Here is a 57,671-nt window from a genome sequence, read left to right on the forward strand (position 1 = left end):
GCGTCCTTGTTCGCGATGACGACGTGCACGTCGAAGGGCGAGACCGCAGCCGGCCAGCGCAGACCGACGTCGTCGTGACTCTGCTCGGCGATCACGGCGACCATCCGCGACACCCCGATGCCGTAGGACCCCATGGTCAGTCGCAACGGCTTGCCGTCCTCGCCGAGGACGTCGACGGTGAACGCGTCGGCGTACTTGCGGCCGAGTTGGAAGATGTGACCGATCTCGATGCCGCGCGCCGACACCAACGGCCCCGCGCCGTCCGGTGACGGGTCTCCGTCACGCACCTCGGCCGCCTCGATGGTGCCGTCGGGGACGAAGTCGCGTCCGGCCACCAGACCCACGACGTGTTTGCCGTCCTCGTCGGCACCGGTGATCCAGCTGGTGCCGTCGACCACCCTGGGATCCACCAGGAAGCGAACTCCGTTGTCCAGCAACGCCCGTGGACCGATGTACCCCTTGACCAAGAACGGGTACTTGGGGAAGTCCTCCGCGGGCAGCATCACGTACTCGGCCGGGTCGAGCGCTGCCCCGAGACGCTTGTCGTCGACCTCGCGATCACCGGGCACGCCGATGGCCAGCAACTCCCACTCGCCGCCCGGTTCGCGGACCTTGAGCAGGACGTTCTTGAGGGTGTCGGCAGCCACCACCGTGCGCCCCTCGAACTGGGGCAGGTTGGCCCCGTTGGCCCAGTCGACGAGGGTTGCGATGGTCGGGGTGTTCTCCGTGTCGTGCACGACCGGTGCGGGCAGACCCGCCACGTCCTCTGGGGACAGCGCCTCGGGCCGCTGGGTGATCACGGCTTCGACGTTGGCGGCGTACCCGGATTCCAGGCAGCGCACGTAGGTGTCCTCGCCGACCTCGCTCTCGGCGAGGAATTCCTCCGACGCGCTGCCGCCCATGGCGCCCGACACCGCCGAGACGATGACGTACTCGACGCCGAGGCGGGCGAAGATGCGTTGGTAGGCCTCGCGATGGGCGTGGTAGGCCGCCTTGAGCCCGTCCTCGTCCACGTCGAAGGAGTACGAGTCCTTCATCACGAACTCGCGGCCCCGCAGGATGCCTGCGCGGGGGCGCGCTTCGTCGCGGTACTTGGTCTGGATTTGGTAGAGCCGCAGGGGGAAGTCCTTGTAGGAGGAGTACTCCCCCTTCACCGTCAGGGTGAAGATCTCCTCGTGGGTGGGTCCGAGCAGATAGTCGTTGCCGCGCCGGTCCTTGAGCCGAAAGAGGCCGCTGCCGTACTCGGTCCATCGACCGGTGGTCTCATACGGCGCACGTGGAAGCAAGGCGGGCAGCAGGATCTCTTGTCCGCCAATGGCGGCCATCTCCTCGCGGATGACCTGCTCGATCTTGCGGAACACGCGCAAACCCAGCGGCAGCCAGCTGTACAACCCCGGTCCGATGGGGCGGACGTAGCCCGCCCTGATGAGCAGCTTGTGGCTGGGTACCTCGGCGTCGGCGGGGTCGTCGCGCAAGGTGCGCAGGAACAGTTCGGACATGCGGGTGATCACAGGCGACAACCTTAGCCACCCGCGTGGACTAGTCCCTACCTTGCCAGGTGCAGATGCACACCTCGTTGCCCTCGGGGTCGGCCAGCACCCAGAAGGCCGGAGCCGCAGCGTCGGACACCAACGTGCCGCCTGCCGCCAGCGCGGCGTCGACGCGGGGTCCGGCCAGTTCCGGGGGCACGTCCACGTCGAGGTGGATGCGGTTGCGTTGTGTCCGGGGCTCGTCCATCTGTTGGAACCAGATCGCAGGGCCGCGACGCAGCGGGTCCAGCAGGTCGCCACCGGGAGTCTCACCGTCGGGTGCCGCGTCGTCGACGTAACCGGTGACCGCCCGCCAGAACGGTGTGATCAGCGCGATGTCGAGGGCGTCGATCGCGATCTCCAGCGTCTGCGGCGGCACGCCGCCGACCCCGGGTTGAGTGTCCAGACCGTGTCCGGCGAGCGCCTCGGTCACCTGGGCGGCCAGCTCGACGTCGCGGGGGGTGAGCCAGCCGGCGTCGGTGCGACGAAGGTGTAGCACGACGCGGTCGGGGTGCACGTCAGCCCTGAGGTGCTCGTCGACGCCGGTGCCGCCGGCGGCCACGGCCACCCCAAGCGCGTCGACCGCGGCGGCCAGCGTCGGCACCGGGACGTGGGTGACGAGGACTCCGAGGATCAGCCGCCAGCCCAGCGGGTCGACGGCGTCGGAGATCGCCTGGCGGGTCAGCGGCTTGGCCATGGCGTCACGCTAGCGCGGCCCGCCGACACCGGAGCTGCTACAGCTCGCCGGCCTCCACGGCCTCCTTGGTGTGCTGGGCGCGGGCGATGTCACGCGCGGAGAACCCGATCCAGAAGGCCGCGACGCCGACCAGGATCGAGATGCCGGCCACCCACAGCAGGGAGTAGGTGTAGCCGGCGCCGAGCGCGTCGAGCTGTGCGGGTGTCATGTTCTTGACCGGTCCGGTGGTGCCGCCCAGGTAGAGCGTGCGTGAGGTCTGCACCGCCATGATGGCGACCAGCACCAGCGGGCCGCCGAGGTTCTGCACCATCAGGGTGATCGCCGACACCGGCCCGATCTCCCGCGGGCCCACCCCTGCGACGGCGCACAGCGGCAAGACCACCGAGATGATGCCGATGCCGAAGCCGCCGAGCACGATTGGGATGAACAGGTTGGGGAAGTACGGAATGCTGCGGTCCAGGGTGGAGCCGTACAGCATGGCCGCGAGCACGTAGACGCCGCCGCCGATGATCAGCCACCGCGGGGCGATCAGGGGCGCCAGCTTGGTGGCCAGCACGTTGCCGACGCCCACCGCGACCGCGAACGGCAGGAAGCAGACGCCGGCCCTCAGCGCCGAGTACCCGAGCACGTCCTGGGCGAGCAGACCCACCATGACGGTCACGGTCAGCAGAACGCCGCCGCCGAGGAACCAGGCGGTCAGCGTCATCACCCGGTTGCGGTCGGAGAAGATCGTGAACGGCACCAGCGGGTTCTCCGCCGAGCGTTCGGCAAGCAGGAAGGACACGAAGAAGACCACCGCCGCGACCGCGGCGCCGACCACCCACGGGTCGAGCCAGCCCCGCGGCGGGCCCTGCGTGAACACCAGCACCGCCGACGTGCAGCCGAGCGTGGCGAACAGCGCTCCGGTGACGTCGAGCTTGAGCCGTTCGTGGTGCGTCTCACCGATCCGCAACCACGCGATGACGACGATGACGACGCCGATCGGCACGTTCATCAGGAAGGCGAGCCGCCACGAGATGACCGTGAGCAGCCCACCGAGCACCAGTCCCATCACCGACCCGATGGCTTGCATGCCCGCCGACACCGCCATCGCCTGGTTGCGGGCCTGCCCCACCGCATAGGTGGTGGCGATGAGCGCCAGACCGGTGGGCGCGGCCACGGCGGCGCCGATGCCCTGCAGCGCGCGCGCGGCGATGAGCGTGAATTCGTCGCCGGCCAGACCACACACCAGGGACGCGATGGTGAAGACCCCGACGCCGGACAGGAACGCGCGCTTCTGTCCGATCGCGTCGCCGACCCGGCCGCCGAGCAGCAGCAGCCCGCCGAAGGTCAGGACGTAGGCGGTGATCACCCAGCTCTTGCCGGCGTCGGACAGGTCGAGTTCGGCCTGCATGCGCGGCAGGGCCACGATGACGATCGTGCCGTCGAGCGTCGACATCAACTGCATGCCGGTGATGGCCACGATTGCGATGCCAAGGACCGACGACGCCAGGGGCGCGGTCGCGTTGTCCGTCGAACCTTCGGAACCACCCACGGCAGACATTGCCGACAACCTACCCAGCGGTGCCGATCATGAAACGAGATCGGCGGTCGCGGCGTTCGCGCGCTGCGCGATCACGTCGTCGAGGCGGGCGCGAAGGGTGTCGGTGATCGCTTGCCACGCGTCCGAGCCGAGCACCAACCGCCGCGGCGGATGTGGCGAGTCGGCGGCCCGGATCATCGCCGCCACCGTCTTCTCCTGGCTGTCGACCATGTCGGCGGTCGTCAGCGGTGGCCGGTCGGCGGGTCCGCCGCGATAGGGCTCACTGGGCGAAACCCGCTCGGAGGCGTCGAAGAATCCGGTGCGCACCACGCCCGGCTCGACCAGGATGGTCCGAATGCCGAACGGGGCGACCTCGTGGGCCAGCGACTCGTAGAACCCCTCGATGCCCCACTTGGTCACGTGATAGAGGGAGAAGGCAGGGAAGGCGATGTGCCCGCCCATGCTCGACATCTGCATCAGCACACCGCCACCCTGGGTACGTAGGTGTGGCACGGCCGCCCGAGCCAGTTGGATGGATCCGGTCAGGTTGGTCGCGATCATCGAGTCGATCTGCGCGTCGTCGAGGTCCTCGGCGGTACCGAAGACGCCGTACCCGGCGTTGGCGACCACGACGTCGACGCGGTCGTGGGCGGCGAACGCGTCGTCGGTGACGGCACGCACGGCGGCGGTGTCGGTGACGTCGAGGGCGCGAACCCAGAACGCGTCGCCGTAGCGGTCGGCGAGATCGGCGACGTGGCCGGTGTCGCGGACCGTTGCGGCGACGTGGTCACCGCGGGCGAGTAATTGTTCGGTCAGCTCGCGACCCATGCCGCGCGATGCTCCGACGATGAACCAGGTCTTGAGCATGTGTCCTCTTCTCCGTGGCTTCCTCGTGGTGAGGCGTTCCTGCCGAACAACCAGCGCCGACGGCTCCGCAATCCATGTTTGGAATGAGGGTGTCGGATGTCTGCCATACGTCTGACGCATGGCTAGGGTGAGGCGATGGACGAGGTCACCCTGCTGGGGCTGCGCGTGTGCCGCGAAGTGGCGGTGCTGGGGTCGTTCACCGCGGCGGCACGGTCGTTGGGCTACTCGCAACCCGCCGTCTCGAGGCAGGTCGCCGCAATGGAGGCCGCTGTCGGTGCGCCGCTGTTCGTGCGCAACGCGCGCGGGGTGAGCCCCAGTGCGGCCGGCGCGGCGGTGGTCGCGCGAGCCGGCCGCATCCTGGCCGACGTGGACTCGTTGCGGCGCGACCTCGACGGCCTTGGCGACCGACTGGCCGGCCGCGTCCGGCTGGGCGTGTTTCCCGCCGCCGCAGCGGTTCTCGCGCCGCGAGCCATCGCGCAGCTGGCCGGCGAGCACCCTGGCCTCGACGTGCGGCTGACCGAGGCGTCGACGCCGGCCTTGCTCCGCGACGTGCGCAACCGACGGGTGACGGTGGCCGTCATCGGCGCAGGCACGGGGTTGGATGACTACGACCTCGAGGGGTTGGCCGTGCGCCAGGTGTTCGCCGGCGACCTCTGCGTCGCCGTGCCCGTCGGCCACCGGCTCGCAGGAGCGCCGACCGTGCCGGTTCGAGCGCTGGAGGGGGAACCGTGGGTGGTGGGCGACGGACCAGCCGGGGATCCGCAGTTCGGGGCCTGGCCGACGATCGGCGACCCGGTCGTGGCCTTCCGCGCCAAGGGCTGGCCGGCCCGGCTGGGTCTGGTCGCCGCGGGCCTCGGCATCTGCTTGCTACCCGAACCGGTCGCGCCGTCGGTGCCCGTGGGTGTGACGGCCGTCCGCGTCGACGACCCGGGCTGGTTGGGCCGCGTCACCCTCGCGGTCACCGGGCCCGCCCCGGGTGACGTCGCGCTGGCCGCCGTCGACGCGCTGGTCGCCGCGGGGGACGGCATCCTCGCGGCCAGGCCGAACTAGATCTCGCCGGCGTCGATTGCTTCCTTGACTTCCTGAGCCTGGGCGACCTGCTGGGCGGTGTAACCGATGAAGAGGGCGACGACGCCGACGATGACCGCCACGGCCGCGACCCACAGAAGTCCGTAGGTGTAGCCCTGGTCGAGCGCGTGCATCTGCGCCTCGTTCATGTTCTTGACCGGGCCCGTGGTGCCGCCGAGGTACAGCGTCCGCGAGGTGATGACCGCCTGGATGACGGCCAGGACGACGGGTCCGCCGAGACTCTGCAGCATCAGCGCGATGGCGGAGACCGGTCCGATCTCGTCGAATGCGACGCCGGCGATGGCCGACACCGTCAATGGCACCACGATCATGCCGATGCCGAAGCCGCCGACCGTGATGGGCAGGACGAGGTTGGGGAAGTACGGGATGCCGCCGTTGAGCGTGGAACCGTAGATCATCGCGGCCAGGACGAACACCCCGCCGATGATCACGAGCAGTCGCGGCGGCAGGATCGAGACCAGGTAGGACGACAGGCCAAGGCCGATGCCGAGTGCGACCACGAACGGGATGAACCCGATGCCCGCACGAAGTGCGCTGTAGCCCATGATGTCCTGCACGTACAGCCCGATCAGCACGGTCAGCGTGAACATCACGCCGCCGGCGAGGAACACCGCGGCGAAGGTGGCCACCCGGTTGCGCTCGCGGAACAGGCTGAACGGGACCACGGGGTTGACCGCGGTGCGTTCGACGTAAAGGAAGGCACCGAAGAGGACGACGGCGGCGAAGCAGGAGCTGAGCGTGAGCGGCGAGAGCCAGCCCTTCTCGGGCCCCATCGAGAAACCGAACACGGCGGCCGTGCACGCCAGCGTGGCCAGGATTGCGCCGGTGGCGTCGAGCTTCATGCGCTCGCGGTGCGTTTCGCGCAGGGTTCGGCGGGCCAGGTAGATCATCAGAAGGCCGACCGGCACGTTCACCAGAAACGCCCAGCGCCAGGAGAATTCGGTGAGGAAACCGCCGACGACGAGCCCCATGACGGAGCCGACGCCGGTCATCGCGGCGAACACCGCCGTGGCGGTGTTTCGGGCCGGTCCCTTCGGGAACGTGGTGGCGATCAGAGCCAGACCGGTCGGTGAGGCGATCGCCGCGCCGACGCCCTGGGCCAACCGGGCGATGACGAGCGTGGTCTCGTCCCACGCCACGCCGCACAGGATGGAGGCGATGGTGAACAGCCCGACGCCGACGATGAACGTCCGCTTGCGGCCGATGGTGTCGCCGAGCCGGCCGCCCAGCAGCATCAGGCCGCCGAAGGTGAGGACGTAGGCGGTGATGACCCAGCTGCGCCCGGCGTCGGACAGATTCAGCTCATCCTGAATCTTGGGCAGGGCCACGATCGCGACGGTGCTGTCCATGGTGGCCAGCAACTGCATGCCGCCGATCGCGATGACCGCGGCGATGAAGCGACGCGACGGCAACCAGGATGGGTACCAGCTGCTCTGCACGATCTGGGTGGGCGTGATGGGCATCGGCATCGGAAGGTGCCCGGCACGCTCGCCGTCACGCTCGGTGGCGGCGCGCTCTGCATCGTGGGGAGCCGTCATGTCGGGTTACTCTACAGTAATATTAAGAGCCCTCTAAGTGCCGAAGGCCGCGACCGCCCCGATCACGATGATCGCGGGGGGTCGAATACCGTCCGATCGGATGTCTTCGGGCGCGTGCGCCAGCGTGGTGCGCAGGGTCCGCTGCGCGCTCGTGGTGCCGTGCTGCACCACCAGGACCGGCGTATCCGCTGGTCGGCCGCCTTCCAGGAGAACCTTGGCGAAGAGCTCGATGCGCTCGACGGCCATCAGCAGCACGATCGTGCCCGACAGCGCGGCCAGCGCATCCCAATTCACTAACGATTCGGGATGCCCCGGCGCAAGGTGCCCGCTGACCACCACGAACTCGTGGGTGACGCCCCGGTGGGTGACCGGAACGCCCGCAGCGGCCGGAACTGCTATGGCACTGGTCACACCGGGTACGACGGTGACCGGAATACCCGCTTCTGCGCATGCCAGCAGTTCCTCGTGGCCGCGCGCGAAGACGTAGGGATCACCGCCCTTGAGCCGCACCACGAACTTGCCCGCCTTGGCGCGGTCGACCAGAACGGCGTTGATGGCGTCCTGGGCCATGAACCGGCCGTAGGGGATCTTCGCGGCGTCGATCACCTCGACGTGCGGAGCGAGTTCGGCGATCAGCTCTTGCGGGGCGAGGCGGTCGGCCACCACGACGTCGGCCCGCGCGAGGAGCCTGCGACCGCGGACCGTGATCAGCTCGGGGTCTCCCGGACCGCCGCCGACCAGGGCGACGCCGGCGTGGAGCGTGCCGGGCGCCCGCACGTCCCCGGTTTCGCCGATGACACCGCGCTGCAGAGCGTCCTGGATGTCCGAGCGGATGGCGGCCGACCGTCGGTGCTCGCCCCCGGCGAGCACTCCCACGTTCAACCCGTCGTATTCGAACGAGGCGGGCGTCACCGCGGTGCCCTCGACCGCGACGTCGGCCCGCACGCAGAAGATCCTCGACTCCTCGGCCTCGGCGACGATCGCCGCGTTCACCGCGGGGTCGTCGGTCGCCGCGAGCGCGTACCAGGCGCCGTGGAGGTCACCGGGACGGAAGTCGCGCAGTTCGAGGGTGATGCCGTCGAACGCCTCCACCGCAGGGGTGGCCTCCCGGGCGATGACGTGAACGTCGGCGCCGTTGGCGAGCAGCAGCGGGATGCGTCGTTGCGCGACGCTGCCACCGCCGACGACCACCACTCGCCTGCCGTTCAGGCGCAGGCCGACGAGGTAGGCGTTCTCGGTCAACTAATCGCTCCTCGCGTGCGCACCACCCGGCGAGCTTAGAGGTAGGCGCCGCCGCGGCGCGTACGTGACTCGGCGGCCTCCGTCACAGCCGACCGGGCTGCCGAGGTGACGAACCGGGTCGCGGCCGCCGGATGGGCCGCGGCGTGGGCATGCAGATAGGCGGCGTGCACTCCCCCGGTGACCGCGCCGTCGGTGACCGGGGCCCCGGCGCCGTCGCGGAAGCCCCACGCGGGTGCGTACTCACCGGCGAACGTGACGGCGGTGCGGTGGAATTCGTGTCCGACCACCCGCGCGCCCGCAGGGTGCACGGACGAGTCGCCAAGCGCCACCGCGTCGCGGTAGCCCAGCGTCAGGCGCTCGGTGAAGCGGGCGCTGCCGGGCAGCACCCCGCACATCGGGTGCCCGTCGAGGTCGTCGACCAGGTAGGTCAGCCCCGCACACTCCGCGTGGATGGGCGCACCCCGGCGGGCGAGGTCTCTGATCTGACCGCGGACGGCGTCGTTGACGGACAGCTCGGCGGTGAACTGCTCGGGGAAGCCGCCGGGGATGACGAGCGCGTCGGTGTCGGTGGGCAGGCCGTCGGTCATGGGGTCGAAGGCGACGACGTCCGCGCCCGCGGCGGCCAGCAGCTCCGCATGCTCGGGGTAGCCGAAGGTGAACGCGCGCCCGGCTGCCAGCGCCACGGTGACGTGACCGGCGACCGGTTCGGCGATCGCCGGCGTCCACGGCTGCACGTCGACGTGGGACCGCGCCACGGCGGCCACGGCGTCGAGGTCGACGTGCCGGGCGATCAGGGTCGTCATCGCGTCGACGGCGGCCACGGCGTGCCTGCCGTGTTCGACCGCGGTCACCAGACCCAGATGCCGGGACGGCACCGTGAGCTCGTCGGCACGGGGAATGGCCCCGAGCACCGGCACGCCGGCCTGCTCGCAGCCCTGCCGCAGCACGGCCTCGTGTCGCGCCGAGCCGACCCTGTTGAGGATCACGCCGGCCAGGTGCACCGAGCTGTCGAACGTCGAGAATCCATGCACCACCGCACCGATGCTGTGGCTTTGGCCGCGTGCGTCGACCAGCAGGATCACCGGCGCGCCGAGCAGACCGGCGACGTGCGCCGTCGAGCCGCGGGCCGGGCCCGACGACAGCGGGTCGATGCGGCCGTCGAACAATCCCATGACGCCCTCGACCACCGCGAGGTCGGCGTCGTCGCTGCCGTGGCGGAAGAGCGGACCGATGAGGTTGTCGTCGACCAGGACGGGGTCCAGGTTGCGACCCGGGCGCCCGGAGGCCAGCGCGTGATAGCCCGGATCGATGAAGTCCGGCCCGACCTTGAACGGGGCGACGGTGCGGCCGGCGCGTCGGAAGGCGCCCATCAGCCCGGTCGCGACGGTGGTCTTGCCGCTGCCCGAGGACGGTGCCGCGACGACGACGGCGGGGGTGCTCACCACTCGATCCCGCGCTGGCCCTTGCGCCCGGCGTCCATGGGGTGCTTGACCTTGGTCATTTCGGTCACCAGGTCGGCGGCGTCCACCAGCCGCTGTGGGGCGTCGCGACCGGTGATCACGACGTGTTGCCTACCGGGCCGGTTGACGAGCACGTCGACTACCTCATCGGTGTCGACCCAGCCCCACTTCAGCGGGTAGGTGAACTCGTCGAGCACGTAGAAGTCGTGGCGCTCGTCGGCCAGCCGCCGCGCGATCTCGTCCCAGCCGTCCGCGGCGGCCGCGGCGTGGTCGACCTCGGATCCCGGCTTGCGCGACCACGACCACCCCGAGCCCATCTTGTGCCACTCGACGGGCCCGCCGACGCCGTGCTCGTCGTGCAATCGGCCGAGATCACGAAAGGCGGCTTCCTCGCCCACCTTCCACTTGGCGCTTTTGACGAACTGGAACACCCCGACGTCGAAGCCCTGGTTCCAGGCGCGCAGCGCCATCCCGAACGCGGCGGTGGACTTCCCCTTGCCGGGACCGGTGTGGACGGCCAGCACCGGAGCGTTGCGACGGGCTCGCGTCGTCAGACCGTCGGCCGGAACCGCGACTGGTTGACCCTGTGGCATGGCGCATCTCCTCCGTCGGGGTCAGGCCGCGCGGTCGCCGGCGTAGGAATGGACCAACCGCGTCAGACCGTCGGCACGCAACTGGGCCAACCGGACCGCGGGCGCGCCGAGCTGTTCGGCCAGCACCTCCGCCAAACCCAAACGGACATAAGAGGTCTCGCAGTCGACGACGACGGCGGCCGCACCCTCGGCCACGAGCATCGCCGCCGCGGTGCGCGCCCGCCCCAGGGGATCGGGCCCACCCGTCGCCCTTCCGTCGGTGAGCACCACCACCAGACTGCGACGCGCACGGTCGCGCGCCTTCTCCCGAATGACCACGTCCCGGGCCGCGAGCAGTCCCCGAGCCAGTGGTGTCCGGCCGCCGGTGTCGAAACGCGCCAGCCGTCTGCCGGCGATGTGCACGGACGTGGTCGGGGGCAGCAGCACCTGCGCCGCCTCGCCGCGAAAGGTGATCACGGCGACCTTGTCGCGCCGCTGATAGGCGTCGCGCAGCAGCGACATGGTCGCGCCGCCGACGGCCGCCAACCGGTCGCGGACGGCCATCGATCCCGACGCGTCGACGAGGAAGACGACCAGGTTTCCCTCCCGGCCCTCGCGAATCGCGCGCCGCAGATCCGCGGCGCCCACCCGTGGCCGGCCGGGCCCGCTCTGACGCTCGGCGGCGGCCAGCAACGTGCCGAACACGTGCAGTCCGTGGCCCTCCCGCGGGTCGTCGGTCGCGGCTATCGGGGTGCCGGTGCCGTTGCGGGCGCGCGACCGCCGTCCGGGCGTGCCCTCCCCCACCCCGGGCACCACGAGTGCCTTCGCCCGGAACGTGGCCGCCGGTGCGGCGTTCGGCCGTGGCCCCGACGGCGACGAACGTCGTTGCGGGACAGCGCCATCGGCCGCCTCGCCCGCCGAGTCCTCGGCTGACCCCCCACCGCCGCCGGGCGGGTCGGGGTCGGGCTCGGGCTCCGGGCCCGTGTCGCCGGCGGCCTCGCCGGCCTGGTTCATCGCCTCGTCGAGTTGGTCTTGGTCGAGACCGGGATCGTCGAACGGGTCACGACGGCGACGGTGCGGCAGCGCCAGTTCGGCGGCCACGCGCACGTCCTGCTCCTCGACCTGCGATGCGCCCCGCCACGCGGCATGCGCCACGGCCGTGCGCGCGACCACCAGATCGGCCCGCATCCCGTCCACGTCGAACGACGCGCACAGCGCCGCGATCCGCCGTAATTCGTTGTTCGACAACGTGATCGACGGCACCATCGCACGGGCGAGCGCGATGCGGCGGGCCAGGTCGGCGTCCTCGGCGGCGTATCGAGCGGCGAACCCGTCGGGATCGGCCTCGAAGTCCATCCGCCTGCGGATCACCGCCACCCTCACGTCGACCTCACGTGAGGCGTGGACGTCGACGGTCAGGCCGAACCGGTCCAACAGCTGGGGACGCAACTCGCCCTCTTCGGGGTTCATGGTGCCGACGAGCATGAACTTCGCCTCGTGGCTGTGGGATACGCCGTCGCGCTCGACGTGGACCCGGCCCATCGCCGCCGCGTCGAGCAGCACGTCCACCAGATGATCGTGCAGCAGGTTGACCTCGTCGACGTAGAGGACGCCCCCGTGGGCCCGCGCCAGCAGACCGGGCGAGAACGCATGCTCGCCGTCGCGCAGCACGCGTTGCAGGTCCAGCGATCCCACCACCCTGTCCTCGGTGGCGCCGATCGGCAGCTCGACGAGCCGGGCTCCCTCGTCGACCTCGGCGAGAACGGCGGCCAGAGCACGCACCGCGGTCGACTTGGCCGTGCCCTTCTCACCCCGGATCAGCACACCACCGATCTCGGGCCGCACCGCGCAGAGGATCAGCGCCAGCCTCAGCTGATCCTGGCCGACGAGCGCGGAGAAGGGGTAGGGCGTCGGGAGTGTGGAAGTCATCGCCTGTCAGCTTGCCCCATGCGGCCCGCCGCGCCGCACCATGGGGATGTGGGGCACCCCGTCGTCGAGGAACTCCTCGCCGTCGCGGACGAAGCCGTGCTTGGCGTACATCTCCTCCAGATAGGTCTGCGCGTCGATGCGGCAGGGGTCGTCACCCACCTCGGCCAGCGCGGCCTTCATCAGGCGACTGGTGTGGCCCTGGCCCCTGTCACTGCGCCGGGTGCACACCCGGCCGATGCGGAACACCTTCTCGCCGCCGGGATGTTCCTCCATCAGGCGCAGCGTGGAGATCACGCGCCCGTCGGAGTCCTCGAGCCAGAAGTGTCGCGTCTCGGCGAGCAGGTCTCGGCCGTCGAGTTCCGGATATGGCGTGGCCTGCTCGACGACGAACACCTCGACGCGAAGCTTCAGCAACTCATACAGCGTGGCGGCGTCCAGATCCTTGGCCCAGCTCCGGCGCGGCGTGATGGTCACGGCACCACCGTCACACGGTGACCGCGGGGACGTCGGTGGCCTTGTGGTCGAGCTTGAGAACCTTGGTGCCCCAATCCCAGACCTCTTCGAAGAGCTTGGGTTCGTTGGACAGCTCGGTGCCGAACGACGGCACCATCTCCTTGATCTTGGGCTGCCAGCCCGAGAAGCGGTCGGGGAAGCAACGTTCCAGCACGTCGAGCATCGCAGGCACGGCCGTCGAGGCACCGGGCGACGCCCCGAGCAGACCGGCGATGCTGCCGTCGCCCGCTGCGAGCACCGTGGTGCCGAATTCAAGTACCCCGCCCGCACCCTTGCGCCGGATCACCTGCACGCGTTGGCCGGCGATGTCGAGTTCCCAGTCGGAATCCTGGGCGCTGGGCGCGAACTCGCGCAGCGCCTCCACCCGGTCGGCCTCGCTGAGCGCGAGCTGGCCCAGCAGATACTTGACCAAACTCATCTCGGTGAGACCGACGCCGAGCATCGAGGCCAGGTTGTTGGGCTTGACCGAGAGCGGCAGGTCGGTGACCTTGCCCTGCTTGAGGAACTTGGGCGACCATCCCGCGAACGGTCCGAACAGCAGATAGGACCGGCCGTTGATTACCCGAGTGTCCAAGTGCGGCACCGACATCGGCGGTGCACCCAGCGGCGGTGCACCGTAGACCTTGGCCTGGTGCGCGGCGGCCAACTCGTGGTTGCCGGTGCGCAGCCATTGGCCGCCGACGGGGAAGCCGCCGAAGCCCTTGGCCTCCTCGATACCCGACTTCTGCAGAAGCGGCAGCGCCCCGCCGCCCGCGCCGACGAAGACGAACTTGGCGTTGAGCTTGCGCTTTTGGCGGGTGCGGCGGTTGGTGACCTTGAGCGTCCAGCTTCCGTCGGACTCCTTGGACAAGTCGCGCACCTCGTGGCCGAACAGCGTCGTCATGCCGCCCTCGACGGCGTAGCCGATCAGCTGGCGCGTCAGCGAGCCGAAGTTGACGTCGGTGCCGTCCTGCGTCCAGTTCAGCGCCACCGGTTCGGCGAAGTTGCGCTTGGCCGCCATCAACGGCAGCCGGCGGGCGAACTCGTCGGCGGAGTCGATGTACTCCATCGACGCGAAGAGCGGGTTGGCGACGAGGGTCTCGCGACGGCGCTTGAGATAGTCGAGGTGCTTGGCCCCGTGCACGAAGCTGACGTGCGGGATGGGGTTGAGGAAGTTGCGGACGTCGGGCAACACACCGGTCTCCACGGCATGCGCCCAGAACTGCCGCGACACCTGGAACTGTTCGTTGACGTGGACGGCCTTGCTGATCTCGATGGTGCCGTCGGGGCGCTGCGGGGTGTAGTTCAACTCACACAGCGCGGAGTGCCCGGTGCCCGCGTTGTTCCACGGATCGCTGCTCTCGGCGGCCGCCCCGTCGAGTCGCTCGACGAGCGTGATGGACCAGTCCGGCTCCATGAGCTTCAACAGCGTGGCGAGCGTGGCACTCATGATGCCCGCTCCGACCAGCACGACGTCGGTTTTGGCTACCTCAGACACGTGATCCTCGACCCTTCGTGGCACGAATTCCGCTTCGTCGCGGCTTCTTCGAACGTCCAGGTTATCCCGTCATCGTCGGCCGTCGTCGCTGGGCCGACATCCCCTGCCACGCCGTCGCCCCGCAGGCAGGTCCGCATAGAGTGAGGACGTGACAGCGACGGGACCCGGCGCGGAACCCACGTGGGAGCCAGACGTGCTGCCCGGGTACTGGCAGCAAACGTTGTCCCTGGGTCCGGACCCGGACGGCGAGGGCGACCTGGTGGCCACCCTGGTGCGCCGCGGCGAGGCGGGCCGGGGCAGGCATGCGGTGCTGGCGTTGCACGGCTACACCGACTACTTCTTCAACACCGAGCTGGCCGATCACTTCGCCGAGCACGGCTTCACGTTCTATGCGCTGGACCTGCACAAGTGCGGCCGCTCCCGCCGCGAGGGCCAGACACCGCACTTCACCACCGACCTGGCCAGCTACGACGCCGAACTCGACCGCGCGCTGGCGATCATCGCCGCCGACGGCGCCGACGCCCCGCGGGTGTGCGTGTACGGGCATTCGGCCGGGGGCCTCGTCGCCACCCTGTGGCTGGATCGGCTGCGGCGGCGCGGTGCGGCCGAGCACGTCGGCGCACTGGTGCTCAACAGCCCGTTCTTCGATCTGCACGGTCCGGCGGTCCTGCGCAGCGCGCCGACGTCGGCGGCGCTGATCGCCCTGGCCCGGTTGCGAAAGCGACAGGTGATCCGCAAGCCCACCCAGGGCGGGTACGGCACCACCCTGCATCGCGACTACGCCGGCGAGTTCGACTACGACCTGGAGATGAAGCCCGTCGGCGGGTTTCCCATCACGTTCGGGTGGATCAACGCGGTGCGGCGGGGACAGGCGAGGCTGCACCGCGGCCTGGACGTCGGCGTGCCCAATCTGGTGCTGCGATCGGATCATTCCGTCACCGAGGCGCCTCACCCGGAGGCAATCCAACGCGGTGACGCCGTGCTCGACGTCGCGCAGATCGCCCGTTGGGCGGGGTGCGTGGGGAATCGGCAGACGATCACGCCGATCACCGACGCCAAGCACGACGTGTTCCTGTCACTGGCCGAGCCGCGTGCGGCGGCATATTGGGAGCTGGCGCGCTGGCTCGACGACTACCTGGGTTCCGAATCTCGGCGCCCGACAATGAACTTCGGACAGGACTAGACACGTGGAACACTTCGATCTGGCGATCATCGGTACCGGCTCGGGCAACAGCATCCCCGACACCGGCGTCGACCCCCGGTACGGCCAGATGCGCGTGGCGATCTGCGAGCAGGGCACCTTCGGCGGCACGTGCCTCAACGTCGGGTGCATTCCGACCAAGATGTTCGTCTACGCCGCCGAGGTCGCCGAGACCATCCGGCAGAGCTCGCGATACGGCGTGGACGCGACGATCGACAAGGTCCGCTGGAGCGACATCGTCGACCGCGTGTTCGCGCGCCGGATCGACCCGATCGCTGCCGGCGGCGAGCAGTACAAGCGGAGCCTGCCCAACGTGCGGGTGTACGGCAGCCACACCAGGTTTGGCCCAACGCAGCCCGACGGCCGGTACACGTTGCGCACCGACGACGGCGAGGAGTTCACCGCCGACAAGGTCGTCATCGCCGCGGGCTCACGGGTGAACGTCCCACCGGCCATCTCCGAGTGCGGTGTGAAGTACCACACCAGTGACGACGTGATGCGCATTCCCGAGTTGCCCGAGCATCTGGTGATCGTCGGCGGCGGATTCGTGGCGGCGGAATTCGCCCACGTGTTCTCCGCCCTGGGGGTGCGGGTCACCATCGTGGTCAGGGGCGACGGTCTGCTGACCCATTGCGACGCGTCGATCTGTCACCCGTTCACCGACCTCGCCACCTCGAAGTGGGATCTGCGCACCCACGAGAACGTCGTCGGGGTGCGGCAGCGCGACGGCGGCTGCGTGTTGGAGCTCGACGACGGCGACACCATCGAGGCCGACATGCTGCTGGTCGCGACCGGGCGGGTGCCCAACGGCGATCAGCTCGACGCGCACTTGGCAGGCGTCGAGGTCGACGACTCGGGCCGGGTGGTGGTCGACGAGTATCAAAGGACCTCTGCTCGTGGGGTATTCGCGCTCGGCGACGTCTCGTCGGCCTATCAGCTCAAGCACGTCGCCAACCACGAAATGCGTGTCGTACGGCACAACCTTCTCGTGGATTGGGACGACACCGACGCCATGCGCGCCTCCGATCACCGCTTCGTGCCGTCGGCGGTCTTCACCGATCCGCAGATCGCCATGGTGGGCATGACCGAGGACGAGGCACGCGACGGCGGCTACGACGTGGTGACCAAGGTGCAGAAGTACGGCGACACCGCCTACGGCTGGGCGATGGAGGACGAGCACGGTGTCGTCAAGCTGATCGGTGACCGCGCGACGGGCAAGATCTTGGGCGCTCACGTCATGGGGCACCAGGCGCCGTCGATCATTCAGCCGTTGATCCAGGCGATGACCTTCGGCCAGACCGCCAAAGAGGTTGCCGAGAAGCAGTATTGGATACACCCGGCGCTGCCAGAGGTCATCGAGAACGCCCTGCTCGGCCTGGCCTAGTTCGAGCGGGTCGGGCCGCCGCGTCGACTCCCACTCGGAAGTGAGTGGTCCAGATGCTTCCTCAACGCCAACCCGCGGCCCGACCGCGCCCCGTGATCTTAACACCTGAACAGGTGGACAGATGAAGCGTTTCGACCCTAGGCTCGGACTCGACCCTCGACGGAGAAGGAAGACCCATGGCCGAGTACGCCTTACCCGATCTTGCCTACGACTACGGAGCACTCGAACCGCACATCTCGGGTGAGATCAACGAGATCCACCACGGTAAGCATCACGCCACCTACGTCAAGGGCGTCAACGACGCACTGGCCAAGCTCGAGGACGCGCGTGCCAACGACGACCACGCCGCGATCTTCCTCAACGAGAAGAACCTGGCGTTCCACCTCGGCGGTCACGTCAACCACTCGATTTGGTGGAAGAACTTGTCGCCCAACGGCGGTGACAAACCGACCGGCGAGCTCGCCGCCGCCCTCGACGACCACTTCGGGTCCTTCGACGGGTTTCGGGCCCAGTTCGCCGCCGCGGCCAACGGATTGCAAGGCTCGGGCTGGGCAGTGCTCGGCTGGGACACGCTGGGCAGTCGGCTGCTCACCTTCCAGCTCTACGACCAGCAGGCCAACGTCCCGCTGGGTATCATTCCCCTGCTCCAGGTCGACATGTGGGAGCACGCGTACTACCTGCAGTACAGGAACGTGAAGGCCGACTACGTGACGGCGTTCTGGAACGTCGTGAATTGGGTTGACGTGCAAGACCGCTTCGCCAAGGCCACGACCACGGCGCAGGGGCTGATCTTCTAAGAGGACGAGGTGCCGGCGTGCTGATCGCGCAGCTGTCCGATGCGCACGTCCGGCCCAGGGGCGTTCTCTACCACGACGTCGTCGACTCGAACGCCGCACTCGTCGACGCCGTCGCGCACGTGCGCGGCCTGGAGTCGCGGCCCGATCTGGTGCTGGTCACCGGTGACCTGGTGGACCATGGCCAGCCCGACGAATACGCCCACGTCCGCGAGATCCTCGAGGCGCTGCCGGTGCCCTACCTCGTCATCCCCGGCAACCACGACGACCGGGAGAACTTTCGTCGCGCGTTCGCCGACCACGACTACCTGCCCCGCGGCGGCCCGCTGCACTACTGCGTGGACGACCACCGCGTGCGCATCATCGGACTGGACTCCACGGTGCCCGGCCACCACCACGGGCACGTGGACGGCGCCGGGTTGGACTGGCTGGCCGCCACGCTGGCCCAGGACACTGCCAAGCCGACGCTGATCATGCTGCACCATCCGCCATTCGTCTCCGGCATCCCGTACCTCGACGAGTACCGGTACTTCGACGGCGCATCGCTGGCGGCAGTCGTCGAACGTGCCCCCAACGTCGAGGCCGTGCTCTGCGGGCACGTTCACCGGTCGATGGTCCGCCGCTGGGCCGGGACCGTGATCGTGACCTGTCCAAGCACCGCCACGGAGATCGACCTCCAGCTCGCGGAATCGGCTCAGTCGTCGAGCCATGACGGCCCGCGGGGCTATCTGCTACACCTCTGGGACGAGCGCGAGGGAATGATCAGCCACCTCGTGCAGATGGGCGACTTCGCCGGGCCCTACCCGTTCGCCTGAGGCTCCCAGCGCTCTTCGATCCGGCCGAAGCGCCACACCGCCAGCGCGACCAACCACACCACCACGAACAAGCCGACGATGGTGAACCCGACGAACTCCAGGTCCGCGGAGCCGATCACCGCCAGCGGGCCGGATTGGATGCCGAGCCGGTCGACCAGCAGACCGATGAGCACGATGACGCCGATCACCAGCGCCACGAATACCGACAGCAGGGTGACGGTCAGGTTGTAGTACACCTTGCGGATCGGCTTGAGGAACGCCCAGCCATAGGCCCGGGCCATGAAGATCCCGTCGGCGGCGTCGAACAGGCTCATGCCCGCGGCGAACAGCACGGGCAGCACCAGGATGGCGTACCACGGCAGCGTGAAGGCCGCCGTACCGGCGGCGAGCACCAGCAGCGCGACCTGTGTCGCGGTGTCGAAGCCCAGGCCCATCAGCAGGCCCACCGGGTAGAGGTGCCACGGCTTGCTCACCCGCCGCATGACGCGCCCCAGCAACCGGGCCATGAAACCGCGGTTGTTCAGCTGGCGTTCCAGCTCGGCCTCGTCGAACTCTCCGCTGCGCATCTCGCGGAACACCTTGGCGATGCCGACCACGGCGAACAAGTTGGTCAGGCCGATGAGGATGAGGAAGGTGCCCGCGACCAGCGATCCGATCAGGCCGAGGGTTTGCAGCATCGACGAGTTCTCGTCCTGCACGGGCCCGATCAGCGCCTTGACCCCGAGCGCCAGCAGGAACGCGAGCCCGAACACCACGCTGGAGTGGCCCAGGGAGAACCAGAAGCCGGCAGACAGCGAGCGCTTGCCCTCGCCGACCAGTTTGCGGGTGGTGTTGTCGATCACCGCAATGTGATCGGCGTCGAACGCGTGCCGCACGCCCAGCAGATAGGCGGTCAGGCCCAGTCCCACACCGAACACCCCGGTGGAGCCCAGCGTGATGTGTTGCGGGGCGACGCCGAAGACCAAGACGCCCCAACCGAATACGTGAAGGAAGACGACCACGGCGCCCATGCCGGCGATGGTCAGCCAGTCGGTGCGATCGAGCCTGCCCGCCACGGTCGGACTGGACGGGGACTCCGACGACGTACCGAGGATCACGCGTACGAGCCTATGGTGGCGTCGCCACGCCTGTCTAGCTGTACAGATGTTCAGGCCGACGGACTACCCGGACGGGCAGGTCATCCGTGGGCGGCGCCAATCCAGTGCAGCAGATCGTGGACGATCTCGTCGTCGAGCCGGTAGGCCACCGAGCGCCCGACCCGGGTGCTACTCACCCAGCCCTGCTGCCGAAGCACGCGCAGCGCCTGGGAGACGGCATTCTCCGATCTGCCGACCACGGCCGCCAGATCGCTGACGCAGATGCCGGGTGCCCGGTGCAAGCTCAGCAGGATCTCGAGCCGATTCGGATCCGACAGCAGGTCGAAGCGCAGCGTCCACCCGGTGATGTCGACGTCGGACAGCGCAGAGGCCGCCCTCCGCACGATCGCCTCGCCGCCAGCCTCCATGCCTGCAATTTAGTCGATCGACCGTTCTAGCTGTCCAGAAACCCGTGCAGCAGCGACGCCGATCCCCACACGTGGGCTGCCATCGTCTCCGCGGCACCGTCGGCGTCCCCGGCGAGGATTGCCATCACGATGGCTTCGTGCTGCTCGTCGGAGTGAACGATGTTGCGCGCCAGCAGCGGAATGTGGTCGAGCAACTCGTTGAGACGCATCCGGTTCTCGGCCACCAGCGGCACCAGCGACGGCGTCCCGGCGGCCTCGGCGATCGCGAGGTGCAATCGGGAGTCCAGCCTGCGGTAGTCCTCCGGCACCGCCCCGCGCACGTCGGTGAGCCTGGTCCACAGGGTTTCGCGCTCCGCGGCCGTCAGCGTCCGTCCGGCCGCCATCCTGGCCGCGCCCACTTCGAGGATCTCCCGCAACCGCAACGCGTCGTCGATGTCGGATCGACTGAACCGCACGCCGTCCGCGCTGGGCGCGGGAAGGTCCTCGGCGAGGAACGTGCCGCCGTACCGCCCGCGACGCGACACCAGGTACCCGGCGTCGGACAGCGACCTGATGGCATCACGCACCGTGTCGCGGCTGACGCCCAGCCGGGCGGCCAGCTCGCGCTCCGGCGGCAGGGACTCCCCCGGCGCCAGCACGCCGAGCCGGATGGTCTCGAGCAACCGGCCCACCGTGTCCTCGAACGCGTTGCCCAGCCGCACCGGACGCAGCAGGGCCCCACTGGCGGGCTGCTGCGGATCCGGTACGGACGAGGTCATGTGGTCGAATCCCTACAGTGGCGTCACGTAGTGACCGGTGATTCCGCCGTCGACCAGGAACGTCGACCCCGTGATGAAGGACGCGTCGTCGCTGGCGAGGAACGTAACCGCGGCGGCCAGCTCGTCGGGTTCGGCGAACCGGCCCATCGGGACGTGAATCAACCGGCGCGCCGCCCGCTCCGGATCCTTGGCGAAGAGCTCCTGAAGCAGCGGGGTGTTCACCGGGCCGGGACACAGGGCGTTGACGCGAATGCCCTGGCGCGCGTACTGAATTCCCAGCTCCCGCGAGATCGCGAGCACGCCGCCCTTGGACGCGGTGTAGGAGATCTGCGACGTGGCCGAGCCATTGACCGCGACGAACGACGCGGTGTTGACGATCGACCCCTTCTGCGCGGGGACCATGTGCCGCAGCGCCGCCTTGCAGCAGAAGAACACCGACTTGAGGTTGATGTCCTGCACCCGATCCCAGGCGTCGATGCCGGTGACCTCGATCAGGTCGTCATCCGGTGGGCTGATGCCGGCGTTGTTGAAGGCGATGTCGACCGACCCGTGCGTCTCGGCAGCGGTGTCGAACAGATTGTCCACCGCCGCTTGGTCGGCGACGTCGACCTGAACGAAGGTGCCGTTGAGGTCACCCGCGACGCTCTTGCCGGTGGTGGGGTCGATGTCACCGATGACGATCGTCGCCCCCTCGGCCCGCATCCGCTTGGCCGTCGCGAGACCGATACCGCTGGCGCCGCCGGTGATGACGGCGACCTTGCCTGCCAGCCGCTGGGTCAAATCCATCTACAGCTCTCCAATCTTGAAGAAGACGTTCTTGGTTTCGGTGAAGTGCAGCGGTGCGTCGGGGCCGAGCTCACGCCCGAGCCCCGACTGCTTGAAGCCGCCGAACGGTGTGTTGTAGCGCACCGAGGAGTGCGAATTGACCGACAGGTTGCCGGATTCCACTCCACGGGAGACCCGCATCGCTCGCGACAGGTTGTCGGTCCAGATGGAGCCCGACAACCCGTAGGGGCTGTCGTTGGCGAGCTCGATCGCGTCGGCTTCGCCCTCGAACGGCAGCACGGTGACGACCGGCCCGAAGATCTCCTCGGTGACCGCGCGGTCGGTGCGCTGTGGGGTGAGAACGGTTGGGGGGAACCAGTATCCGGGGCCGCTCGGCGCGGAACCCTGAAACGCAATGGGTGCGCCGTCGGGAACGTAGGACGCGACGGTGTCGAAGTGCGGCTTGGAGACCAGCGGCCCCATCTCACTGTCCCTCGACGACGGATCGCCGACGACGACGCCCTTGACGGCGGGCTCGAGCAACTCCATGAATCGGTCGTAGACGTTGCGCTGCACCAGGATCCGGCTGCGTGCGCAGCAGTCCTGGCCGGCATTGTCGAAGACGCCGTAGGGAGCGGTGGCGGCGGCCTCCTCGAGATCGCAGTCGTCGAAGACGATGTTGGCACTCTTGCCGCCGAGCTCCAGGGTGACCCGCTTGACCTGCTGAGCCGCCCCTGCCATCACCCTGACGCCGACCTCAGTGGACCCGGTGAAGACGATCTTGCGCACGTCCGGGTGGCTGATGAACCGCTCGCCCACGACCGACCCCTTGCCGGGCAGCACTTGGAACAGACCGTCGGGCAACCCCGCCTGCAAGCCCAGCTCCGCCAGTCGCATCGTCGTCAGCGGGGTGATCTCGGCTGGCTTGACCAGCACGGCGTTGCCTGCGGCGAGCGCGGGCACGAATCCCCACGAGGCGATGGTCATCGGGAAGTTCCACGGCGCGATCACCGCGACCACGCCGAGCGGCTCGTTGAACGTGACGTCGAGACCGCCGGCGACCGGAATCTGCTTGCCCGACATGCGTTCCGGGCTGGCCGAGTAGAACTGCAGGACGTCGCGGACGTGGCCTGCCTCCCACTCGGCGTTGCCGATCACGTGGCCGGAGTTGGCCACCTCCAGCGCCGCCAATTCTCCGACGTGGGCGTCGACCACCGCGGCGAACGACCGCAGCGCGGCGCCCCGCTCGGCGGGTGCGAGCTTGGCCCACTGCTTCTGGGCGGACCTGGCGCGCGCCACCGCGTCGTCGACGGCAGGCACGTCGAGCATCTCGACGGTGCGCAGCACCTCCTCGGTCGCCGGGTTGATCAATGTGGACGTGCTCACGCGGTGTTCCTCTCCAAACTCGAGTGCTTCTTCGATGCGTACGTCGTCGCCGCCTCGACGACGCCGGCGAACAATCGCAGGTCGTCGAGCCGCTCCTCCGGATGCCACTGGACGGCCACCACGAATTCGGGGCCGGGTATTTCAATGGCCTCCACGACGCCGTCGGGATCCCACGCACTGGCCATCAGCCCGGCGCCGAGTTCGGCGATGGCTTGATGGTGATAGCACTGGGCGTCGGTGGACGTGCCGATCAGCGCGGCGACCCGGGTTCCCGGCACGGTCTCGATCTTCGAGGTGCTGAACACCGCGTTGCCGAGCTGATGTTGGTAGTGCCCGACCACGTCGGGCAGGTGCTGGTGCAGCGTGCCGCCGAGCGCGACGTTGAGCACCTGCGCACCGCGGCAGATGCCGAGCAGCGGCAAGCCCCTCGCCACCGCCGCGCGCACGAGCGCGAACTCCCAGGCGTCGCGGTCACGGGCCGGTTCGTCGGTCTTCGCGTGCGGCTCTTGGCCGTAGCGGGCGGGGTCGACGTCGCGACCGCCGGTGATCACCAGGCTGTCGAGGCCCTCGAGTACGCGGTCGACCACGGCGTCGTCGACCGGTTGCGGCGGGAGCAGCATGGCGATGCCGCCCGCAGAGGTGACCCCCTCGACGTAGACGGCGGGCAGAAAACTGGCGCGGACGTCCCAAACTCCCGTCTGGGCCTGTTGTAGGTACGTCGTCAGCCCGACCGTCGGCCTGGGGAGGGCACTAGAGGCGTTCGAAGCCACGTCGCCTCTCCCAGTCGGTCACCGCCGAATTGAAGGCCTTCAATTCGATGCGGGCGTTGTTGAGGTAGTGCTCGACGACGTCGTCGCCGAACGCCTCCCTGGCGACGGTCGACGACTCGAACAGCTCGGCCGCCTCGGCCAGCGTGGTCGGAAGTCGTTCGGCGCCACTGGTGTACGCATTGCCCGCGCACGGCTCGGGCAGCTCCAGCTGCTGGTCGATGCCGTGCAGTCCGCCGGCGATCAGCGCCGCCACGGCGAGGTACTGGTTGACGTCACCGCCCGGCGCGCGGCACTCCATCCGCATCCCGTGCCCGTGGCCGACCACCCGCAGCGCGCACGTGCGGTTGTCCAGGCCCCAGGCGACGGCCGTCGGGGCGAAGCTGCCGTCGACGAAACGCTTGTAGGAGTTGACGTTCGGTGCGTAGAACAGGGTCAGTTCACGCAGCGTGGCGAGTTGGCCCGCCAGGAAGCTGCGGAACATCGGCGACATGCCGAGCGGGTCGTCGTCGTCGGCGAACACCGCCGAACCATCGGTGCCCCGGAATGACAGGTGGATGTGGCAGCTGTTGCCTTCCCGCTCGTCGAACTTCGCCATGAAGGTCAGGCTCTTGCCGTGCTGGTCGGCGATTTCCTTGGCGCCGTTCTTGTAGACGGTGTGGTTGTCACAGGTGACCAGCGCCTCGTCGTAGCGGAACCCGATCTCCTGCTGACCGAAGTTGCACTCGCCCTTGACGCCCTCGCAGTACAGGCCGGCGCCCTCCATGCCGTTGCGGATGTCGCGGAGCAACGGCTCCATCCGCGTGGACGCCAGCATGTTGTAGTCGATGTTGTAGTCGGTGGCAGCCGTCAGCTTGGTGTAGCCCTTGGCCCACGCGTCGCGGTAGGAGTCGTCGAACACGATGAACTCGAGTTCGGTCGCCGCGACGGCCTCCATTCCCCGCTGGGCCAGCCTGTCCAACTGCGCGCGCAGGATCCCGCGTGGAGACGGCCGCACCGGCGAGCCGTCATGCCAGCCGAGATCGGCCATCACCAAGGCGGTGGCCGGCAGCCACGGGATCCGCCTCAGCGTGGTGAAGTCCGGCGTCATCACCATGTCGCCGTAGCCGGCTTCCCAGCTCGACATCGTGTATCCGTCGACGGTGTTCATGTCGACGTCGACGGCCAGCAGGTAGTTGCAGCATTCGGCGCCGTGGGCGATCACGTCGTCGACGAACAGCCGGGCCGAGATTCGTTTGCCGGTCAGCCGGCCCTGCATGTCGGTGAAGGCGACGATGACGGTGTCCACGTCTCCCTCGGCGACCATCTTCTTCAACTCGGAGAGTTCCAAAGTCACGTGCCCCGCCTCTCGAAACCGACCAACATGGGTGTGAGTCAACCATTGGATCCGGTTCACCGCGCATTTCGGTCTTAGATTTACACAACCGTCACTGCCAAAGGTAGGACACCAGACCATTGCGGATCTATTCTCCCTACTCAGTGAGCGCTCTCGTGCGCTACCCCGAGAAGGAGAACCACCGTGCCAGAGGGTCACGAAGAACTGTCCGACGACGAGAAGCACCTCGCGTCACTCGGCTACACCCAGGAACTCAACCGTTCCTGGTCCAGCTTCAGCAACTTCGCCATCTCGTTCTCGATCATCTCGATCCTGGCGGGTTGCTTCACCTCGTTCGGCCTCGGATGGAACAACGGTGGGCCCGCCGCCATCGCCTGGGGCTGGCCCATCGTGTCGGCGTTCATCCTCGTCATCGGTCTGTGCATGTCCGAGCTGGTCTCGGCGTACCCGACGTCGGGCGGAATCTATTGGTGGGCAGCCAAACTCGGCGGTCCGAAGGCCGGTTACTACACGGGCTGGCTCAACCTCGTCGGGCTCATCGCCATCCTGGCGTCGGTCGCCTACGGCAGCGCCACGTTCCTGGACCTGACGCTGGGCACGTTCAGCGAGAGCTGGCTCGCCGGCTACAGCCTGACCCGGACGTTCATCATCTTCCTGGTCATCCTGGTGATCGTGGCGACCATCAACATCTTCTCGTCGCATCTGCTGGCGGTGATCAACAACGTCTCGGTGTGGTGGCACGTCGTCGGCGCCGCCGCCGTCATCGTCATCCTGTGGGCGCTGCCCGCACAACACGCCAGCTTGTCGACGGTGTTCACGACCACGGTCAACAACACCGGCTTCTTCGGCGGCTCCACCTCCGGCATCACGTTCCTGCTGTTCGTCCTGCCGATGTCGGCGATCCTGACCCAGTACACGATCACCGGCTACGACGCGTCGGCGCACCTGTCCGAGGAGACCAAGGGCGCCGCTCACGGTGCGGCCAAGGGCATTTGGCGGTCGATCTTCTACTCCGCCATCGGCGGGTGGATCCTGCTGCTGACGTTCTTGTTCGCCGTGCAGGACGTCGACGGGGTGACCGCGGGCGGCGGCGCGGTCGCGACGATCTTCAGTCAGGCGCTGGACTCGAAGTGGGCCGGTGTGGTGCTGCTGATCTCGACCGCCGGACAGCTGTTCTGCACCACCGCCTGCCAGACCAGCGCGTCGCGCATGCTGTTCGCGTTCAGCCGCGACCGCGCCGTGCCGGGCCACCAGCTGTGGTCCAAGGTCAACGCCGGCCGCGTGCCCGCGAACGCGGTGATCGTGACGGCGGCCATCGCGGCGATCATCACGCTGCCCGCGCTCGTCGAGGTCGACATCAACGGCGCACCGGTGCCGATCGCGTTCTTCGCGGTGGTGTCGATCGGCGTGGTCGGGCTCTACCTGTGCTTCGCGGTGCCGATCTACTACCGCTGGAAGGCCGGCGACGCGTTCCCGGTCGGCAAGTGGAACCTGCGCGGACATCACAAGTGGATGGCGCCGGTGGCGCTCGTCGAAATCATCGTCACCTCGATCATCGCGATGTTTCCGACGTCGATAGGCGGTGCGCCGTGGGATCCCAGCTTCGAGTGGAAGTTCGTGAACTACACCCCGCTGCTCGTCGGCGGCGTCCTGATCCTGCTGTTCGTCTACTGGCACGTCTCGGTGAAGAAGTGGTTCACCGGGCCGATCAAGCAGGTGACCACCGTCGCCGAGGAACTCGACCTCACCTAGGACCCGCTAGCCGAACAGTTCGCGAACGTCGGAATCGGTGATGGCAGAACCGAAGACGTCACCCTCGTCGACGACGGCGGCGAACAGTTCACGCTTGCGCTCCTGCAGCGTGACGACCTTCTCCTCGATGGTGCCCTCGGAGACCAGGCGGTAGACCGTGACCGGACGGGTCTGACCGATCCGATGCGTCCGGTCGACCGCCTGGGCCTCCGCGGCCGGGTTCCACCATGGGTCGCAGATGAAGCAGTAGTCGGCCTCGGTCAGGTTGAGCCCGAAACCGCCGGCCTTCAGGCTGATCAGGAACACCGGGGTGGCACCCGACCTGAAGTCGGCGATCGCGGCGTCGCGCTGCTGGGAGCTCGACGACCCGTCGAGGTAGGCATAGCGCACCCCGACCGCGTCGAGGTGGTTGCGCAGGATGGCCAGGAAGCCGGTGAACTGGCTGAACACCAGCGCGCTGTGCCCTTCGGCGACGAGCTCGGGCAACTGCTCGACCAGGAAGTCGACCTTGGCCGCGGCGACGTCCATCTTCGACTCGTCGACCAGTCCCACGTGCAGGCTGAGCTGTCGCAGCAGGGTGAGCGACCGGAAGATCTGAAACCGGTTCTTCTCCCAATCCCCCAGCAGGCCAAGCACCTTCTGGCGTTCGCGAGCCATGTGCGTGTCGTAGATGCGCCGGTGCTTCGGGCCGAGGTCGAGCGCCAGCAGCTGTTCCTGCTTCGGGGGCAGCTCACCGGCGACCTGGCCCTTGGTGCGCCGCAGCATCACCGGCTTGATGCGCCGGCGCAGCACGGCCAGCCGCTCGGGGTCAGTGCCGGATTCGATGGGCTTGCGGAAGTGCTGGGTGAACACCGCCGGGGACGGGAACAGGCCGGGCGCGGTGATCGAGAGCAGCGACCACAGCTCCATCAGGTTGTTCTCCATCGGAGTGCCGGTGATGGCGAGCTTGAACGGCGCGTCGAGCCGGCGCACGCACTGATGGGTCTTGCTGTTGTGGTTCTTGACGAACTGCGCCTCGTCGAGAATGACTCCCGCCCAGTCCATGTCGGCGTACGCCTGAAAGTCGATGCGCAGGATGGCGTAGGAGGTAACGACCACGTCGACCCCGGCCGCCCGCTCCGCCAGCGACGTGCCGGACCTGGCCTCGGTGCTGGTGACCGCCAGGGCCGTCAGTCCCGGGGTGAACCGTCCGCATTCGGCGACCCAGTTGGTGACGACGCTCGTCGGAGCCACCACCAGGAACCGTCGCGCTCCCCGTTCGGCGACGCGAGCGATGAGCGCAAGGGTCTGCACGGTCTTGCCGAGTCCCATGTCGTCGGCCAGCACCCCGCCAAGCTGGTTGTCCCACAGGAACGACAGCCAGTCGAGGCCGTCGCGCTGGTAGTCACGCAACGTGGCCGCCAGCCCGGCGGGCACCTCGACCGGTGCCGGCGGCCGCGCCGCCGTCCTCGCCGCGAGGCTTCGATGCCAGGCGGCCAACTGCTCGTCGACCACGCCGAGGGCCAGCAACTCCTCCCACAGAGTGACGTTGTGGGATCCGGCGTTCACCCGGACGCCGTCGATCTCACCGAGCGCACGCGCTTCGTCGAGCAGCTCGCGCAGCCGCAGGAGCTCCGGGCTGTCGAGCGGGAAGTACACCCCGTTGGGCAGCAGCATGTGCGTTGCGCCCGTGGCCAATTCGGCAATGACCGATGCGATGGGGACGTCTTGCCCGTCGATGGTCAGCGTGATGCCCAGATCGAACCAGTCGTTGCGCACCGGTTCGTCACCGTCGTTGCCGAACCGGAGCCGCGGCGCACCGTCGGCGGGCCGGAAGTCCGGGACGCCCTGGGCCACCTCGACGGTGAAGGACTCGCGGCAGTCCAAAGCCGGCAACAGTTCGCCGACCAGGACGGCCGCCTCGGCGAGGGTGAGGTCGACCCCCGACCGCAACGTCTGCGGCGACGCGGCCGCAGCGGCCGCGACCGAACCCTCGGACCTGGCGATCGCAGTCATCTCCTCGACCAGTGCGACGGTGACGACCCTGTTGGTCAGCTGCCGAAGACGGTGCGCGGCTTGCTGCTTCCAGGTGCGAGAGGCCGCCGCGACCGCCCGCACGGCCGGCGCCACGACGTCCCACACGAGGGCTTCGGCGTCGGCGTCCCGGTACCCCGTGCGTGCCGCCAGCGAGTCCGGGTCGAACTCGTGGTGGCGATCGTTGACCAGGTACCGGGTGCTCCATGACGCTCGCACGCCGCCGGGGGTCGTGGTCAACGTCAACACGGCCGTCGGGCCGCTGATGGTCGGCGGGGTGAAGAGCCCGTCGGCCACGTCCACCGGCGCGGCGTCCACCAACCGCGGCAGCACGTCCATCGAGAACTCCGGCACCATGTCGGCGGGGATCCGCACGACTTCGTTGCGCAACAACAGATCCAGTGCCGTTCGGGCCGGCACCGGATCGAACCGGCCCAGTCGCAGCACACCGTCGACGATCGTGTACATCCCGTGCGGCGTTGGCGATCCGATGAGCCCGACCGCGTCGGTCGGGCAGCGTTCCCCGTCGACCATCATGGTGACGGACATCGCCGCGCCGCCGGTGTCGTCGCCCGTGAAGTCGAGCCGCAGCGTCGCGCTCTTGACCAGGTCGACGCCCGTCAAGCCGCTGCTCCCGTGCGCGACGACGGCGACCCCGGCGTCCAGCGCATCGGCCAACCGGGCCCAAAACCCCACGGGGACCCGAGAAACCGTCACCACGTCGTTGATCGGCACGATGCCGGAGCGCTGGGCGTCGCTGACCAGCGCGCGCAGGGCGTCGTATTGCGCGCGGTCGAATTCACCGGCGGCGGCGTGGTAGGACAGGCGTTGCCAGCTGACCCCGGCCCGAATCCAGGTACCACGCTTGCCGAGGGTGACCGGGCGCAGCGCGATGTCGGCGCGCGGCCGGTACCGACTGGGCGGGGTCACGGAGAACTCCAGGCCCAGGGGTGCGGCGTTGGCCGCGCCCTGCGGCGTCAGTTCGTCGAGCATCTTGCTCAAGACGACTCGCCACCGGTCGGCGGCCTGCTCGGGCGAATGATGGTTGCTGGCAGCGGTCAGCAGCAGGGCGACGGCGTGTTTGCAGTAGACCCCCACCGGGCACGAGCACTCGGCCCAGACGAGTCGCAGGTCCTCACCGGAGCGCTGGAATCCGGCGGCGACCCGATACCGGTGGCCGTCGGACCCCGAACACAGACCGGTGAGCTCGAGGTCCTCCTCGTCCCAGTCGGCCTCGCTGACCCGGCCGAGGTCGGCGTACCTGGTACCGCGACTGACCGTCGCCGAGCCAAACTCGGCGACCAGCTCGCCGATGTTCAGGACGAGGTCCGGGGGCGGCACCATGGACCGAGGATAGAGAAGATCGCCGACAGGAGGTCGAGGACGACGTCACCAGGTGCTGGTGCGCAGCACGATCTCGGCGGCCAGCTGCGCCGTGGACTCCTGGGCGTTGCGGCGGCCGAGCAACTCCACGATGCGGTAGTCCCCGTAGACGTAGCGCTGGCTGGCCTTGGCCACGTTGCGTGCCGCGGGGGAACTGACCAGTGCGGTGGTGTTCACCTCGACCGGTGGGCAGCGCTCGTCGCGGACCTCTCCTGCCTGGTCGGGCACGCGGGGGTGGCCACGGTCGACGACGACCAGCCCGGTGAAGCGGTCCAGCCGGGTGGCGGCCAGCTCCCAGGCGAGTTCGCCCCCGACGCGGTCACCGACCAGCAGCGCCCACCGCACGCCGACGGAGTCGAGGATTCCCACCACGGCCTTGGCGCTCAACCGCGGGTCGGGCGCGATGACCACGGTCCGGAGGGACGCCGTGTGCAGGCGCTGACAGATCGCGTCGTAGGCCGCCGGGCCTTGATGGGCGGCTCCCAGCAAGACGACGACCGAGCCCTTGTCCGGGCCTGACACGTCGACCGTTGCCGGGAACCCGTCGACGGTGCGCACGGTCGATGGCATTGCGCCACGCTACCCGAGCCGTTGGGCCTGCCGGGCCGTGATCTCCAAGAACGTTTGCGGCAGCGACGCTTTGACGGCGATGGCGGGGTTGGGCGTGGGGAACGCGATGCCGAACATGCCCGAGTCGCCCACGTTCTCGAACGTGAAGTACACGCTGCTCTCGGTTCCCCTCAGCTGCATGGTCTGCCGGTAGGTCAAGGCCTGGGGCCGTTGTGAGCTCATCTTGGTGGTCGTCATCTGGATGGGTTGGGACTCCGCGTCGAAGAACGTCGTGTACGCCTCGCATCGCGTGGCGGTGGCGTCGAGCCGGTTCAGGTCCAAGGTGTCCGCCAGCACCGTCATGACCACCCGCGCGCCGTCGTAGGTGACGGCGTACTTGACCGAACTGCCCGGTCCGCGGTCGACGGACGCCGCGATGTCGCGGGTCAACCCGTCGGTGCAGCCGGCGGGTTCCGATGCCATCGGCGGCGGGCGGTTAGTCCCGTCGGGCTGACCGGGTTGCTCCGCGATGCGGTCGAACTCGACCCCTGGCGGGAAGTCCTCGGCGCTGAGTGCGGCCGCGTTCAGACGTGCACCGGGCCAGGTGGGCGTGCCCTTCACCGCACAACTGGTCAGGAACACGGCCACACCCGCCGCGAGGACGACGAGCTTCGACGTCGCTGCCATGTTCCAAGGCTACTCAGACACCGTCGAGCCGGGAGCTGATCACGGGGCGCGCCGGCGCTCCCCCGTCGACCAGGTCCAGCAGGGCATCCACGTCGAGGTGCTCGACCAGCAGGTCGGCCATCGCGTCGAGCTGTGCGTCGCGCCGGCCCGCGACGTCGACGTCGTCGGCGACGACGAATCCGTGCCGACCGGCCGCGGCGGCCGCGTCGACGAGCCACTGCCGCCGCACCTCGTCGTTGTCGAACAGTCCGTGCCAGTGGGTGCCGTACACCGCGCCGCGGCGGAGGCCGATGCCCAACCAGGACTCCTCGGCCGAGCGGGTCACCTGACCGTGGTGGATCTCGTATCCCCGCAACGGCGTCGTCCAGTGCCGCAGGGTCTTCTCCGCGGCGAAGACGACGTCGGCGTCGAGCAGACCGAGCCCCTCGACGCGTCCGCGGCCCGACTCGACCGGGTCGTCGACGCTGCCGCACAGCATCTGGAAGCCCCCGCAGACGCCCACCACGGCGCGGCCGGCCGCCGCGTGGGCGAGCACGCCGTCGGCGAGCCCGCGGTCCCGCAGCCACGCCAGATCGGCGACAGTGGCCTTGCTGCCCGGCAGCACCACGACGTCGGCGTCGGCGAGGTCGGCGACGTCGGTGACCCACCGGACCACCACGCCGGGTTCGCACGCCAGCGCCTCGACGTCGGTGGAGTTGGAGATGCGAGGCAGCCGAACGGCGGCCACCCGCAACGTGTCGGTGCCGCGCGCCTGCTCGGGGATGCCCACGATCCGGTGGGCCTGCACCGACAGGGAGTCCTCGGCGTCGAGCCAGAGGCCGTCGTCGTAGGGCACGACGCCGTAGGTGGGCCGTCCGGACAGCCGCTCGAGCTGGTCCAGGCCAGGGGTCAGAAGGGTGGGATCACCGCGAAACTTGTTCACCACGAACCCCGCGACGAGCCGCTGGTCGTCGGGTTCGAGGACCGCCACGGTGCCGAAGAAGTGCGCCAGCACTCCGCCGCGGTCGATGTCTCCGACCACGATGACCGGAAGATTCGCCGCTCGCGCCAGGCCCATGTTGGCCAGATCGGTTGCGCGCAGGTTGATCTCGGCTGGCGACCCGGCGCCTTCGCAGATGACGACGTCGAATTCGTCGCGTAGCGAGGCAAGTTCGTCGGCGACCACCCGGGCGAGCATGTCGCGGTGGCGGAAATAGTCCCCGGCGGCGACCGTGCCCTCCACCCGTCCCTTGACCACCAGCTGCGAGGTCCGGTCCCCGCCGGGCTTGAGCAGGACGGGGTTGAATCGCACGCTGGGTTCCAGGCCCGCGGCCCGCGCCTGCATCGCCTGGGCGCGGCCGATCTCACCGCCTTCGACCGTCACGGCCGAATTGTTGGACATGTTCTGGGCCTTGAAGGGCGCCACGCGAATGCCCTTGCGCGCCAACAACCGACACAGTCCTGCGACGATCGTCGACTTGCCGGCGTCGGAGGTGGTGCCCGCGACCAGCAGCGCGCCGCTCACTCCGGAAGCGTCAGGATCTCGGCCCCGTCCTCGGTGACCACCAGGGTGTGCTCGAATTGGGCGGTCCACTTCTTGTCCACCGTGGCCACCGTCCAGCCGTCGTCCCAGATCTCGTAGTCCAGCGCGCCGAGGTTGATCATCGGCTCGATGGTGAATGTCATGCCGGGTTCGAGGACCGTGTCGACCGCCGGCTGGTCGTAGTGCAACACCACCAGTCCGTTGTGGAACGTCTCCCCGATGCCGTGGCCGGTGAAATCGCGAACGACGTTGTAGCCGAAGCGGTGTGCGTAGGCCTCGATGACGCGTCCGACGACCGAGAGCTGACGGCCGGGCTTGACGGCCTTGATGGCGCGCATGGTGGCTTCGCGGGTTCGCTCGACGAGCAGGCGGTGTTCCTCGGACACGTCACCGGCGAGGAACGTGGCGTTGGTGTCGCCGTGCACGCCGTCGACGTACGCGGTCACGTCGATGTTGACGATGTCGCCGTCCTGGACGACCGTGGAGTCGGGGATGCCGTGGCAGATCACCTCGTTGAGCGACGTGCAGCATGACTTGGGAAAGCCCTTGTAGCCCAGCGTCGACGGGTAGGCCCCGTGGTCGACCATGTACTGGTGGGCGATGCGGTCCAGCTCGTCGGTGGTGACGCCGGGTGCGACCGCACGGCCGGCCTCGGCGAGCGCGTCGGCTGCGATGCGTCCGGCCACCCGCATCTTCTCGATCACCTCGGGTGTCTGCACCCACGGCTCGGAGCCCTCGCGCACCTCGGACTTCCAGGCGTACTCGGGACGCGGGATCGACTTGGGCACGGGCAGCGTCGGGGACAACTCGCCGGGGTGGAGGGCGGTGCGAACGGACATCCTCCCAGGGTAACTAACCCCTGCCGAACAGCGACTTTCGCGGTCCGCGGATGTCGACGGACCCGCACACGCTGCGGCCGGTGAGGATGACGTGCGGGGACCCCTCCGCGGGCGCGTCCTTGCGGTGGTCGCGGGCGCTGCCGACGAGCACCTCGACGTCGTCGATCGACGCACTCGCCCCGTCGGGCAGCCGAATCTCCACCGACCCGAACTTCATGTCCAGCTCGATGACGACGATGGGCCCGGCGAACCGCGCCTTGGTGAGGTCGAGGTCGACCGAACCCATGCGTCGCACCAGGGAGAGCCTGGTGGGCACGATCCACTCGCCCTGGCGTTTGAGCGACCCGAGTACGCCCCGCAGTTCGACGCGGTCGGTGGCGGTCGTGACGATGGCACCCGGGCCAGGCAGGTCTTCGACGAGCGCGCCGAGCTCGGAGTGCAGGCGGGCCTGCGACACCGCGGCCGACCGTTCTTCGAACTCGCCGATGTCGATGAGCCCGAGCGCCACCGCATTGTGCAGGCGCCGCAGGGTGCCGTTGCGGTCTGCGTCCGAGATGCGAAGACCGCCGAAGCCCTCGGCACCCGTGTCGGAGTTGCTCATCGTGAGGACCAGGCTACTCAGACCAGGTAATCGGGGGGCAGCCCGCCGAGCATGTCCTTGCACATCCGCACCGCGTACTCGGAGCTGCCGCCGCCGACGATGAGCGCGGCGAACGCCAGATCGCCGCGGTACCCGGCGAACCAGGCGTGCGAGCCGCCGTCGAACTCGGCCTCACCGGTCTTGCCGCGGACGTCCCCGCTGCCGTTCAGTTCCTTGGCCGTGCCGTTGGTCACCACCAACTGCATCATCGGCCGCAATCCGTCGACCATCTTGGGGGTGATGGTGGGCGTGTCACCCGACACCTCGGTGTGCCTGCCCTCGATCAGGGTCGGCACGGGCGTCTTGCCTGCGGCGACGGTGGCCGCGGCCAGCGCCATGCCGAAGGGGCTGACGAGGACCTTGCCCTGACCGAACCCGTCCTCCGTGCGCTCGGTCAGGTTGACCGTCGGGGGGACCGTTCCGGTGACGGTGCTGATGCCGTCGACGACGAAGTCGGTGCCGATGCCGTACTGCGCGGCGGCGGTCGTCAGGCCGCGCGGTGGCATCTTGCTGGCCAGTTCGGCGAAGGTGGTGTTGCAGGAGTTGGCGAACGCCCGCGACATCGGCACGGTGCCGAGGTCGAAGCCGCCGTAGTTGGGGATGGTCCGCTGCCCGATGTCGATGTGGCCGGGGCAGCCCAAAAGCGTGTTGGGCGTTGCCATGTCGCGGTCGATCGCGGCGCCCGCGGTGATGATCTTGAACGTCGACCCCGGCGGGTAGAGGCCAGTGGTCGCCGCGGGTCCGTCGGCATCCGCGGCGGCATTCTGGGCCACGGCGAGAATCTCGCCGGTCGACGGCTTGATGGCCACGATCATCGCCTTGCGGCCGACCATGTCGACGGCGTCCTGGGCGGCGTTCTGCACCGACCGGTCGAGGCTGATGGTCACCGAAGGTGCTGGGGCGCCGGGAGTTTCGCTGAGCACCTCGACGTCGGCGCCGTTCTGGTTGACGCTGACCACGCGCCAGCCGGCCTGGCCGTCGAGCTCGTCGGACACCGACTTCTTGACCTGGTTGACGATGTCGGGCGCGAAGCGGTCGTCGACCGCGAGCAATTCGGCGTGCGGGGTGATGACGACGCCCGGCAGATTCCCGATGGCAGGCGCCACCGCGTCACGGTCGGCTTGACGCAGCGTGATGAGGTTCAGCGGGGTGGCCGACGAGCTCGCCGTCTCGGCGAGGCGCTGAGCGTCCATCGTGGGGTCGAAGCGGCGCAGCGTGTCGGCGACGATCTGGGCCGTGGGCATGAGGTCGCCGCCCGCGGCCTTGGCGTCGAGCGCGTAGTTGTACAGGAATCCGGGCCGCAACACGTCACTGCCGCCACGTTCGTTCACCGACGCGCGCGGCGGGGCGTCCGCCCGCAGCGCCAGCGTTTGGTTCTCGCCGAGATTGGGGTGCAAACCCGTTGCGCTCCAACGCACTTCCCAGCGACCCTCGTCGCGGACCATGTTCAGCTGACCATCGTAGGTCCAGGTGCGCTTCTTCGGCAGGTGCCAGGTGTATCGGTAGGTCACGCTGCCGGTGTCCTCGGCGTACTTCGAGCCGAGGATCTGCGCGTCGAGCTTGGTCGCCTGCAGGCCGGCCCACGCCGCGTTGAGGGCGGCGCGCGCCTGGGCGGGATGGTCGCTGAAGTCGGCGGCAGCCCCGGTGTCGCCCTTGGCGAGCGCGGTGAAGAACGCCGTCGCCACCGGTTCGGGCCCGTTGGGTCGTGGGGTGCAGGCGCTGAGCCCACCGGCGGCCGCCACCAGGGCGAGCACCGTGAGAAGCCCGGCGACGCGTGATGCGGATGAGGTTCGTGTTGCCATTGTGGCTGATGTTAGAAGCCGCGAGCGCTCAAGCCTTGGAGGCGCACCGAGACGCAATCGTGATTGGCCGGGAACGGGCCCGTGATCAGTCGAGCAGCACGGTGGCGAACGTGCCCACCTCGGTGAAACCGATGCGGGCGTACGTCGCACGCGCAATCGTGTTGTAGCCGTTGACATACAGACTGGCCGTCCGGCCGCTGCGCACGACCGCCCGAGCCACCGCCGCCGTACCGGCGATGCCAAGACCGCGGCCGCGCCAGTCCGGGTGCACCCAGACACCCTGGATCTGACCGACGGCGGGCGACTGCGACCCCACCTCGGCCTTGAACACCACCTGGCCGTGTTCGAAACGGGCCCAGGCCCGGCCCGCGGTGATCAGTCCGGCCACCCGACGGCGATAACCGCGACCGCCGTCGCCCATCCGAGGGTCGACGCCGACTTCCCCGATGAACATGTCGACCGCCGCCACCAGATAGGCGTCGAGCTCTTCGATGCGCACCGGGCGCACCTCCGGGTCGACGGGAGACTGCGGCGGGCCCGACAGCGCCATCAGGGGCTGGTGCTCGCGGACGTCGCGCGCCGGACCCCACGACCGCTCGAGGCGGTGCCACATCGGCATGACGAGCTCCGTGCGCCCGACCAGCGACGAGCAGCGGCGTGGCGTGCTGGCGGCCTTGTCGGCGAAGGCGACGAGGTCGGAGATCTCACCGCGCAGGGGAATGAGGTTGGCGCCGGCGAAGCACAGCGAGTCGCTCGGCCGCCGCCGCGTCCACATCTCGCCGCCGATCGACGTCGGGTCCACCCCGTGGTCGGCCACCCTCGCGGCGACCATGCAGGAACCGACCGGATCCTCGTCCAGCACGCGGCACACCATCATGGCGTCACGCACCACCGTGACGCGTCGCTCCTCGGCGAGGCGAAACAGTGGCGGAGCGGACATCTGAACCTTCTAGGAACCAGCGGCGGTGACCCTGCTCACAGGGTCGGTTTCAGCTTACGGTCACAACGGGTGCGCCGCCCGCATCATTGATCCCGGATTGTTCCGCGATCTTCATCGCCTCTTCGATCAACGTCTCGACGATCATCTGTTCGGGCACGGTCTTGATGACTTCGCCCTTGACGAAGATCTGACCCTTGCCGTTGCCGGACGCCACGCCGAGGTCCGCCTCGCGGGCCTCGCCGGGACCGTTGACGACGCACCCCATGACCGCGACGCGCAGCGGGACGTCGAGGCCCTCCAAGCCCGCCGACACCTCGTTGGCCAGGGTGTAGACGTCGACCTGAGCACGTCCGCACGACGGGCACGAGACGATCTCCAGCCCGCGCGGACGAAGGTTGAGCGACTCCAGGATCTGGGTGCCGACTTTGATCTCCTCGACCGGCGGTGCCGAGAGGGAGACCCTGATCGTGTCGCCGATACCCCTGGCGAGCAGTGCGCCGAAGGCGACCGCCGACTTGATGGTGCCCTGGAATGCCGGCCCGGCCTCGGTCACGCCGAGGTGCAGCGGGTAGTCGCACTGTTCGGCGAGCTGCTCGTAGGCCGCGACCATGATGACGGGATCGTTGTGCTTGACGCTGATCTTGATGTCGCCGAAGCCGTGCTCCTCGAACAGCGACGCCTCCCACAGCGCCGACTCGACGAGCGCCTCGGGGGTGGCCTTGCCGTACTTTTTCATCAGCCGCGGGTCGAGCGAGCCGGCGTTGACGCCGATGCGGATCGGGATGCCGGCGGCCCCGGCGGCCTTGGCCACCTCCTTGACCCGGCCGTCGAACTCCTTGATGTTGCCGGGGTTGACGCGCACCGCGGCACACCCGGCGTCGATCGCCGCGAAGATGTACTTCGGCTGGAAGTGGATGTCGGCGATGACGGGGATGTTGGCCTTCTTGGCGATCGCCGGCAGCGCGTCGGCGTCCTCCTGTCGGGGACACGCCACCCGCACGATGTCGCAGCCCGAGGCGGTCAGCTCGGCGATCTGCTGCAGCGTGGAGTTGATGTCGTGGGTCTTGGTGGTGCACATCGACTGCACGGCGATCGGGTAGTCGCTGCCGACACCCACGTTGCCCACCATCAGCTGACGCGTCTTGCGGCGCGGGGACAGCGTTGGCGGCGGCGGTACCGGCAAACCCAGACCGACGGTCATGATGACTTCCTTTTCACGCTATTGGAACAACTTGATCGGATTGACCAGGTCGGCTGTGACGGTCAGCAACATGTAGCCACCCACGACCACCAGGACGACGTACGTCGCGGGCATCAGCTTGAGGTAGTTGACCGGTGCGCCGGCGACCTTGCCGCGCGCCGAGCGGACCATGTTGCGGATCTTCTCGTAGACGGCGATGGCGATGTGCCCGCCGTCGAAGGGCAGCAGCGGCAGCAGATTCACCACGCCGAGAACGAAGTTCAGTTGGGCCAGGAAGAACCAGAACATCACCCAGAGGCCGTGGTCGACGGTCTCGCCGCCGATGATGCTGGCGCCGACGACGCTGATCGGCGTCTCCTTGTCGCGCTCGCCCCCGCCGATGGCGTCGACGAGCGCACCCATCTTGCTGGGGATCTTGGCCAGCGACTTGCCGAGTTCGACCATCAGGTCGCCGGTGAAGGCGACCGTGGCGGGCACGGCCGAGAGGGGGTTGTACTGCGTGGGCTCGAAGCTCGCGGCCGCGATGCCGACGGCGCCGACCTTGGTAGGCGCGGCGGCGTCACCCTTGGTGAAGCGCTGAGTCTGGGTGACGTCGACGGTGGTGGTGAATTCCTCGGTGCGGCCGTTCTCGGTGCGCTGCACGACGAACGGCGTCGGCGCGTTCAGCTTGCGGACGGCGGCGACCATCTGCTCGAAGGTGTTCACGTCGGTGTCGCCCACCTTGACCACGGTGTCGCCAGGCTTGATTCCGGCCGCCGCGGCGGGACCGGGACCGGTGCACTCCCCCATCTTCTCCTTGGAGACCTGAGAGGCGACGCACGCCGTCTCACCGACGATCGCGGTGGTCGGCGGATGCAGGTTGGGTAGCCCCCACACGATCGCGATGCCGTAGATCAGCACGAGCCCGATCACGAAGTTCATCGCGGGACCGGCGAACAGCACCGCGACCCGCTTCCAGACCTTCTGGCGGAACATCGCGTACGGCCGGTCCTCGGGTGACAGTTCCTCGACCGACGTCATGCCGGCGATGTCGCAGAAGCCGCCGAGGGGAACGGCCTTGACGCCGTATTCGGTGTAGCCGAGTCGGTTGCGGCGCTTCGTCGACCACAGCGTCGGGCCGAACCCGACGAAGTAGCGGCGCACCTTCATCCCGGTGGCTCGCGCCACCCACATGTGACCGCATTCGTGCAGCGCCACCGACAGCAAGATGGCCAGTGCGAACAGCACAATGCCCAGTGCGAACATCATCTTGTTGCTACGACCTCCCGTGCTGCTTCCTTCACCGCGACGCCAGCGGCTGCCCTGGCCCAGTCCTGAGCGGCGAGTACGTCGTCCACGGTAGCCGGTTCCGCCGACCACTGGTCGGCACCGCGCAGGACCTCGGCGACGATTCGGACGATGGCGGGGAATCGGATGCGTCCGGCGAGGAAGGCCTCGGCGGCCTCTTCGTTGGCGGCGTTGTAGACCGCGGTCAGGCAGCCACCCCTGGTGCCGGCCTCCCGCGCAAGGGCCACCGCGGGGAAGACGTCGTCGTCGAGCGGCTCGAACGTCCAGGTCGAGGCCGTGGTCCAGTCACACGACCTGGCCGCGCCCGGGACGCGCGCCGGCCATCCCAGCGCAAGGGCGATCGGCAGCTTCATGTCGGGCGGGCTGGCCTGGGCGATCGTCGAGCCGTCGACGAAGGTGACCATCGAGTGCACGATCGACTGCGGGTGGACCACGACGTCGATCCGGTCGTAGGGCACGCCGAAGAGCAGATGCGTCTCGATCAACTCCAGGCCCTTGTTGACCAGCGAGGCCGAGTTCAGCGTGTTCATCGGACCCATCGACCAGGTGGGGTGAGCCCCGGCCTGCTCGGGGGTGACGCCCTCGAGGTCGGCGGCGGGCCAACCGCGGAAGGGGCCACCCGAGGCGGTCAACACCAACCGGTCGACCTCGGCGGCGGTGCCGCCGCGGAGGCACTGCGCCAAGGCAGAGTGCTCGGAGTCCACCGGCACCAACTGGCCGGGGGCCGCGGCCTTGAGCACCAGGGGGCCGCCGGCGATCAGCGACTCCTTGTTGGCCAGCGCCAGCCGTGCGCCCGAGTCGAGGGCGGCCAGGGTGGGGCGAAGTCCGAGCGCGCCGACGAGTGCGTTGAGGACGACGTCGGCCTCGGTGTTCTCGACCAGGCGTGTCGCCGCGTCGTCCCCGGCGTAGGTGACGTCCCCGAGTCGGTCGGCAGCGGCGGTCGAGGCGACCGCGACGTTGGTGACGCCGGTCTCGGCGCGCTGGCGGGCCAGCACATCGGGGTTGGCGCCGCCTGCGGCGAGCCCGACCACCTCGAAGCGGTCCGGGTTGGCGGCGATGACCTCGAGGGCCTGGGTGCCGATGGAACCGGTGCTGCCAAGTACGAGTACGCGCACGCGATCCGAGTTCACCGGTCCATTGTGCCGCGTCACCCGCTCCGTGACGAAAGTGCGATCCGAATGTGACGCGGATATGACGGCGCAGCTCACATTCCATCCATGTTCACAGTCACGGCGAATGCCCGATGAGGACGGCGGCACGAGCCGTCCCGGACACATTGGAGTGATCACGTCATGAACTCAGCACACCGCAAGGCGATTGCTGCGCTAGGCCTGACCGCCGTAGCCGTCATGGGCACCGCCGCATGCTCGAAGGAAGAGGCCAGCTCGACCGCGAGCTCGATCTCCAGCAGTGCCAGCAGCATCTCCTCGAGTGTGGCGAGCAGCTCGTCGTCGAGCGCCCCCATGACCGGTACCGCTGATCCCGCGTCCGACCTGGTCGGCACCGGTTGCGCCGGCTACGCCGAGAAGGTGCCCGAGGGCGCCGGCTCCGTGGCCGGCATGGCCAAGGACCCGGTGGCCACCGCTGCCTCGAACAACCCGCTCCTCACCACGCTGACGGCAGCGGTGTCCGGCAAGCTCAACCCCGGCGTGAACCTGGTCGACACCCTCAACGGTGGCCAGTTCACCGTGCTCGCGCCGACTGATGACGCGTTCGCGAAGATCGACGCGGCGACCCTCGAGAAGCTCAAGACGGACGCCCCGTTGCTCACCAGCATCCTGACCTACCACGTGATTCCCGGTCAGCTGAGCCCCGCTCAGGTCGCCGGCAAGCACAAGACGGTCGAGGGCGGCGAGGTGACCGTGACCGGTGAGGGCGAGGGCCTGAAGTTCGACCAGTCCGGCCTGGTGTGTGGCGGCGTCAAGACTGCCAACGCGACCGTGTACATGGTCGACACCGTCTTGATGCCCCCCGCCAAGTAACAACGGCTCCAACAGAACCCGCGGGCGGTGTCCCGCCGCACATCCCCCCGTACGCGGCGGGACACCATCCGTGTCTGCTTCACCAACGAAGGAAGTCGAATCCCGTGAAACTTACTGACAAGACCAAGAAGGCCGTCACCGGCACCTCGATCGCAGCGCTGGCCGTTGCCGGACTGCTGACCTCCACCGGCATCGCACAGGCCGCACCGGCCGAGGGCCTCGTCGGCAACAGCTGTGCCGCCTACGCCAAGGAAGTTCCGACCGGACCCGGGTCGGTCGAAGGCATGTCGATGGACCCGGTCGCCACGGCCGCGTCGAACAACCCCATGCTCACCACGCTGACCGCGGCGGTCTCGGGTCAGCTCAACCCCGAGGTCAACCTGGTGGACACGCTGAACAGCGGTGAGTTCACGGTGTTCGCCCCGACCGACGACGCGTTCAAGAAGATCGATCCGGCGACCATCGACAAGCTCAAGGTCGACGCGCCGCTGCTGACCAGCATCCTGACCTACCACGTGGTTCCGGGTCGGCTGAGCCCCGAGCAGGTCGTCGGCACGCACAAGACGGTCGAGGGTGGCGAGGTCACCGTGACCGGCATGGGCCCCGAGCTCAAGGTCAACGACGCAGGCCTGGTGTGCGGTGGCGTGCAGACCGCCAACGCCACGGTCTACATGATCGACACCGTTCTGATGCCTCCGGCTCCCCCGGCGATGTAAGAACACCAGTTCGCCGACGGGGCGGTCCGGGCTCAGGCCTGGGCCGCCTCGTTGCGTTGGCGCTCGTATCGGACGCGATCGGCGCGATCCCGGGCGCGGGTGATTCTGCGCCGCGGCATGGTGAGCCCGGCGGTGTGCGGCGTGGGTCGCCCGGTGGTCGTGACCGTCGCGGTGGGTCTGCTCAGTTCGGGGAACAGCAGTCGGCTGCCCGGCGTGGTGACGAACTCTTTGCCGTCGGGTGCGGTCCAGATGACGGTGCCGTCGTCGAGTTGCCTGTCCCGCCAACCATTCTCACCACCCCAGAAGGTCTTGAGCAGATGGTGTCGACGGCAGACGCACTTGAGGTTGGACGCGGCCGTGGGGCCATGCGGCCACGGGATCGTGTGATCGATGTCGGTCTGGCTGGCGGGCACGCGGCAGCCCGGGAAGCGGCACGTCATGTCGCGGCAGCGCACGAAGTCGGCCAGCTTCCTCGACGGTCGGTACCGGTTCTCCGGTGAGGCTTGTCCAGGGTGCACGATCCGGGTGATGGTCGCCCCGATGGTGGCGCGGCAGGCAAGAGCACCGGGAAGGAATTGGCCGCCCATCAACGCCGCGGGGCGTAGTGAGGCCAGCCGAGCGGGAGTTGGGGTCATCGCTTCGGTGAGGGTGAGGTCGCGAAGGGGTTTGTCGAATAGCGGTGGTTCTTCCCCGTCGATGGCTGCTCGCTCGGCGGCCGCGGTGGGCTCGTCGGTGTCCGCGGGGGTCTCCGTTGGCGGCGCAGGTGTTTCGTGCCTCGGCGCTGACGGCCCAGGCGCCGGGTCGGCCAGCGTGTCTTCACTGGCGATGACGTAGACCACCACGCCCGTGGCGGGCGGGTCTTGGGCGGCCGGGCAGTCGTCGTTGCCGCACAGGCAGGCCATACGGTCGGTCCCGATGGCGCCGATGGCGTCGGCGCGGAGTTGGTCGGCGGTCCGGGGATCATCCGGGCAGACAGTGGCGGCCAGGTTCTTCAGTCGTGCCTGGAACGCCTTGGCGTCGTGGGCGAACAGGGTGGCCAACACCGTGGCCAGGCCGCTGCCGTCCTCCTCGATGCGCACCTCAACCGACCGGCCTCGTGCCTTGGTCTCGTCCCGCCGCACCGCGTGCGGGTCGACCTGCGCCACGGAGACGTCGATGGCCTTCTCGGTCTTGTCGACCGACCGCGGTTCCCAGTCCCCGAACGCCTCGGCCAGCAGGCCGTCGAGTGCACGCAGGGCATCGGGGTCGATCACCAGGGCGCCGCGGTGCACCACGGTCTTCACCAACGCATAGGTGATCAACCCTTCCGCGAACACGGCAGCCACGCGAGGGAACCGGTCGTGCAACGCCACCGCGACCAACAGCTGGTGGGAGGCGGTGCCGGGAGTGATGTTCTGTGCGGCGCCGATGTGGGCGGCGACGGCGTCGAGGTTGTCCAGGCACCACTGGTCGCGATCGGCGGACCCGGAGGCGGCATGTGCCTCGTCGAGCATCGCGGCCATCGTCGCCACCCGTTGAGCGCAGGCCGCGTTCTCCACCCGCGCCCACGACGACAGCGCCCCGGCACCGCGGGTGCCAGTCGTCGCGTCCACCAAGTCGTCGAACATGAACCCAGTTTACGGCGACGGTCTGACGAAAAACGTTCTGCTACAGGCGTTCTGTGGATGAACGCCGCACTGTGGACAACCCCAACCTGACGCCCAGAAATGTCGGCCCTGTGTGCTAGCCCGGCGGCGGGAAGTTCTCCCGCCAGTGCCGGGCGATGTCCACCCTGCGCGGAATCCACACCCCGTCGTGAGCCTGCACGTGGTCGAGGAACCGGCCGAGAGCGGCGATGCGCGCGGGCCGTCCGGCGAGCCGACAGTGCAGGCCTACCGACAACATCTTCGGAGCGCCCGCCACACCCTCGGCGTACAAGACGTCGAACGCGTCGCGCAGATAGGTGAAGAACTCCCCGCCAGAGGGGAACCCACTCGCGGCGACGTACTTCATGTCGTTGGTGTCCAACGTGTAGGGCACGACGAGGTGGTCGCGGCCCGAGACCGTCGTCCAATACGGCAGGTCGTCGGCGTAGGAGTCCGAGTCGTACAGGAAGCCACCGTGTTCGACGACGAGCGCACGGGTGTTGGGTGAATCCCTGCCGGTGTACCAGCCCAACGGGGCCTCCCCGGTCAGCTCGGTCAGGATGCGCACCGCCTCCGCCATCTCGACGCGCTCGACCTCCTCGTCGACCAACTGATAGCTCCGCCACTTGAGGCCGTGGCAGGCGATCTCGTCGCCCCGCGACAGGAAGGCCGCCACCGCTTCCGGGTTGCGGGCCAGCGCCGTCGCCACACCGAAGATGGTCAACGGCAGGCCGCGGTCGTCGAACATCCGCAACACGCGCCACAGACCCGCCCGCGAACCGTACTCGTAGAGCGATTCCATGCTCATGTGGCGATTTGGAAACGCCTGTGCACCAATGATTTCCGAAAGGAACGTCTCGGAGGACTCGTCACCGTGCAGGACGTTGTTCTCGCCGCCCTCCTCGTAGTTGAGGACGAACTGCACGGCGAGGTGAGCGCCACCGGGCCAGTGCGGATTCGGCGGATGCGGCCCGTACCCCACCATGTCGCGGGGATAGTCGTCGGTCGTCGGCGTCATGGTGGGATTGTCGCAGTGGACGATGTCCAATTCCTGACGACGGTCCACCTGAGCGTTTTCCCGCAGCATGCGACAGGGAAGATCAAGGGCATGCCAACGTTGCTGTGGTTTCGACGCGACCTGCGCCTGCACGATCTGCCTGCCCTGCTCGAGGCCGCCGACGGTGACCAGGAGGTCCTGGCCTGCTACGTGCTCGACCCCCGGCTCAAGCAGTCGGGCGGCCCCCGCCGGCTGCAATACCTCTACGACTCGTTGCGAGAGTTGCGCGACGGACTCGACGGCCGGCTGCTGGTCGTCGAGGGCAACCCCGTGGACCGCATTCCCGCACTGGTCAAGAAGACCAAGGCCACCTCCGTCCACGTGTCCGGCGACTACCTCGACTTCGGCAAGCGCAGGGACGACGCCGTCCGAAAGGCCCTCGGCGACGTGCCACTCGAGGAGTCCGGGTCCCCGTACCTGGTCTCCCCTGGCCGCGTCACCAAGGACGACGGCACGCCGTACAAGGTATTCACGCCCTTCTACGCGGCGTGGAAGGCCCACGGGTGGCGAGCGCCCGCCCGGACCACGGCGAAGTCGGCCCGCTGGATCGACCCGGCCGACGTGGGTGGCGGCGTGGACATTCCGAGGGGTGACGCCGAGTTGGACCACCCGGCCGGGGAGGCGGCGGCGCGCAAGGCGTGGAAGAAGTTCGTGAACTCCGCGCTCGAGGACTACGCCGACGACCGCGATCGACCCGACCACGAAGGCACCAGCCGCATGTCGGCGCACCTCAAGTTCGGCACCATTCATCCGCGCACCATGGCCGCGGATCTCGGCGGCGGAAAGGGCGCCCAGGCCTACTTGCGCGAGCTCGCCTTCCGCGACTTCTACGCAACCGTCGTGCACGCCTGGCCCGACAGCACGTGGTGGAACTGGAACAAGAACTTCGACCGCATCGAGGTCGACGAGGACAAGGACGCGGAGAAGCGCTTCGAGACCTGGAAGGCGGGCAAGACCGGCTTCCCCATCGTGGACGCCGGAATGCGGCAGCTGGCCGAGACCGGGTTCATGCACAACCGCGTGCGGATGATCACCGCGTCGTTCCTCGTCAAGGATCTGCACTTGCCGTGGCAGTGGGGGGCCCGGTGGTTCCTCGAGCAGCTCACCGATGGCGACATGGCCAGCAATCAGCACGGCTGGCAGTGGGCGGCCGGCTGCGGCACGGACGCGGCGCCGTACTTCCGGGTGTTCAACCCCACGACGCAGGGCAACAAATTCGATCCCGACGGCGCCTACGTCAAGCGCTGGGTGCCCGAGTGCGGGGGCGACGACTATCCCGAGCCAATGGTCGACCACGCTGCCGAGCGCCTCGAGGCGCTGAGGCGATACGAGGGCGTCCGCTGAATACGACGCCCTGTCGTATGCCAGAATGGGCGCAGTTGACCGCACCCCCTGAGGAGCTATCGTGGCGAACACCGAGGTCGAACGGCATACCGGCGTCGACGTCGAAGACGTGCCGTCGGCCGAGTGGGGTTGGTCGAAGCAGAGCCACCGCGCCATCCAGATCGGCGGCATCCTGGCCGGGTTCTTCATGCTCGCCATGTTGCGCGGCAACCACCAGGGCCACGTCGAGGACATCTTCCTCATTGGCTTCGCCCTGACGATCTGGGGCATCGTGTTCCGCGACTGGTGGCTGCGCCGCCGTGGCTGGACCCGCTAACCCGACACAGTCGACGCTGCGAGCGGCATCGCGTCGCCCACCTCGGTGAGCACCTCGGACAAGCCCGCCGCACCGCGCAGGGCGACGAACGACCGGAATATCGCGTCGGTGATCTCGTGCGGATCCTCCGTGGTCAGATCGTCGGTCAGCACCGAGACGTTGAGCTGGTCGACGTAGCTCCACACCGTGACGTTGAGGCCACTGCCTGCAACCAACGGCCCGACGGAATAGATCTCGCTGATCACCGCTCCCCCGAACGAGCCTCGTTCCCTCGGCCCGGGCACGTTCGAGACCGTGAGGTTCATGAACATGCTCGACTCCATCCGCTTGGTCTGCCAGCGGAACGCCGGTGGCGCCATGGCCGGCGGGAGGAAGTTGAGCCAGCTGGGGATCAGCCCGGGGCCGAGCAGGTTGGTGTTCTCCTTGGCGACCGCCGTCGCGGTCGCCGTCAGCCGGAGCCGTTCGATCGGGTCTGCGACGTGCACGGGCAGCGACGGGGTCATGTAGGTGAACTCGTTGCCCGCCAACCGATCCGAGTCGCCGTAGCTGACCGGTACACCGGCGATCAGCGGTGAATCGGCGGCACCGTCGTACTTCAGCAGCAGCTCCCGCAGCGCCCCCGAGACGGTGGCCAGCACGACGTCGTTGATGGTGACACCAAGCGTCTTCGCCGTCTCCTTGACGTCGGCCAGCGCCATCGGCGCGGTCGCGAAGCGGCGGGTCGGTGACACGACGTGGTTGATGAACGTCGGTGGGGGCGCGAAGTTCGGCGCCAGCTCGGGGTGGGAGCCGCGTTCCCTGGCGCGACGGCGCACCTTGGTGACGCCGCCGACGGTGTCGGCCATCAGCTTTGGGAGCCTGCGGATCTGCCGGGCGTGGTCGCGACCGGCGGCCATCACCAGCCCGCTCCTGGTCCGCTCGCGCGGCTCGGTGCGGATCGGCTGGGCGGGGAATTCGGGCGGATCGGCCTGGATGGCCCAGCCGAGCTGGTTGGCCGAGGCGACGCCGTCGGCGAGTACGTGGTGCACCTTGTGGATGATCGCCACCCGGTCGCCGACGAGGCCGTCGGCGACGTACATCTCCCACAGCGGGCGGCCGCGATCCAATGGCGTACCGGCGATCTCGCCGATGAGCTCGTCGAGCTCGCGTCGGCCGCCGGGCGCCGGGACCGACACCCGGCGGATGTGGTGGTCGAAGTCGAGGCCCGGATTCTCGACCCACATGGGATGGTGAAGCCTGAGCGGAATGTCGACGAGTTGGTAGCGCAACGGCGTCAGCGCGAGCAGTCGTGGCTCGGCCACTCGGCGGAACAACTCGAAGGTGAAGGCCCCGTCGAGACCGGAGACGTCGAGGATCCCGATCTTGAGGGTGTGCATGTGAATCTCGGGAGCTTCGGTGTACAGCAGCAGGGCGTCCACGCCGTTGAGCCGTCTCATCGCTCCCTCGTTTCGCTAGCCCTCCGCGGCGAGTTGGCCGCAGGCAGCGGCAATTTCACGACCCCGGGTATCGCGCACGGTACAGGACACCCCGCGCTCGCGGACGCGTCTGACGAACTCGCGCTCGGCAGGCTTGGGACTGGCGTCCCACTTGCTCCCCGGCGTCGGGTTGAGCGGGATGACGTTGACGTGCACCAGCGGACCCAGCGCGCCGTGCAGCTTCTTGCCGAGGAGGTCACCGCGCCAGGCCTGATCGTTGACGTCGCGGATGAGGGCGTACTCGATCGACACGCGGCGGCCGGTGGTGTCCGCGTAATACCTTGCGGCATCCAGTGCTTCGCCGACGTTCCACCTGTTGTTCACCGGAACCAGGGTGTCGCGCAGTTCGTCGTCGGGGGCGTGCAGGGACAGGGCCAGCGTGACGCCGAGCCGCTCGTCGGCCAGCTTGCGAATCGCGGGCGCCAGCCCGACCGTCGACACCGTGACCGAGCGCGCCGAGATGCCGAACCCGTGCGGCGCCGGGGCGATGATCCGCTTGACCGCCGCCAGGACGCGGTTGTAGTTGGCCAGCGGCTCGCCCATGCCCATGAAGACGATGTTCGACAGTCGCCCGTCATGGTCGTCGCGCATGACGGCCGCGGCCGCGCGGACCTGCTCCAGGATCTCGGCGGTGGTGAGATTCCTCGTCAGACCGCCCTGACCGGTCGCGCAGAACGGGCAGGCCATGCCGCAGCCCGCCTGCGAGGACAGGCACAGGGTGCTGCGGTTGGGGTAGCGCATCAGCACCGATTCGATGGTGGTGCCGTCGATGGCGCGCCACAACGTCTTTCGAGTCTCCGCGCCGTCGCATTCGATGGAGCGCACCACGTCCAGTAGCCGCGGGAACAGCGCCTCGGCCACCTGCTCACGCAGTGCGGCGGGCAGGTCGGTCATGGCGTGGGGGTCGGCGATGAGCCTGCCGAAGTACTGATTCGCCAACTGCTTGCCCCGGAACGCGGGCAGCCCGAGTTCGGCGAGGGCCGTGCCGCGCGCGTCGTCGTCGAGGTCGGCGAAGTGGCGCGGGGGCTTCCCGCGCGAGGGCGCGTCGAAAACCAACGGAAGTTTCATGGTCTCGCTCATTATCAGGCCTGTTCACTCAAGACGTCACGAACCGCTGCGTCGACGGCCGCCAGGGCACTGGCGTCCACCCCGGTGCGGCCCCGCACGAACACCGTCGCACGGCTGGTGGGAGGCATTCCCTCGGCCAGGCACAGCCCGTCGGGCAGCCGTCCGATCATCGGCAACAACGCGACCCCGAGGCCGGACCGCACCGCGGCGAACAACCCGGCCAAATCGGAACTGTCGGCGGCGATCCGGTAGGGCATGCCCATGCGGTCGAGTGCCGAGAACGTCGGCTCGCGCAGCGTGCACGGCTCGGAGAACATCACCACGGGCAGCGGGTCATTGGCAGGCATCGTAAAGCTCCGGCCCGAAACCCACTTCAGCGCAACGATTCCCGATGCGTTGGCCGGATCGAGGCCGCTGCCGTCCAGCATCACCGCCAGGTCGACGGTGCCACGCTCGATCGCGTCGGCGAGAGTGACGTTGCGGTCCAGCCGGAATCGCAGTCGCCATTGCGGCAGCCGCTGCCCTAGCGCGGCGGTCAAACCGGGCAGCATGACGTCGGCGCCGTGCTCGGTCGCACCGATCACCAGGAGTCGTTCCTCGGCGGCGCCGAGATCGGCGAGTGCGGCGTCATGCGCGGCGAGGATCGTCCGGGCGTGGAAGAGCAGCCGGTGACCGAGTTCGGTGAAGGCGACGCCGCGGCCCGACTTCTCCACGACCGGTCCCCCGACGACCGCCTCGACGCGCCGGACGTGCTGGCTGACGGCGGACTGGGTGAGGTGCAGGACGGTCGCGGCACGGTGAAATCCACCACAGTCGGCGACGGCGACCACGCTGCGCAAGGGCGCGATGTCCAGGACCTGACTCACCCCGCCAAGGTACTCCGATCAGCAGCGACGATCAAAGATCGGGTCAAACGGCGACGGGAGGCCGCCCCGCCCGGTAGATCGATCAGCAACCGTGATCGATCACGATCGCCGAAATTCGTTGGACCGTGACGCCGGGCAGTCGCCACGATGAAAGCCATGTCCCCCACGCGCATGCCCATGACGACGGCTGCGGCCGTGACGTTCTTCTACGCCCTGGGGTATCCGATCGGGAACCTGGCGGTCAACGCCATGTCGCCGATGACGGTGGTCGCAGTGCGGTTCGTGCTGGCCGGACTCATCCTCGGCAGCTGGGCCAAGGTCGTCGGTGTGCGCTGGCCACGGGGCCGGGCGCTGGGCCACGTCGCGGTCACGGGTCTGCTGATGCAGGCGACGCAGTTCTGCGCGATGTACGTCGCCATCGAGCACGGGGCGCCGGCCGTGTTGTGCGCCGTGGTCGTCGCCATGAACCCCGTGGCGACGGCAATGCTCGCCGCGGCCTTCCTGAAGGACCGGCTGACGCCGCTGCGCATCCTGGCGCTGGTGCTCGGAGTGGTCGCGGTGCTCGCGGCCTGCGCAAGCCGACTCGTCGCCCAGCACGGCGTCGACCCCGCGGTGTTGCTGCTCCTGGTCGCGCTGGGCGGGCTGGCGGCAGGCGGGGTCTATCAGCAACGATTCTGCGCCGACGTCGACTTTCGCGCCTCGACCGCCGTGCAGAACGCGGTGGCGGCGATCCCGGCGGTCGCCCTGAGCCTCGCGACGCCCTTCGTGGTGCACGACGTGACGCATGCGGTGGTGGGCATGGTGGGCGTGGTGCTGCTCAACGCGACACTGGGGGTCTCGCTCTACGTTCGGGCGATCAACCTGCACGGTGCGGCCGCGGTGTCGATGCTGTTCTGTGTCATCCCCGCCGTCGCCGGCGTGCTGTCCTGGCTGATGCTCGGGCAACGAGTCGACGTCGGCGTCGGGGTGGGCCTGGTGCTCGGAGCGCTGGCCTGCTGGGTGAACTCCCGGGCGTCAGGCAAGAAGCGTGAGGACGACCCACACCGCGACGGCCGAGGGCAGGACCGAGTCGAGCCGGTCCATCAGACCCCCGTGGCCGGGTAGCAGGGTGCCCATGTCCTTGATTCCCAGGTCCCGCTTGACCTGCGATTCGATCAGGTCGCCGAGGGTGCCGGTGAGGACGAGCATCACACCGAGCGGGATGCCGACCCAGGCCGGCTTCTCCAGCAGGAACGCGACGGCGAGCACCGAGGCGGCCGTCCCGAAGATCAAGGAACCGGTGAAACCCTCCCAGGACTTCTTCGGGCTGATCGCCGGCACCATCGGATGCTTGCCGAACAGCACGCCCGCCGCGTAGCCGCCGATGTCGCTGAACACGACCCCGAGCATCAGACACAGCACGCGCCAGCGGCCGTCCTCCGGGTAGACGAGCAACGCGCCGAACGCACCGAACAGCGGAATCCAGGCGGCGAGGAAGATCGTCGCGGTGACGTCTCGGAGGTAATTCTGCGGCGGATTCTTCAGCCCGCCGGACAGCAGCCGCCAGATCATGCACACCACGACCGTGGCGCCGAACGCGCCGAGCGCCCCGGCGGGGCCGAACGGCCAGGTCAACCACACGATGGCCTGGCCGCCGACGAGCAGCGGGACGATCGGGATGGCGTAGCCCGCGGTCCGCAACCGGCGCACCACCTCGTGGGTGGCGACGGCCATCGCGACCGCGACCACCGGGACCCAGCCCAGCGGCGCGAACACCAGGATCGCGATGACGCCGAAGCCCAGGAACGCTCCGACGCCAATCGCGGCGGGGAGGTCGCGTCCGGCCCGGCCGGCCTTCTTCTTGGGCGCCGGGCTCTCGGGTCCGTCGGTGGACGCCGTGTCGGTGTCTGCCACCGTGCTGTCGCTGAAGGTCAGGTCTGCTGCGACCTAGACCTCCAGCAGCTCGCCTTCTTTGTGCTTGACCAGGTCGTCGATCTGCGCGGTGTAGGTCTGGGTGCTCTTGTCCAGATCCTTCTCGGCGCGCCCGACCTCGTCTTCACCCGCTTCGCCGTCCTTCTTGATCCTGGCGAGCTCCTCCATGGCCTTGCGGCGGATGTTGCGCACCGTGACCTTGGCGTCCTCGCCCTTGGCCTTGGCCTGCTTGACCAGATCGCGGCGACGCTCCTCGGTCAGCTGAGGGATCGAGATCCGGATGACGTTGCCGTCGTTGCCCGGGTTGACGCCGAGATCGGAGTTGCGAATCGCGTCCTCGATGGGGCGCAACTGGTTCGCCTCGTAGGGCTTGATGACGACGAGCCGAGCCTCTGGCACGTTGATGCTGGAGAGTTGGGTGATCGGCGTCAGCGAGCCGTAGTACTCGATCTTGATCCGGTTGAACATGCCGGGATTGGCGCGACCGGTGCGGATGGACGACAAATCGTCCCGGGCGACCGAGACCGCCTTCTCCATCTTCTCCTCGGCTTCGAAGAGGGTTTCGTCGATCACTTCATCGTCTCCCGTCCGTGTCGCTCGTCCCGGAATGAACTCCCGTCGTCCACCCGTCAGGTGGTGACCAGCGTCCCAATCCTCTCACCCGCCACTGCGCGTGCGATATTGCCGTCGACGAGCAGGTTGAACACCAGGATGGGCATGCGGTTGTCCATGCAGAGGCTGAACGCCGTGGCGTCGGCAACCTGCAGGCCGCGGTCGATGACCTCGCGGTGGGTGATGGACTTGAGCAGTTCGGCGTCCGGATTGGTGCGCGGGTCGTCGGTGTAGACGCCGTCGACGGCCTTGGCCATCAGCACGACCTCGGCGCCGATCTCCAGCGCGCGCTGCGCGGCGGTGGTGTCGGTCGAGAAGTAGGGCAGGCCCATGCCGGCTCCGAAGATCACGACGCGGCCCTTCTCCAGATGCCTGCGCGCGCGACCCGGGATGTACGGCTCGGCGACCTGGCCCATCGTGATGGCGGTCTGCACCCGGGTGTCGATGCCTTCCTTCTCCAGGAAGTCTTGCAGCGCAAGGCTGTTCATCACGGTGCCGAGCATGCCCATGTAGTCGGAGCGGCTGCGCTCCATGCCGCGCTGCTGCAGCTGGGCGCCGCGGAAGAAGTTACCGCCACCGATGACCACGGCGACGTGCACGCCACCGCGGACGACCTCGGCGATCTGCCGGGCGACCAGGGCGACGACGTCGGGGTCGAGGCCGACCTGTCCGCCACCGAACATCTCCCCGCCCAGCTTGAGCAGGACGCGCGAATAGCCCGGTCGCTCACTGGGGTCCGCCAGGACCGTTTCCGCCATGTCACTCCTTCGGTCCGCACGCGAGTGCCCCCAATCCTGCCAAACGGCTGGATTGGGGGCACGGAGGGGTGAGCGCTACCCCTCGAGCTAGGACTCCAGCGCCCGCTCCGCGACCGGCAGACCCGCGTGGTGTGCGGCGTGGCATGCCTTCGGCGGTGACGGCGGGAGGTCCAGCGCCGGGTTGCCGTCGAAGAAGCCGATGGGCTTGAGATGGAAGCCCGCGTACGCGCAGGGCATCACCGGCCAGTCCTCCGGCCGCACGATGTGGTGAGCGCCCAGGGTGTACCAGAGCACCACGTCGGTGTCCTCCAGCGGAGCGTCGTCGGCGATGAACTCCGGCAGGCCCTGGGCGTCGGCCGACTGATACATGTAGTCGCCGGCGGCGTACATCTCCCCCGGTTCGTACTTGGTCACCCACAGGTTGTGCTGGACGAACTTCGCCCTGTCGTAGATGTAGGAACCCTCCTGCACCATGACCGGAACGATCTCGCGCGGCACCAGCTTGTAGGCCGTCGGACTGCCGAGTTCATTCGTCTTGGACGGGTTGGTCACCTTCCAGTACCGGCCGGTGTTCCAGTCCCAGTCCCGGGCACCCTTGGCCTCGGATTCGACCAGGGTGTCGCGGGTGATCCAGGCGTTCTTGTGCGGGTTGAGCGCCGGGTCGGGCTCGGGAATCGAATCCACCTCGTACACACTGTTTCCCGGCCCGTCGACGCTCATGTCGAGGCGGAAGTTGAAGAAGTGCTGATGGTTGGGGCCGTAGATGCCGGGTGCGACGAGCTTGCCCCAGCGCGGAACCTCGCCCTCGGCGATCGAACCCGTGGTGAGCACGCCCGACAGCTTGACCTCGACCTCGATCGACGCGTCGTTGTAGAAGTACCAGAAGAAGCCGTACTCGTAGTTGCCGACGGTGCAGATCATCGACACCACCAGACGCCGGGACCGACGCACCTCGACTTCACCGGTGCGAAAGTCGGTGTGCTTCCAAGAGATCCCGTAGTCCTCCTCGTGCATGCAGATCGCGTTCGGGATGGTGACGGCGTTGCCGTCGGAGTCGTTGACCGTGCCGTCGAAGTAGTGGATCTCGCCGAGACAGTCACACCCCAGGGTCAGCGGGTTGGCCGAGAAGCCCATCCCGACCTCGCCCATGTCGAAGACGTTCTTGTTCCAGTGCGTCGGCGAGGTGTCGCCGTAGGGAACCACCATCTCCGAGAGCGATCCCCGGTAGAGGATCGGCCTGGTCTCCCCGCGGTCGGTGTAGGTCACCTCGTGCACGGTGACGCCCTCGCGCGGGTTGAAGCCGATGCGCATCGACCACTTCTGCCAGGTGACGTGCCACCCGTCGACGGTGAAGCTGGGGCCTTCGGGCTGGGTGATCTCGATCGGCTTGACGTCGGACCGGAATTCGGTGAACGCCGGCCGGTTGTTCGCGTCGAACATGAAGCGCGGGTCGTAGTTTCCGGCCGTCGGCGGCATCGGCACCACACCGTGGTCCTCGATGTCGAGGATCTCCATGTGGTCGAGGTCGAAGGTGACGATCAATCCCTCGACGGGACGGGCGTACCCGTGCTCCGACGGTGCCGCCCGCATGAACGTCAGCGGTCGGCAGATCAGCGGCGAGTTGTCGTAGTGGTCGCCGGTCCCGTAGTAACCGGCCGGCCAGGGGTCGATCATCGCCAGGGAGAAGTCGGTGATGCCGCGCTTGCGCATCGCCTCCTGCCACCGCGGGTCCTCGCGAACCTTCTCCTCCACCCCGGTCATGTGTTCGACCAGGTAGGACGGGAAGCGGCCAGGGATCGCCTTCCACGATTCGATCATGCTCGCGCCGAGGTCGACGATCGCCTCGTAGACCATCTTCGCCGCGGCGTCGTACATCGTCGCCAACGCGCAGCGCGGAATGTCGGTGCCCGAGAAGGTCAACTCGGCGGTCTTTGCCGGTTCCGCGAGGTGGATCATCACGAATTTCAGCGTAGGCGAGGCGAATTCGGATGCCATGACGATGGCCGCCGCGGACTGGATCTCCTCCCCCGTCAGCGGGTCCAGCGGATAGCTCGTCGAGCCCGCGGTGGCGTCGGCGCTTCGAGTGGTGCTGTCGAGTGTCATGTGTTCAGACCTTGTCTGTGGTTGATTCGGACTTCGTGAGGTCGAAGACGGCCAAGTGCGCCAACGAGTCCTCCTTGCTCACCTTTTGGGCCGAGCGCTTGCCGAAGACGAAGACGATCAGGCCGAGGGCGAACATGCCCACGCTGATGCCGCCGACCCACGTCATCCAGGTGGCCTGCGGCACGTCGATCCACGGCGTGACGAACGAGTAGTAGACGCCGGCGATGGTGCCGATCGAACCGACGACGACGACCGCCCATACGCCTGCCATGCCGCCGGGGATGCGCCAGAACTTCTCGTTGACGTAGCGGTCGGCGTACTTCTTGCGCGCGATGACCACGGGAATCAGGAAGAAGAAGCCCGACAGCAACCACACGGTGCTCAGACCGCCCTGCAGGTAGATGGTGACGTTGGCCATGCTGCTCTGCGAGTAGAGCCCGACCAGGATCAGCGAGGACAGCACGCCCTGAATGAGGATGGCCGTCACCGGGTTTCGGGTACGCGGGTTCAGATGGGTGAAGATGCGCGGCAGGTGCCGCTCCAGCCCGGAGACGAAGATCAACCGGGAGTAGGCCACCTGGTAGGTCATCAACGCCACCACGATGATGCCCGCGAGCACGATGGCGCAGATCTCCATGAGGCCGGGGAAGCCGGAGACTCCGAGCGCGGCGATGACTCCGGTGACGGGGTCGATCTTGTCCCCGGGCAGCGCCATCATCGTGCCGAGCGTCGTCAGCAGGTAGATGGCCACCAGCGCGGTCGAACCCCACAGGATCATCCGCGGACCGCTCTTGCGTACCGACAAGAACTCCGCGCCCATGTTGTACGGCGTCTCGACGCCGAGCAGGTACAGCAGCACCGTGCCGTAGAGGAAACCCGCGACGGCGAAGTTGGGCACCGTCGCCTCGTGCCAGTCGAACGGGGTGGCCGAGCCGTGTTTGACGGCGAACAGCAGACCGCAGACGAAGATGGTCAGCGTCAGCACGCCGTAGACGACGAAGACGACGTTCATGATCTTCTGGTTGGCGGCGAGTTTGGCCAGCGCCAGTCCGACCACCGTCCAGAGGATCACCAGCTGCAGGATGATGCTCGTCGTCAACCCGAGCTCGGTGTGGAACGCCAGCAGCAGGAACTGCAGCACGACCGCAGGCGAGGACGCGGCGTTGAGGATCACCGGCACCCAGGACAGGTATCCGCCGATGAATCCCCAAGTTTCACCCATGGTGCGGTGCGCCCAGATGTACACCCCACCTTGCCCGGGCCACAGGTTGCCGAGTTCGACGACGGCCATGCCGGCGGGCACCAGGAAGCTGATGATGCCCAGCACCCACATGGGGATCGCCGTCCAGCCTCCGGCGGCCATCACCGACGATCCGGTGATCCAGCAGATGATGAACACGTATGCCGCGGTGAGGCCGAACGTGCTCATCACCTTGGGCAGGATCTGTTCGGGGACGAGCTCGGTCGTCATCAGCGCGTCGCGCTCGGCGGTGCCCGACGGCCGCGCTTCCATTTCTTGAGTCACAGTGGTTTCCTTCGGTGTGGTCGGGGTGGGGAGGATCAGTCGACGATCTGGCCGTCGCGCATCCGGACGACCCGACTGGCCTCTTCGGCGACGATCGGGTCGTGGGTGCTGGCGACGACGGTGACGCCCATGGTCGAGCACAGGTCGCGCAGCATCCGCACGACCGTCTCGCCCGTCTTGTGGTCCAGGTTCGCCGTCGGCTCGTCGGCGAGGACGAGCGTCGGGTTGCTGATCAGCGAACGCGCGATGGCCGTGCGCTGCTGTTCACCACCGGACATCTTGGTGGGCTGGTGATGCACCCGGTGACCCAGGCCGACCAGCTCGAGAAGCTCCATGGCCCTGGTGCGCAAGGACTTCCGATCGTAGGGCTCGAACATCAGTGGCAGCTCGACGTTCTCGACCGCCGAGAGGAACGGGATCAGGTTGTAGCTCTGAAAGATGAAGCCGATGGTGTCGTGTCGCAGCGCGGCGAACTGGCTCTCGGTGAGCTTGCCCGTGTCCTTCCCCGCGACGCTAACCGATCCCTTGGTGGGTCGGTCCAGTCCGCCGATGA

Annotated in this window: 51 protein-coding genes (2 of these 51 only partly in view); 11 read left to right on the forward strand and 40 right to left on the reverse strand. The window is 68.4% G+C overall.

All coding sequences use genetic code 11. The annotated features are described in order from the left end of the window. The 4 genes in view from H7K45_RS22815 to H7K45_RS22830 are tightly spaced (at most 37 nt apart) and all read right to left on the reverse strand, a layout consistent with a single transcriptional unit that may run on beyond the window. Positions 1 to 1,511, reverse strand: the 5' portion of a protein-coding gene (locus tag H7K45_RS22815; protein ID WP_263998250.1) for a proline--tRNA ligase. Its footprint begins 256 nt before the window's first position; the window shows 1,511 of its 1,767 coding nt (coding positions 1-1,511); its start codon is at positions 1,509 to 1,511; the stop codon falls past the left edge of the window. Between the two features lie 28 nt (positions 1,512 to 1,539). After that, complete coding sequence (locus tag H7K45_RS22820) at positions 1,540 to 2,226, reverse strand: 4a-hydroxytetrahydrobiopterin dehydratase family protein (RefSeq protein WP_263998251.1); 687 nt, start codon at positions 2,224 to 2,226, stop codon at positions 1,540 to 1,542. Positions 2,227 to 2,263: 37 nt separating this feature from the next. Beyond that, positions 2,264 to 3,769 carry an MFS transporter gene (locus H7K45_RS22825; protein WP_263998252.1) on the reverse strand — a complete coding sequence of 502 codons (1,506 nt, stop codon included), beginning with the start codon at positions 3,767 to 3,769 and terminating at the stop codon, positions 2,264 to 2,266. Positions 3,770 to 3,796: 27 nt separating this feature from the next. Beyond that, entirely contained in the window at positions 3,797 to 4,615 is an 819-nt protein-coding gene (locus H7K45_RS22830; protein ID WP_263998253.1) for an SDR family oxidoreductase, read from the reverse strand. 135 nt (positions 4,616 to 4,750) lie between these two features. Between H7K45_RS22830 and H7K45_RS22835 the strand changes: the two genes are divergently transcribed. Next, entirely contained in the window at positions 4,751 to 5,665 is a 915-nt protein-coding gene (locus H7K45_RS22835; RefSeq protein WP_263998254.1) for a LysR family transcriptional regulator, read from the forward strand. Here H7K45_RS22835 and H7K45_RS22840 read toward each other — a convergent pair. The 7 genes from H7K45_RS22840 to mqo are packed head-to-tail and all read right to left on the reverse strand — an operon-like array spanning position 5,662 to position 14,435. After that, a complete protein-coding gene (locus H7K45_RS22840; protein WP_372512613.1) occupies positions 5,662 to 7,242 on the reverse strand; it encodes an MFS transporter in 1,581 nt (526 codons plus the stop codon). The genes H7K45_RS22835 and H7K45_RS22840 overlap by 4 nt on opposite strands. Before the next feature lie 33 nt (positions 7,243 to 7,275). Beyond that, a complete protein-coding gene (gene cobA, locus H7K45_RS22845; RefSeq protein WP_263998255.1) occupies positions 7,276 to 8,484 on the reverse strand; it encodes a uroporphyrinogen-III C-methyltransferase in 1,209 nt (402 codons plus the stop codon). A gap of 35 nt (positions 8,485 to 8,519) precedes the next feature. Next, positions 8,520 to 9,926 carry a cobyrinic acid a,c-diamide synthase CobB gene (locus tag H7K45_RS22850; protein WP_263998256.1) on the reverse strand — a complete coding sequence of 469 codons (1,407 nt, stop codon included), beginning with the start codon at positions 9,924 to 9,926 and terminating at the stop codon, positions 8,520 to 8,522. Next, positions 9,923 to 10,537, reverse strand: a complete 615-nt coding sequence (gene cobO, locus H7K45_RS22855) for a cob(I)yrinic acid a,c-diamide adenosyltransferase (protein WP_263998257.1) — start codon at positions 10,535 to 10,537, stop codon at positions 9,923 to 9,925. Before cobO ends, H7K45_RS22850 begins: the two co-directional genes overlap by 4 nt. Positions 10,538 to 10,558: 21 nt before the next feature. Next, positions 10,559 to 12,445 (reverse strand): magnesium chelatase subunit D family protein, encoded by a 1,887-nt coding sequence (locus H7K45_RS22860; RefSeq protein ID WP_263998258.1) that lies wholly within the window; start codon positions 12,443 to 12,445, stop codon positions 10,559 to 10,561. Positions 12,446 to 12,451: 6 nt separating this feature from the next. Next, positions 12,452 to 12,919, reverse strand: coding sequence for a GNAT family N-acetyltransferase (locus H7K45_RS22865; RefSeq protein ID WP_263998259.1), 468 nt, complete (start codon positions 12,917 to 12,919; stop codon positions 12,452 to 12,454). Between the two features lie 10 nt (positions 12,920 to 12,929). Beyond that, complete coding sequence (mqo, locus tag H7K45_RS22870) at positions 12,930 to 14,435, reverse strand: malate dehydrogenase (quinone) (protein ID WP_263998260.1); 1,506 nt, start codon at positions 14,433 to 14,435, stop codon at positions 12,930 to 12,932. A 148-nt stretch (positions 14,436 to 14,583) separates the two neighbouring features. Here mqo and H7K45_RS22875 point away from each other — a divergent pair, with 148 nt between their 5' ends. The 4 genes from H7K45_RS22875 to H7K45_RS22890 all read left to right on the forward strand — a co-directional run bounded on the left by H7K45_RS22875 (position 14,584) and on the right by H7K45_RS22890 (position 18,629). Further along, positions 14,584 to 15,618 (forward strand): alpha/beta hydrolase, encoded by a 1,035-nt coding sequence (locus tag H7K45_RS22875; protein ID WP_263998261.1) that lies wholly within the window; start codon positions 14,584 to 14,586, stop codon positions 15,616 to 15,618. 4 nt (positions 15,619 to 15,622) lie between these two features. Next, positions 15,623 to 17,020, forward strand: coding sequence for a mycothione reductase (gene mtr / locus H7K45_RS22880; protein ID WP_263998262.1), 1,398 nt, complete (start codon positions 15,623 to 15,625; stop codon positions 17,018 to 17,020). Positions 17,021 to 17,196: 176 nt separating this feature from the next. Next, positions 17,197 to 17,817: a superoxide dismutase gene (locus tag H7K45_RS22885; RefSeq protein ID WP_263998263.1), complete on the forward strand. Its 621-nt coding sequence runs from the start codon at positions 17,197 to 17,199 to the stop codon at positions 17,815 to 17,817. Positions 17,818 to 17,834: 17 nt separating this feature from the next. Next, complete coding sequence (locus H7K45_RS22890; protein WP_263998264.1) at positions 17,835 to 18,629, forward strand: phosphodiesterase; 795 nt, start codon at positions 17,835 to 17,837, stop codon at positions 18,627 to 18,629. Here H7K45_RS22890 and nicT read toward each other — a convergent pair. The 7 genes from nicT to H7K45_RS22925 all read right to left on the reverse strand — a co-directional run bounded on the left by nicT (position 18,614) and on the right by H7K45_RS22925 (position 25,115). Then, on the reverse strand, positions 18,614 to 19,726 hold the full coding sequence (gene nicT / locus H7K45_RS22895; protein ID WP_263998266.1) for a Nickel transporter NicT: 1,113 nt from the start codon (positions 19,724 to 19,726) through the stop codon (positions 18,614 to 18,616). The genes H7K45_RS22890 and nicT overlap by 16 nt on opposite strands. Before the next feature lie 80 nt (positions 19,727 to 19,806). Then, on the reverse strand, positions 19,807 to 20,133 hold the full coding sequence (locus H7K45_RS22900) for an ArsR/SmtB family transcription factor (protein WP_263998267.1): 327 nt from the start codon (positions 20,131 to 20,133) through the stop codon (positions 19,807 to 19,809). Positions 20,134 to 20,159: 26 nt separating this feature from the next. Further along, positions 20,160 to 20,891, reverse strand: coding sequence for a FadR/GntR family transcriptional regulator (locus tag H7K45_RS22905; protein ID WP_263998269.1), 732 nt, complete (start codon positions 20,889 to 20,891; stop codon positions 20,160 to 20,162). A gap of 12 nt (positions 20,892 to 20,903) precedes the next feature. Continuing rightward, positions 20,904 to 21,677, reverse strand: a complete 774-nt coding sequence (locus H7K45_RS22910; protein WP_263998270.1) for a 3-oxoacyl-ACP reductase — start codon at positions 21,675 to 21,677, stop codon at positions 20,904 to 20,906. After that, positions 21,678 to 23,042 carry an aldehyde dehydrogenase family protein gene (locus tag H7K45_RS22915; RefSeq protein ID WP_263998271.1) on the reverse strand — a complete coding sequence of 455 codons (1,365 nt, stop codon included), beginning with the start codon at positions 23,040 to 23,042 and terminating at the stop codon, positions 21,678 to 21,680. It lies immediately after the preceding gene. Then, positions 23,039 to 23,812 (reverse strand): gamma-glutamyl-gamma-aminobutyrate hydrolase family protein, encoded by a 774-nt coding sequence (locus tag H7K45_RS22920; RefSeq protein ID WP_263998272.1) that lies wholly within the window; start codon positions 23,810 to 23,812, stop codon positions 23,039 to 23,041. The genes H7K45_RS22915 and H7K45_RS22920 overlap by 4 nt, the downstream gene beginning before the upstream one ends. Beyond that, positions 23,793 to 25,115 carry a glutamine synthetase family protein gene (locus H7K45_RS22925; RefSeq protein ID WP_263998416.1) on the reverse strand — a complete coding sequence of 441 codons (1,323 nt, stop codon included), beginning with the start codon at positions 25,113 to 25,115 and terminating at the stop codon, positions 23,793 to 23,795. The genes H7K45_RS22920 and H7K45_RS22925 overlap by 20 nt, the downstream gene beginning before the upstream one ends. Positions 25,116 to 25,328: 213 nt before the next feature. Between H7K45_RS22925 and H7K45_RS22930 the strand changes: the two genes are divergently transcribed. Further along, positions 25,329 to 26,897, forward strand: coding sequence for an amino acid permease (locus H7K45_RS22930; RefSeq protein ID WP_263998273.1), 1,569 nt, complete (start codon positions 25,329 to 25,331; stop codon positions 26,895 to 26,897). A gap of 6 nt (positions 26,898 to 26,903) precedes the next feature. Here H7K45_RS22930 and H7K45_RS22935 read toward each other — a convergent pair whose 3' ends face one another. From H7K45_RS22935 to dxr, 11 genes are all read right to left on the reverse strand, one after another. Beyond that, positions 26,904 to 30,254 (reverse strand): DEAD/DEAH box helicase, encoded by a 3,351-nt coding sequence (locus tag H7K45_RS22935; RefSeq protein ID WP_263998274.1) that lies wholly within the window; start codon positions 30,252 to 30,254, stop codon positions 26,904 to 26,906. Between the two features lie 45 nt (positions 30,255 to 30,299). Continuing rightward, complete coding sequence (locus H7K45_RS22940; RefSeq protein WP_263998275.1) at positions 30,300 to 30,863, reverse strand: alpha/beta fold hydrolase; 564 nt, start codon at positions 30,861 to 30,863, stop codon at positions 30,300 to 30,302. Positions 30,864 to 30,872: 9 nt separating this feature from the next. After that, positions 30,873 to 31,529, reverse strand: a complete 657-nt coding sequence (locus H7K45_RS22945) for a hypothetical protein (protein WP_263998276.1) — start codon at positions 31,527 to 31,529, stop codon at positions 30,873 to 30,875. Between the two features lie 13 nt (positions 31,530 to 31,542). After that, positions 31,543 to 33,033, reverse strand: a complete 1,491-nt coding sequence (locus tag H7K45_RS22950; protein ID WP_263998277.1) for a cobyric acid synthase — start codon at positions 33,031 to 33,033, stop codon at positions 31,543 to 31,545. Beyond that, positions 33,030 to 33,890 (reverse strand): type I methionyl aminopeptidase, encoded by an 861-nt coding sequence (gene map / locus H7K45_RS22955; protein ID WP_263998278.1) that lies wholly within the window; start codon positions 33,888 to 33,890, stop codon positions 33,030 to 33,032. The genes H7K45_RS22950 and map overlap by 4 nt, the downstream gene beginning before the upstream one ends. 13 nt (positions 33,891 to 33,903) lie before the next feature. Next, positions 33,904 to 34,491 (reverse strand): DUF1707 SHOCT-like domain-containing protein, encoded by a 588-nt coding sequence (locus tag H7K45_RS22960; protein WP_263998279.1) that lies wholly within the window; start codon positions 34,489 to 34,491, stop codon positions 33,904 to 33,906. 17 nt (positions 34,492 to 34,508) lie between these two features. Then, complete coding sequence (locus tag H7K45_RS22965; RefSeq protein WP_263998281.1) at positions 34,509 to 36,332, reverse strand: penicillin-binding transpeptidase domain-containing protein; 1,824 nt, start codon at positions 36,330 to 36,332, stop codon at positions 34,509 to 34,511. A gap of 85 nt (positions 36,333 to 36,417) precedes the next feature. Then, the gene (locus H7K45_RS22970) at positions 36,418 to 37,272 is read right to left on the reverse strand and encodes a GNAT family N-acetyltransferase (RefSeq protein ID WP_263998282.1); all 855 of its coding nucleotides are present in this window, start codon (positions 37,270 to 37,272) and stop codon (positions 36,418 to 36,420) included. 49 nt (positions 37,273 to 37,321) lie between these two features. Continuing rightward, positions 37,322 to 38,473: a flavodoxin-dependent (E)-4-hydroxy-3-methylbut-2-enyl-diphosphate synthase gene (ispG, locus tag H7K45_RS22975; RefSeq protein ID WP_263998283.1), complete on the reverse strand. Its 1,152-nt coding sequence runs from the start codon at positions 38,471 to 38,473 to the stop codon at positions 37,322 to 37,324. 18 nt (positions 38,474 to 38,491) lie between these two features. Continuing rightward, positions 38,492 to 39,721 carry a M50 family metallopeptidase gene (locus tag H7K45_RS22980; protein ID WP_263998285.1) on the reverse strand — a complete coding sequence of 410 codons (1,230 nt, stop codon included), beginning with the start codon at positions 39,719 to 39,721 and terminating at the stop codon, positions 38,492 to 38,494. Beyond that, positions 39,718 to 40,911 carry a 1-deoxy-D-xylulose-5-phosphate reductoisomerase gene (gene dxr / locus H7K45_RS22985; RefSeq protein ID WP_372512614.1) on the reverse strand — a complete coding sequence of 398 codons (1,194 nt, stop codon included), beginning with the start codon at positions 40,909 to 40,911 and terminating at the stop codon, positions 39,718 to 39,720. Before dxr ends, H7K45_RS22980 begins: the two co-directional genes overlap by 4 nt. Before the next feature lie 141 nt (positions 40,912 to 41,052). Here dxr and H7K45_RS22990 point away from each other — a divergent pair, with 141 nt between their 5' ends. Both H7K45_RS22990 and H7K45_RS22995 read left to right on the forward strand, forming a co-directional pair. Next, complete coding sequence (locus tag H7K45_RS22990; RefSeq protein WP_263998287.1) at positions 41,053 to 41,742, forward strand: fasciclin domain-containing protein; 690 nt, start codon at positions 41,053 to 41,055, stop codon at positions 41,740 to 41,742. A 149-nt stretch (positions 41,743 to 41,891) separates the two neighbouring features. Continuing rightward, positions 41,892 to 42,458, forward strand: coding sequence for a fasciclin domain-containing protein (locus H7K45_RS22995; RefSeq protein ID WP_263998417.1), 567 nt, complete (start codon positions 41,892 to 41,894; stop codon positions 42,456 to 42,458). A gap of 32 nt (positions 42,459 to 42,490) precedes the next feature. On the opposite strand, the gene H7K45_RS23000 is transcribed toward H7K45_RS22995, so the two are convergent. Continuing rightward, the gene (locus H7K45_RS23000; RefSeq protein ID WP_263998288.1) at positions 42,491 to 44,065 is read right to left on the reverse strand and encodes an HNH endonuclease signature motif containing protein; all 1,575 of its coding nucleotides are present in this window, start codon (positions 44,063 to 44,065) and stop codon (positions 42,491 to 42,493) included. Positions 44,066 to 44,180: 115 nt separating this feature from the next. Then, positions 44,181 to 45,101: an allantoinase PuuE gene (gene puuE, locus H7K45_RS23005; RefSeq protein WP_263998289.1), complete on the reverse strand. Its 921-nt coding sequence runs from the start codon at positions 45,099 to 45,101 to the stop codon at positions 44,181 to 44,183. Between the two features lie 90 nt (positions 45,102 to 45,191). On the opposite strand from puuE, the gene H7K45_RS23010 reads away from it, so the two are divergent. After that, positions 45,192 to 46,484: a cryptochrome/photolyase family protein gene (locus tag H7K45_RS23010; RefSeq protein ID WP_263998290.1), complete on the forward strand. Its 1,293-nt coding sequence runs from the start codon at positions 45,192 to 45,194 to the stop codon at positions 46,482 to 46,484. 61 nt (positions 46,485 to 46,545) lie between these two features. After that, the gene (locus H7K45_RS23015) at positions 46,546 to 46,800 is read left to right on the forward strand and encodes a DUF2631 domain-containing protein (protein ID WP_263998293.1); all 255 of its coding nucleotides are present in this window, start codon (positions 46,546 to 46,548) and stop codon (positions 46,798 to 46,800) included. On the opposite strand, the gene H7K45_RS23020 is transcribed toward H7K45_RS23015, so the two are convergent. The 3 genes from H7K45_RS23020 to H7K45_RS23030 are packed head-to-tail and all read right to left on the reverse strand — an operon-like array spanning position 46,797 to position 50,209. Next, positions 46,797 to 48,236, reverse strand: a complete 1,440-nt coding sequence (locus H7K45_RS23020; protein ID WP_263998294.1) for a WS/DGAT/MGAT family O-acyltransferase — start codon at positions 48,234 to 48,236, stop codon at positions 46,797 to 46,799. The genes H7K45_RS23015 and H7K45_RS23020 overlap by 4 nt on opposite strands. A 15-nt stretch (positions 48,237 to 48,251) precedes the next feature. After that, entirely contained in the window at positions 48,252 to 49,343 is a 1,092-nt protein-coding gene (rlmN, locus tag H7K45_RS23025) for a dual-specificity RNA methyltransferase RlmN (RefSeq protein ID WP_263998295.1), read from the reverse strand. A 14-nt stretch (positions 49,344 to 49,357) separates the two neighbouring features. Next, a complete protein-coding gene (locus tag H7K45_RS23030) occupies positions 49,358 to 50,209 on the reverse strand; it encodes a LysR family transcriptional regulator (protein WP_263998296.1) in 852 nt (283 codons plus the stop codon). Positions 50,210 to 50,365: 156 nt separating this feature from the next. On the opposite strand from H7K45_RS23030, the gene H7K45_RS23035 reads away from it, so the two are divergent. Then, positions 50,366 to 51,313 carry a DMT family transporter gene (locus H7K45_RS23035; protein WP_263998297.1) on the forward strand — a complete coding sequence of 316 codons (948 nt, stop codon included), beginning with the start codon at positions 50,366 to 50,368 and terminating at the stop codon, positions 51,311 to 51,313. Here H7K45_RS23035 and H7K45_RS23040 read toward each other — a convergent pair. The 6 genes from H7K45_RS23040 to H7K45_RS23065 form a co-directional block, all read right to left on the reverse strand. Next, positions 51,224 to 52,102 (reverse strand): phosphatidate cytidylyltransferase, encoded by an 879-nt coding sequence (locus H7K45_RS23040; protein ID WP_263998298.1) that lies wholly within the window; start codon positions 52,100 to 52,102, stop codon positions 51,224 to 51,226. The two genes, H7K45_RS23035 and H7K45_RS23040, sit on opposite strands and share 90 nt — an antisense overlap. Positions 52,103 to 52,135: 33 nt before the next feature. Next, positions 52,136 to 52,693, reverse strand: a complete 558-nt coding sequence (gene frr / locus H7K45_RS23045; RefSeq protein WP_263998299.1) for a ribosome recycling factor — start codon at positions 52,691 to 52,693, stop codon at positions 52,136 to 52,138. Positions 52,694 to 52,749: 56 nt separating this feature from the next. Beyond that, positions 52,750 to 53,490, reverse strand: coding sequence for a UMP kinase (gene pyrH / locus H7K45_RS23050; protein ID WP_263998300.1), 741 nt, complete (start codon positions 53,488 to 53,490; stop codon positions 52,750 to 52,752). 87 nt (positions 53,491 to 53,577) lie between these two features. Further along, the gene (locus tag H7K45_RS23055) at positions 53,578 to 55,593 is read right to left on the reverse strand and encodes a primary-amine oxidase (protein WP_263998301.1); all 2,016 of its coding nucleotides are present in this window, start codon (positions 55,591 to 55,593) and stop codon (positions 53,578 to 53,580) included. A gap of 4 nt (positions 55,594 to 55,597) precedes the next feature. Next, positions 55,598 to 57,064, reverse strand: coding sequence for an APC family permease (locus H7K45_RS23060; RefSeq protein WP_263998418.1), 1,467 nt, complete (start codon positions 57,062 to 57,064; stop codon positions 55,598 to 55,600). A gap of 89 nt (positions 57,065 to 57,153) precedes the next feature. Next, a protein-coding gene (locus H7K45_RS23065) for an ABC transporter ATP-binding protein (protein WP_263998303.1) crosses the window boundary here: on the reverse strand, positions 57,154 to 57,671 show its 3' portion. It continues 223 nt past the right edge of the window; only the last 518 of its 741 coding nucleotides appear in the window; the start codon falls outside the window, past its right edge — the gene reads right to left on this strand; its stop codon occupies positions 57,154 to 57,156.

The sequence above is a fragment of the Mycobacterium yunnanensis genome (assembly GCF_025823185.1).
GTDB lineage: Bacteria > Actinomycetota > Actinomycetes > Mycobacteriales > Mycobacteriaceae > Mycobacterium > Mycobacterium yunnanensis.

Coding starts and splice junctions, on each gene's coding strand:
- pyrH (WP_263998300.1), bottom strand. CDS start 53,490: ATGGCGGAAACGGTCCTGGCGGACCCCAGTGAGCGACCGGGCTATTCG.
- H7K45_RS23035 (WP_263998297.1), top strand. CDS start 50,366: ATGTCCCCCACGCGCATGCCCATGACGACGGCTGCGGCCGTGACGTTC.
- H7K45_RS23055 (WP_263998301.1), bottom strand. CDS start 55,593: ATGACACTCGACAGCACCACTCGAAGCGCCGACGCCACCGCGGGCTCG.
- H7K45_RS23020 (WP_263998294.1), bottom strand. CDS start 48,236: ATGAGACGGCTCAACGGCGTGGACGCCCTGCTGCTGTACACCGAAGCT.
- H7K45_RS22840 (WP_372512613.1), bottom strand. CDS start 7,242: ATGACGGCTCCCCACGATGCAGAGCGCGCCGCCACCGAGCGTGACGGC.
- H7K45_RS22940 (WP_263998275.1), bottom strand. CDS start 30,863: ATGCCATCGACCGTGCGCACCGTCGACGGGTTCCCGGCAACGGTCGAC.
- H7K45_RS22935 (WP_263998274.1), bottom strand. CDS start 30,254: ATGGTGCCGCCCCCGGACCTCGTCCTGAACATCGGCGAGCTGGTCGCC.
- H7K45_RS22965 (WP_263998281.1), bottom strand. CDS start 36,332: ATGGCAACACGAACCTCATCCGCATCACGCGTCGCCGGGCTTCTCACG.
- cobO (WP_263998257.1), bottom strand. CDS start 10,537: ATGCCACAGGGTCAACCAGTCGCGGTTCCGGCCGACGGTCTGACGACG.
- H7K45_RS22825 (WP_263998252.1), bottom strand. CDS start 3,769: ATGTCTGCCGTGGGTGGTTCCGAAGGTTCGACGGACAACGCGACCGCG.
- H7K45_RS22925 (WP_263998416.1), bottom strand. CDS start 25,115: ATGGTCGCCGAGGGAGACGTGGACACCGTCATCGTCGCCTTCACCGAC.
- ispG (WP_263998283.1), bottom strand. CDS start 38,473: ATGACCGTCGGTCTGGGTTTGCCGGTACCGCCGCCGCCAACGCTGTCC.
- H7K45_RS22990 (WP_263998287.1), top strand. CDS start 41,053: ATGAACTCAGCACACCGCAAGGCGATTGCTGCGCTAGGCCTGACCGCC.
- H7K45_RS23060 (WP_263998418.1), bottom strand. CDS start 57,064: ATGACGACCGAGCTCGTCCCCGAACAGATCCTGCCCAAGGTGATGAGC.
- H7K45_RS22905 (WP_263998269.1), bottom strand. CDS start 20,891: ATGACCTCGTCCGTACCGGATCCGCAGCAGCCCGCCAGTGGGGCCCTG.
- puuE (WP_263998289.1), bottom strand. CDS start 45,101: ATGACGCCGACGACCGACGACTATCCCCGCGACATGGTGGGGTACGGG.
- H7K45_RS22960 (WP_263998279.1), bottom strand. CDS start 34,491: ATGAGCAACTCCGACACGGGTGCCGAGGGCTTCGGCGGTCTTCGCATC.
- H7K45_RS22945 (WP_263998276.1), bottom strand. CDS start 31,529: ATGGCAGCGACGTCGAAGCTCGTCGTCCTCGCGGCGGGTGTGGCCGTG.
- H7K45_RS22820 (WP_263998251.1), bottom strand. CDS start 2,226: ATGGCCAAGCCGCTGACCCGCCAGGCGATCTCCGACGCCGTCGACCCG.
- H7K45_RS22910 (WP_263998270.1), bottom strand. CDS start 21,677: ATGGATTTGACCCAGCGGCTGGCAGGCAAGGTCGCCGTCATCACCGGC.
- H7K45_RS23000 (WP_263998288.1), bottom strand. CDS start 44,065: ATGTTCGACGACTTGGTGGACGCGACGACTGGCACCCGCGGTGCCGGG.
- H7K45_RS22900 (WP_263998267.1), bottom strand. CDS start 20,133: ATGGAGGCTGGCGGCGAGGCGATCGTGCGGAGGGCGGCCTCTGCGCTG.
- H7K45_RS22835 (WP_263998254.1), top strand. CDS start 4,751: ATGGACGAGGTCACCCTGCTGGGGCTGCGCGTGTGCCGCGAAGTGGCG.
- H7K45_RS22860 (WP_263998258.1), bottom strand. CDS start 12,445: ATGACTTCCACACTCCCGACGCCCTACCCCTTCTCCGCGCTCGTCGGC.
- H7K45_RS23010 (WP_263998290.1), top strand. CDS start 45,192: ATGCCAACGTTGCTGTGGTTTCGACGCGACCTGCGCCTGCACGATCTG.
- H7K45_RS22830 (WP_263998253.1), bottom strand. CDS start 4,615: ATGCTCAAGACCTGGTTCATCGTCGGAGCATCGCGCGGCATGGGTCGC.
- H7K45_RS22885 (WP_263998263.1), top strand. CDS start 17,197: ATGGCCGAGTACGCCTTACCCGATCTTGCCTACGACTACGGAGCACTC.
- map (WP_263998278.1), bottom strand. CDS start 33,890: ATGTCCGTTCGCACCGCCCTCCACCCCGGCGAGTTGTCCCCGACGCTG.
- H7K45_RS22980 (WP_263998285.1), bottom strand. CDS start 39,721: ATGATGTTCGCACTGGGCATTGTGCTGTTCGCACTGGCCATCTTGCTG.
- H7K45_RS22970 (WP_263998282.1), bottom strand. CDS start 37,272: ATGTCCGCTCCGCCACTGTTTCGCCTCGCCGAGGAGCGACGCGTCACG.
- rlmN (WP_263998295.1), bottom strand. CDS start 49,343: ATGAAACTTCCGTTGGTTTTCGACGCGCCCTCGCGCGGGAAGCCCCCG.